The sequence below is a fragment of the Arthrobacter sp. LjRoot78 genome (assembly GCF_964254335.1).
Classification (GTDB): domain Bacteria; phylum Actinomycetota; class Actinomycetes; order Actinomycetales; family Micrococcaceae; genus Arthrobacter.
The window spans coordinates 1-55,643 of record NZ_CAXUTG020000002.1 but is presented as its reverse complement, the minus strand read 5'-3'; the positions used below and the strand labels follow the sequence as shown (position 1 = coordinate 55,643).

The following is a 55,643-nucleotide window of genomic DNA, read 5'->3' as shown; positions in this document are numbered from 1 at the left end:
GCCCGGGAAACCCTGGACACTACGTGTGCCCCTACGGCGACGGCCATGCCAGCCGGACCTGCGGCCTTCGCCGCACCCGACGCGGCACCGCCACCGGCAGCAGCTCCTGCCCCGGCTCCGGTAGTGCCTGCGGCGCCGGCCATGGCGCTGGTGGCCCCACCCGGACCGGTAGCCCCGGGTGTCGGGCGGCCTCCATTGCCCCTGGGGCCAGGCGTTCCGTTACTGCCCTTCGGAGATGCGCCTGACTGGTTGGTTTGTGTACTTGCCGGGGTCGGGGCGGCATGGCCCTTACCGCTGCCGCTGCGGCCCATCGATACGGCGCCTGTGGCCATGGCCCCAACGGCGGCTCCTGCTCCCGCTCCCCCGCCGGAGGCGACGGCCCCGACCATCGGCGTCACGAAGCGCATCAGCGCCGGCAAGGCGAAGAGGGCGACAACCATTAGCGTGAATCCAGTGATGGAGCCGATCAGGCCGTCCTTCCCGCTGTTGTGCCCCATGAGCAGGAACGCGACTGAGTAGACGATGGCCGCAGCTGGTTTGTAGAGGATGAACGCGATGGTCCAGCCAATTGCCTTTTGGAACCACTGCTTTCCCATCTCTGTGTTGGTGAAAGCTGCGGTGGTGGGCAGGATGCCGGCCAGGATCACCAGCATGCCGCTGCGGACGACCATTAGGACGATCTGGACGAGGGAGGCAATCAGCCCGATCAGTCCCAGAACGATGAGGATGAAAACGCCGATCCCTGTCTGGCCGGACACGATCAGGAGGCTCATCGACTCGGCAAAGCCCTTGCCGTCCGTGGATCGGTCGATGATGGCTGCCGAGAAAGCATCCGCGGCGACTACCAGAATCGAGATGACACCCAGGCCCAAGCCACTGACAAGTGTGAGCGTGACGAGGGACCGGAGCAGGTCTTTCAGCGGTGCTCCGCGCTGTTCCCAGATCATCCGGATGCCCCCGAGAATGACGGCGAGGACAGCCAGCGTCAGAGTCCAGACCATCAATTCGCTGTTCACCATGGAGACGATGGGGCTTGGCGTCGTTCCGTCCTCGCTGGCCAGGTTCACCGTGGGCATCGACACCCAGAAAGTCGACAGAGTCGTCACCATCTGACTCATGCCCTCCATGATGGCCTTCGCCATGTTGCCCATGGCGTCATCGGCGAGCCCTGAGACCCAGTTCCCGACTGCACATCCGGCATCAATGGGTCCACATGCTTTTTCTGCCACGTCAGGCTCCCGACCAGGCGATGAAGCCGCTCAGGTCTCGAAGTTGGGCTATTTCGTTGATCAATTGACCGGAATCGGCAATTGCCAGTTTCCAGTCCCCATCGGCCCATTGCAAAGGAAGGACCGCGTGCCCAAGCATCCCTTTGTCGGTCTGAAAGGCGATGTCAACGTTTGCTGCGGAAGGTGAGTAACTCTTGATGACGAAGCCGCGAAATTGAACGGTTGTGTTCGACGTGGACTTTGACGAGGAGTCTGCCCTGGCGATATCCCGGCCCGGCCCGGGCATCAAGAGCTTGTCTGTTGCTTTCCGATTGAGGACAGGATCTCCAGAGGAGCCCAAAGCCAAGATGTTGGCGGCCGCATATAGGGCACCAGTTGGGGACTTCGCGAAGCATGATCTGAAGCCGTCTCCGTCTGTCACGCCCGGACCGAAGGTCTTGGGCTCGGTGGGTGCCGCCATTTTTCCTACAAGTTCCCACTTGGATTTAGGCGCTGCCCCCAGCGCCGTTTCCGTGCTTGACGGCAGTCCGCAGACGCTTTTGTCAGCGGCAGCGTGGGCGGTGGGGCTCGTTGTGGCTGAGCTGCTGGGCTCCGCCGTCCCGGGGGCCGGTTGTGCGTTCCCCTGTCCTTTGGGGAGCAGGAAGATGACGACGGCTGCTGCGATCAGCGCGACCACCAGCGCGGCAGCAATGATGAAACCGGGTTTGGTGAACGGATTGCTTTCGGTGGTGCTCTCTGTTGACTGGCTCATGGTGAACCTCCCGTTGTTAGTGCTGGCTTAGACGAAGGCGCGGACGATGCCCGAGGCGCCGGTGATGATGATGCAGCCCATCAGGACCCAGCCGAGCTTGCCGATGGCTTGGGCTCCTTCGCCGCGCTGGAGCTGGATGACCATGCCGATGCCCACGATGATGACGCCCAGGACGCCGAGGACCAGCCCGATGCCGGAGGCCCAGTTCAGGATCGTGAGCAGGCCACCTGCCTGTGCCGGGACGACAGGGGTGGGGTTGGGGATGACGCTTCCGTCAAGTACAGCGAAGGGGTTCATGGTGAGAGACCTTTCAGTTCGTGGTGGGTGTGGTGTCGGTTGCCAGGGCGGCTAAGTCAGTGATGAAGCGTTGGTATTCGCGGGCCGGCGGCGTGGTGGTGGAGTCTCCGTGCCGCCAGGCCTCGACCCAGGGCAGGGTCCAGAGCCGGGGGGCTCCCCCGCCGACGATGGCGGCGAAGTCCCGGAGAGCCTTGGGAGTCTTGCCCGGTGCGTCCGCCAGGACGGCGAGGCCGAGCAGATCAAGCTCCGGCGCCGCGCCCGAGGCCCACTGGGTCAGGGCGCTCCGGGCGGCTGTCAGGCCGCGCATGTCTGCGCGGCAGACCAGCAGCACCCGCGGTTTGCTGCCGTCCTGGAGAACGGGCCAGCGGTGACCGGTGACCCGCGCACCGCCGATCAGATCAGCGATGCGGCTTTCACCGGATCCCCCGTGGGCGCCGGTGATCCACAGGGCTGCGGAGCCTGCGACGGTGCGGCGGGCCAGACGGTCTGCGGCGTCCGGTTCGACCATTCCCCTCAGCGGTGCACTGATCACTGCCGCCGGCGGCACGTGCGCCTTCGGGGTTGCCGTTTCCGCGCCGTCGGCCGGAGCCGGGTGGGTGATCCAGGGGTTCAGGGACTGCTGCATGGCTCCTCCTTCAAAGTCCGTTGGTGCGTGGTTTAGAAGCCGGCGGCGACGGCGGCCGCAGCCGCGAGCCATGCCCGCTGGGTGGCGGGCTGGAGGGCTTCATAGCGGATGGGTCCGTTGACCAGGGCCGGATCGTAAGGAATCCGGACGACGGCCCGGACGAACGGGGCGAAGCCGTCCGCGATCCGCTGGGCCTCGTCCTTGGCCCGCTTCAGGGCCTCTCCGCTCATGCTGCGCTTGGCGTCGGTTGATTCAGAGACGATCACGACGGCGTTGCGGGCCAGTTCCGCGTCGTGCCCGCCCCGGGATTCCAGCGTCTGCAGCGTCAGCCGAGCAGCTTCTGCGCGGTCCTCGATGGCGGTGACGGGGACGACGAGCTGGTTGGTGTGGTCGATCATCCTCCGCCAGTTCGCGGCCCGGGCGGTGTTCCCGGAGTCCATGATCACGAGCCGGTAGTAGCGGGTGAGGACCTGGTGGGCGATGTCGACTTCCTCGGCGGTCACTTCGTGATCGCCTTCCTCGTTTTCGTCCGAGCGCAGGACATCGAACTTGTCCGCCGTCTGGTGGTGGACGAACCTGGCGATTTCGGCCGCGTTCGTTGACGGGGAGAGCAATTCGGTGGAGGCATCGATGAGATCCAGGACGCTGTGGTCGTGGGAGCCCTGTTCGGTCCGCCAGCCCAGGGTGCCCTGGGATTCGTTGTTGTCCCACGCGACCGTGGCCGCGCCGCTGTAGCGGGCAAGGATCGCCGAGAGCATCACCACGGTGGGGGTCTTGTTCGCCCCGCCCTTGCGGTTCACCACCGCGACCGTGCGCGGGCCGGGCCAGTGCTGGCTCACCGTGCGGATGTCCTTGCGTTCGGTGAGTTCTTCCGCCGAGGGGTCCATCCGGAAACCCATCCGGGTCAGTGTTCCGCGCCAGCCCTGGGTGGCAGGTTCCAGCACCGGGGCGCTGACCAGGAACGAGGTTTCCTTCAGGCTGCGCCGGGTCGGCGCCGCCTCCTCAGTGACCCCGGCGGCTGATTGCGGTTCCGGGTTGGCCGTCGCGGGGACGGGTGACCACGGGGCGTCCACCCGTGCTGCAGGGGCAGGAACTGGCGCGGACTCTGCTGGAGTGGCCACGGGGTCCTGCGCAGAGACGGTCGCAATGATCGCCGGGACGACTGTCTTGGGTGTGGTTTCGGGGGCTTCTGCCCGGCGGCGCCCCGGAGCGGGCTCGTAGGAAACGGATTCGATCTTGTTGTCCGGGTGCACGATGAGTTCACCGTGGCCTTCGGGGTCCTCGATGCGGACCCGGACGGGGCGCTGGAGGGTCTGCGCTTCGCCAACGACGAGGGCCAGGACGTTGTTGCGCAGTTCCTGTACGGAGTCCCCGGCAGGGACGACGCGGGAGTTGCCCGCGACGACGACCTCGGCGGTGCCGTTGTCCCGGACGATGGCCCGGATGTTGGGAAATGCCATGACTTCGGTTGGTGTAGTACTCATGAGCTTCTTCCTTACGTGTGTGGGGGATGGAGGTGCGGCGGTTAGGACGAGGGCGGGGTGAGCCGGTTGACCTTCCACGAGGCGTCCTTGCCGGTGCGGAGCAGCTGCACCGTGTAGGTCCCGGCGTTGGTGGGGACCGCCGCCATGACGCCGAAGCCGTTGGCTTCATCGACGCTCAGGGTGGCGGGGCCGGTGACGCGGCTGGCCGGGATGTTGGCCGGGTCCACTGCCGAGTAGTCGGCGGTCGCCTGCGGGGTCAGCCAGAGGGCCAGGTCGTTGGCCCACTGCTTGTCCTCCACAGTGGGGCGGGCGAAGTCCGTCATGGCGTTCTCTGCGACGTCCATGGCCTCGTCCTTGCTGGCCTGATCCCAGATGATGCCGATCATGGCCGGGACGGTTCCCCCGGGCGCCTGGGGTCCGCTGTTGGCGCTCAGAGAGACCGGCGCGGACGCTGTGGGCTTGCTGGTTGGTGCCGCCGGTGCCGGCGTCGTGTTTGCCACTGGGGCGCAGGAAACGCACAGCAGCGCCACGGCGAGCAGGGTCAAGGGCTTTTTCACTTCTTCTCCTCGTGAGTGGGCAGGTACAGGAAAGCTGAGGGGACGGTGTTGGCCACTGTCCGGGTGTAGTAGCTGTGGTCCGCCGGGGCCGGGTTGCCGTTGTAGCCCTCTTCGACGTAGGTGCCGTTGTCCTTGACTTCCTTGACCACGGCGACGTGGCCGAAGTTCGGGTCCGCTCCCCCGGCGCCCGGGGCGTACCAGACAACGGCACCGAGCCGGGGTGTGCTGCCGGTGGGCCAGCCTTTGGCGTCCCAGCCGGCCTTCCAGGTCAGGGCTGATCCGAGGCCCTGCCCGTCCGGGCGGAAGGTGCCGTTGAGGAACTTGAACGGTGCGCTGGCTGAACCCATCTGCTGGTTCACCCGCCACAGGGCGAAGTCCACGCACTCGCGGTAGTACATGCCCAGCGGTGAGGTGCTGGCTGTGTTCGCTCCGGCCTGCAACCAGGTCGGGGAGTTCTTCCACGGGTAGTCATCCCCCGCGCCGGATTGTCCCGGCACGGCGCAGTCGCTGCCCTGCAGGGAGAACTTCGAGTTCGAGAGCGCCTGAACGAGTTTGACCGCCTCGGGCCAGTACCTCTGGTAGTGGTACGGGTCGGCGTTGCGCTGGACCTTGTTACCGGCAAGGGTCGGTTCCAACAGCTCCCAGCCGGCCACGGCCTGCAGGGCCTTGATGAAGTTCGTTGCGCTCCTGGTGGGGTCCGTGCGGTCTGCGTAGGAGCCCCACGCACCGTTGTCGCGCTGCTGGAACAACCCGCGTGAGTCCGGGCCGGCACCGTCGCCATGATTCAGGACTCGCAGTCCGGACTCGCCCAGGGCCACCATAACGCTGATCATCTGACCGTTTGCGGATAAGTTCAGTGCCTTGCCGGCGCTCATGATGGCGGCGGCATTTTTCAGCTGTTCCTGGGTGTAGCCCTCAACCTTGTTGTTGCCGTCGATGACGACGGAAACGGCAGGACCACAGTCGGCAGCGGCGGGTTTCGCGGGGGTCAGTAGCAGGAGCATGGAGAAGACCAGGCCGAGAAACATCACGGGTGCCGCGAGGACGGCACCGGTGCTGAGCATCTTGGACGGCTTCACGGCTTCCCCCTGTGCTTCTGTGCTGTGTTGCCTAGCGGTCATGTCTCGTAGGTGGGCCCCGGCTAAACTCGGTGCAGAAGATACGATGGATTCAACCAAGTTTTGATCTATCGCAGATAGTTTAATTATTGGTTCAACCCTAGCAGGTATTGATCGCCCGTGTTTGTCTATGCCCTTTGTCTAAGGAGTGTCCGTGCCTGTCTCAGCCCCCGAATTTAGGGAGTGGTTGGAGGGGAGCGCCCTCAGCCCGTCACCTACTGCGTTGAGCACGCTGACCGGCATAAATCGAGGCACCCTGAATAATCAGCTCAGGCGTGGAAATGTCGCCGAGTCCACGGTGATTGCCGTTGCAAGGGCTACCGGCACGAACGTCATCGATGCGCTCAGTGTTTTCAGTCCGTACCGGATCATTCAGTCCCGGCCCATAGAGCCCTCTTCGGCAGAGATTTTGAGTCAGATCCATCACGCCGATCTCATGGCCGAGCTGCAGTTCCGTACCTCTCAAAAGCACTTTCCCCGTGAGATGCGCAAGGGAATCGACCTCATTGCCTTCCCTCATGACGGCTCTGTTCGGGCCTGGATCGATGCCATCGACCCGGGGGACATCCGTCAGAGGATGTCCGAGGAAACGGGCATGGCGCTCACCTATATCGCCACACAGCTCACTGAAAATAAGTTGAATCCCCATTTGGCGATTGCGGCGTCTCGGGCCGGTGGAGGCTCTTTCGCAACCGGCTTTGTGGTCACTGAACTGATCACGCCGGCCGAAGGCGGGTGGCAGATCCGGGCGCGCGAGGACGAGCTGCTTGAAGTTCCCGATGATGCCTTAGTGGAGGCCATTTCCGCCCGTATTCATCTCTTGCAGAGGCGCGTCAAGCAGCGGAAGGAAGCCCGCGAATACGCGGAGAAAATGACGGAACTCCTGGGATGAACCCGCTCACCGTCGTCCCGGTAAGTCTCATGCTCATTCTCCTGGGCAGCCTGACATTTAAACGCATCAATACTCCGGTGCTGGGTCACCAGCACGCACTGCAGGGGAAAGCCAGGAGCATCGCTCTGGCGGGCATATTCCTGACGCTGGCCTATCTGCTGCTCCTGCCCCCGGTCTACATGGGCGTTGAGTTGCTCATGCCGCTGACCAATGGCACCGACCTGATATCCAAATACTTTGCCCTCGTGGCCGTCGCGTTCCTGGGCGGACACCTCAGCGTTGCCTACGGATCACCGCTTGCGCGCCGGTGGACTGTCGGGGCGCCAGGGGCGGCCATGCTGGGAATCGTTGCCACAGCCCTGCTTGGGACCCTTCTGGCGACTGATGCCCCGAATCCGTCACCGCAGCTGCTGGATTACGCTTCGCAGCCGAGTGTGCGCCTGAATACGTGGCTCGTGCTGGCCTACGTCGCCTACATCGTTTTCCCGCTCATCAGGCCCGCCTGCGAGGACTCACGCAAGAATCCGCTCCGTGTCGGCCGGCTCGCGTCCGGGCTTATTGCCGCCGGCTTTGCGCTGTCACTGATGCGCGCCTTCACCTATCCGGTCGAATTGGGCGCGACTGGCGACGTTACCTACCTCTTCATGATTGTTTCCTATGTCTCCACGGCCTTCGTGGTGATAGGTCTGGCACTCTTCGCCTATGCCCGGAAGAACCGCACACCGCAGACCGAGCTTCGCTCGGCTCTCTCGATCGACTAGAAAGGCTGCCTCATGAATGCCACGCCGCAAGACGCCCAACTAGCCGTCAAACGCGTCCTCGCCAAGGTCCACAAGGAAAACGAGGCCGCCTACAGGGTCATCTTCGAAGCAGTGAAAATCTGCATCGTCTCCGGGATGAATCGACGGGAGGCAGCTAAGTTCCTTGGCGTGCAGGCTCGACGAATCGACCGTCGCGGACAGTACTTCCGATCACTCCTGGCAACCAGGAACCTGTTCCATGGCGCCTTGAACGCCGGCGGCGGCTCATCGGCCGATGCTGCCGAGGTCGAAGCCATCGTTCGGCGGGCTTGGAAGCGTTAGCCTCGAGGCGGCAGTTTGATCCATAACTAAAATTTCTTGATTTTGTGGCATATTGGAACCATGTCGCTATCAATGTCTTGCACCCCAGTCGCGGACCCTGGCCTGCACGGGAATAGCGCGGTCGACCTGCGGGAACGACTGCCCGGAGATTGGTGCGACACGGCAGCGACATCCCACTTAAGGGAACCTGATTCCGGTTCCATGGAGAATGTCCATGGAAAACCAAGGAATGAGGACGCCATGCCACAGCCCTTCAAGGGAGACCGCCGGAACATCACCGTGCGGATGCAGGCTGCTGATGCCCAGAAGCTGCAAGCTTTCTCGGACATTACCGGCGACTCCAAGAGCGATGTTGTTGCTCGCTTGGTGATCGACTTCCTAAAGACCATCGACTTCGACAGCATCTCTGGCCAGGAGGCCCTGCCTATCGCTAAGGCCAGTTAAAAACTGAAGGCCCGCTTTCGCGGGCCTTCAAAAAGTATGACGTTCAGATCCACATCTTGGCGGATCAGCGATCTGAACTTATCAAGCTCCCCGTGAGGGGCGCTCCATTTGCTATACCCCGAAGGGACTAGCTGTTGTCTATGGTACCTGTAGCGGCCGTGTCGTCAACATCCGACGCACTACAGTCGGCGCGTCAAGTCACGCCCGAAATGACATGGGCACTTGCCCCATTAATCGCCGGCGCATCTACTTACCGCTTGGGACGCTGGATCGGCGGTCGCTTCCAGTACCCGCGGCCGCAGAACCCGCCCCGGATCACTGCGGCGTTGCCGACACGGCCGGCGGCTGTCCTCATTCATGGTGCAGATGGCTCCGTGGCTACTCTCTGCCTTGACCTGGACACCTCTAAAGCGCTGCAGGGAGTCGTCGATGATGACGCCCAACGGCTCGGGATCCTCTTGGAAAGCTGCGGTATCCGCTACGTCGCGGACGTCTCCCCCAGCGGCGGACGCCACCTTTACATCCCGCTTGCAGAGCGCATGAGCGGCACGGAGGCCCGGGAGCTCGTCGAAGCCATGACTCTGATGGCTCCGAGTCTCGATCCCGGTCCGCACCAGAACGTCACGGACGGCTGTATCCGGGTTCCAGGTTCCGCGCATAAATCCGGCGGTCACCAGATCCTCACCACTCCCCTGGCTGCTGCCTATGACATCCTGCGCCGCCGTAATCCCGCCAGCGCCGTCACCGCGCTCCGGCTGGTCCTTGCGCCGGAGCTCAGGCGCGCCCGCGAACTGAAAGACCGGACGGCCAAGATGACGGCCGCCGCGACGGCGCACGGTATTCGCCCCGTCCCCTTCGGCGGGAGCCAATCCCCCTTGCGGGTGCTGGCCCGTACCGGGCTGTACGACACGGCCAAGTACGCCAGCCCCTCAGAGGCCCGCATGGCGGTCCTGAACCACTTCGCTGCCTGTGGCTGGACCCTGGAGCAGGTCCGCCTCGAACTGGACGGCCAGTTCCCCGGTCTCGCGGCCCTCTACACCACCACCGACCGGCAGGAGCGTCTCATCGACACAGAGTGGGCCAAGGCCTGCCGCTGGATCGAAAAACGGGGAACCCAGCCAGCAGGCAGAAGGACTACCCGTATTAACGACACAAGCCCCCCTAAACCCACAGGGGGGGCCGATAGAACCACCAGCAAGGCTGGTATGCACCAGCTCGTGAACGATCTGGAAAATGTCCTCTACGCTGTCCTGGACCACAGACTGAAAGAACGCGGGCGCGAGGGCGTGAGTCTGCGTCTGCTGCTTCGGGCGGTGCTCGGCTACATGCGGACCATGGAGACTGATCTGTTGGACGTAGGCTGCCGTACCTTCGCTACCGCACTGGGCAAACACCACGGCACTATCGCCAGACTCCTTCCGCTGCTTCAACAGGCGTCTGACGGCATCCTGACTAAAGTTTCCGATGCCCGCGGCCGCGACGCTGATGTCTACGTGATTCAACTCCCCCAGCATTTTGAACAACTCGCGCGGGAACTGTCCTGGCGCAGCGGAAAAATCCATGGCATCCGCCCCGTTTTCCGCGTCCTGGGCGACGTCGCTGCCCTCGTTTACGAAGCCATCGAACGCGGACGCCTCTCCCCCACCACAGCAACCATCGTCCGATCCACAGGCCTCAGCCGGACAGCCGTAGAAACAGCCCTGGGCACCATGAGCAGCTACAACATGATTGAACGCCGGCACGGACAATGGAGAATTACGGCCGGGACCAGTCTGACGGCGTTGGCGCGCCGGCTCGGGGCACTTGAGGATGCTGCAGAGCAGATTGGCCGCCATCGAAAGCAGCGCGCAGCCTGGCACGCATGGCTGGATCGGAACTTGGTACCTGAACTTGCAGAACACGAGGTGGAAGACCCCGACTCGGAGTTGTACTGGATCCCTCCCTCCGAAAGTGAACTGGACTGGGGCGGGACGCTGTGGCGGGTGGCCTAGCGCTTCGCCGCGGGCAGATGACTGGAACCCAGCAATCAATATCAGCAGTATGTACTGGTTTCACAAGCGAAAAAAGTGAACACAGGGAAACCAGCTTCACAAGTAAAGCCAATTGTCATGGGAGAGTGTCACGTTAGCCCGGACGCTTGGAGAGCGTTCGCTTGTAAAGCAAGTGAACACAGCAGAGACAGTCAACCCGTATTTGCTGGCTTCACTGGTTTCACAAGTGAAAAAAGGGAAGACACGGAAACCAGCTTCACAAGTAAAACCAGTGTTGCTGGCTACGCTTGGATCACTTTGGAAGGGGATTTTATGAAACACGATCTGGACCGCGGTGCCCTAGGCCGCGTTATCGCGGTAATCAACGGCAAGGGCGGGGTCTTCAAGACCAGCCTGGTTGCTAACGTAGGTGGACTCCTCGCCGAGGGCGGGTCGCGTGTGCTCCTCGTGGATCTCGACCCGCAAGGAAACCTCGCCGAGGACCTCGGCTACGCCGACCAAGGTGACGGCGGCAGAAGTCTGGCGGCTTCGCTATGTTTTGGGGGAGAACCCGACCTGCTGACTGGTGTCCGAACCAACCTGGATGTAATTGCCGGCGGACCCCATCTCGACGATGCTGCGGCATTCCTTGGAGCCAAAGCCCAGAAGGACCGTGACGCTGCGCAGCTGGCTCTGGCCAAACTGCTTGCCAGCGTCGCGGGGGAGTACGATCTGGTTCTGCTGGACTGCCCGCCCGGAAATGAGCCTCTGCAGGCTGCCGCGGTAGCCGCCGCCCGCTACGCACTGGTACCGCTGAAGACAGATATGTCCAGCCGTAAGGGTGTCGCCGCCGTCGCGGCACGCATGGACAGCGTCGTCGGCCTCAATCCCTCTTTGGACCTATTGGGCGTTGTCCTCGTCGGTACCGGTACGAATTCCAAGCAGGTTCACAAGGTCACCCGCGACCATCTCACCGCCGATTTTGGCACGGACGAAGTGTTGTTCCCGATGAGCATCCGGCACGCGGAGGCCACGGCCCAGGCGTGCCGTGAGCGTGGATTGCTGGCCCACGAGCTCGAGCGGGAGCTCAGCAAGGGACCGAAATGGTGGGAGGTCCTGCGCGGTGAAGCGAAGGCCGGCAATGCCGGGCCAAAGTCGGCCTCCAGCGTGGCCGAGGACCTCCACGCAGTCGCCATGGAAGTGACCCGGCGCATCGCCGTCGCAGAATCCCAGGAGGTCAACGCGTGAGCGCCGAACCGACGCCCAGCCGACCCGCACTCGGTTTGCCCCCGCGACGCACGGCATCGCCGGCCGCCGAGGCGCCGCTGGCACGGATGCTCCCCGGACACCGGCCGGAGACACCAAAGAAGGCAGAACCCAAGGAAACCGAAACAGCCAATATGACGGTGAGCATCTCCGCTGCGCTGCGGAACCGGGCGCGGGCCGCGTACCGCGCGACCAGCTACGCCGAAGGGGATAACACTTGGAGTCACTTCGTGGCGAAAGCCATCGAAGCAGAGACTGCCCGCCGCGAAGCCGAACACAATGACGGTGCGATGTACCCGTCCTGGGGAGAGAATCTCCCCGGGGGGCGGCGGCTCAAGGACAGTTGAACTACCCAGCCCGGATAGCTGAACCACTACCGGAGGCTTGCAATCCGATCGAGCAGTGAGAAGTCGGCGGTCAGCTGGTAAGGCGAAGGCTTCCATCCGAGAGCCTCCTGGATGAAGCCACCCTTATCGCCGCGGCCGGGTCGCCACAGCTTGTCTGCGACCGGGAGTCGTAGGAAATTGAGGTTCTCTCCACTTTCGGCATGAATGGGCAGACGGAAGAATGTCAGGAAATCCTCATCGTGCTCGTCCACCCGCAGAAACGGGGCACCTTCGGTTGTACGGCTACCCATGACGTACCAGCTAATCTCCTGCACATCTTCCGGGTAACGCTGTCGCCACATGCGGTACAGCTCCACCGCGTCGATCTCGTCCGTGGAGTAGTCATCGCTGATGGGATCTCCGGAAACCTCCCAATAAAGGTGCAGTTCGTCCCTGAACGTATCTCCGGTCTGCCTATTCTTTATGATCCATTGGTCGGCCATGCGTACCGTCTTCCGTCTGTGGGCCCTGGGGGCCGATCGTCTGTTCGAGCTTATGGGTGGAATGCGACATCCGCATCCCGCGCCGGGACTTGCATTGTCGGGTTAGTTGCGCAGCATGACGATTCGCGGGTCTCCGGGCACCCTGGCCCTGCTTGCCTAACCGCGTTATTTGTCTGCTGTCCTTATGTTGCCGGGTGGTTCAGTGGCCGTTTTAGGGTCGTGACGATCCGGGGGAGCGGGTATGGCCGTTCTGGATTGACATCGGGCACAGGTTTACGGATATAGTTGCGGTATACCCCCAGTTGCTTCGGCGGCTGGCCGCGAGACCCCGCAAGGGGTCTCCGCTTTTTAAGGCCTACACCCAATCCTTAGGCTTATGGATCTTCATGCCCCGATCATCCGTAATGATGTCTTCGAACTGATTGGATCGCAGGACACCCTCCCGGATGTCTCTTGTGAAATCCGGTTTACACCGCAGCAAGGACTTACTCATACGAGTATGTGTTTTGGCAATGCCGACGTGTTTGTTTAGTTCCTCCCGCACCATCCTTAGCGGTTCGGTCAGATCTGAATCATTGCTGGCCACGAGATAGATGTCCGCATCATCACGGAAAGCGTCGAGAAGCAGGTGGGCGGCCAGATTGACATCAGAACCTTTTTCTTCCGTCTTGATGACCTCCACAGTGCGCGGAACAACGGTCTCGTCGGCCAGAGCCATGCGGGTCGTTGTGACAGCGAACTGCCCCAGATGGACTGAGACCTTGGGCAAGGTACCGAGTGCACGTAGGTATGCTCCCTGGCGTACAGCTGCTTGGGGATCGTCTGGCCGGGCTTTAACCCGCGCGGTGAAGTACCGGATGCGCTGGATTTCAAAACCCGGCATAAGGTCCTCAAAAACTCCCTGAAGATTCAACCATTTATTGTCTGAGCCCTTCAGGCTGCCGTAGTAGAGGTTGAAACCATCGACATAAACATTTACAAGCGGGTTGGACACGGTGCAATGCCACCTAGAGTGTTCGGGCCGATGTTTGTGGCAAGGAGCACCGCGCCCAACGCGGTGCTCCTTGCCACTTCCGATCAGGGGCGCGGATCCTGGCCATTTAGGCCTGGAAGATTAGGGCTACTTCGAGACCAGACCGTCATCGAAGAGGGTATCGTCGTCGGAAGAGTCTTCTCCGAGGTCCGTCCCATCTTCGTCATCAGCGTCCTCGTAAACGGAATTCGAGACAGACACTACAGAAGGACTGACCCGATCGGCTGTCCGGGTCCATGTGCGGAAGTCGTAGGCCAATTCATCGAGAATCTTCCACTCTGCGTCAAGGGCAACACCGTCCGACTCGACCAGACTGGATCCGTCGGGGGATTCGATGCGCTTGAGGTTGGTGGTAATCGCCTGAAGAGCTTTCACTCCATCCACAATTTGCTGCCGGTGAAGCGTGAGGGCGACGTAGGGATCGGACGACGTATCGATCTTCTTGGCGGACCAATTTCCTGGCTTGTAGAGGTACAAGTCATCGCCGTCCAACAGGTCCCTGTCTTCCCGGACGCTGCTGGACGCGGAATCCCCCTCGACAAGCTTCCGGGGAACACGGTCTTCCCGTACATCCAAAATAGTCTGGGCGAGTTGCTGCAGCCCGATTTCCGACGTCACCATTTCTTCGATGATCTGCTGAGGTTCAGGCAGGTATTCACCGTTCACTCGAGCACTCGAACGGATCAGAAGTGGCCTCATGGACCCGGGGATCTGGGAAGTTCCCTCAACAAGGCAGTACAGTCCGAGGACGCCGAGCTCGGCCGCTTCAGGTGAGATCTCGTGGGAAACGTCCTCGAGATTGAGTTTCTGAGCCCGAAGCTTCCGGATGGCTTCGTCCCTGATCTCGAGGATAGGACGACGGCTTAGCCTCGCTGGCTTAAGGGTTGAAGCTGCCAAAACCTTCTGAATGGTCGATCGGCGCCCCTTGAAAGCGGTGTCCTCTTCCAACTTGCGTGCGATGCGGTCCACTCTCATCGCCGTGTCGGCGGCGAGCCCAGCCCGATCCTCCTTGCTAGGTTTCTTGCCGGTCAGCGAGTGAACGGTTGAGTTCACGATTCTGATGCGCTTGCCGTCCAATGGGGAGACCAACGACTCCGCGGCGAGCAAGAGGACTTCGTCGGGGTAGAGCCCACCCAGCGGATCGGCCGCCTCCCCGTCCGGAGCGTCCAGTTCAGTCTCGGCACGAAGGATATTCAGGATGCCGTCCGGGGTGTAACCCGGGGGGACGGGAAGCATGCCTTCGGAGTGGATGGCCTCCAGCGCGATCCTGGACTTCAGAGCGAACTGAGTTGTGTCCGCGAACTTCATTGGAGGTTCAAGGTGGATGTGACCCACAAGTGAGCGGCGCACTTCATCGAACCGGGGCTGGGCGGAGTCCTTGGCCCCTATCTTCTGATAGCCGACGATGACCTGAGCCCGCGGCATGATGCTCGAGCGGAGCCGGGCTGCCGCAACTTCGCCGGCATCGCTCTCCAGATCGGCGAGCCCAGAGTCCCGAAGATCAAGAAGTTCGAGCCTCAACTTGTTTTCGGCCGCGTCACTTTGGAGACCGAACAAGACGTCATCGATGTCGACGCCGGAACCGCGCTGTGCGCCCACGGTTCGACTGAAGCCGTCGGTGGCGTCCAAGATGCCGATCTTGGCGTTATCGCCAAGCCCAAGCCTGCTGATGGAAAGCAGGCCGGGAGCTTCGATGCCCCGCATGGGAATGGATTTGGAATGCGTGTTCGACTTCCAGATCTGGGCAGTCTGGTCACGCAGGGAGCGGACAACGAAGTCCGGGTCAGGATGTGTGAGGCCCAGGACGGCTTTGCCCTCGCTCAGTGATGTATAGCGAAGGGCCTTGCCGGCCTTCCACGCGCGGTCACCTTCGAAACGAATATTTTCGAGTGAAGGAAGAATGCGCCAGGTGACGACGTCGAACTCAATGAACTGGATTTCAAACTGCCCGTATCGGCGGGTCTGGGCGGTGCGTACCGCTTCCTTGAGCTGGCTCAAATCCGCTGCGGATCGCGCAATTGTTTCGGCGTCGAACGGAAGGAGGTCGAATTCGCGGGTGATCAGTTCAATCACTGTGGCGCGCGCCTTCGCATTCTGCGTTCGAAGACTGGAACTGATCAACTTGTATGGCGTGGCGTACTCGTTGTTTGCCTTGCTTTCCTGCAAATGGCGGGCAACGGCAGCGGAACGATTCTTTTCGGGCATGAAAAAAGCCTCTCTGGGCTAGCTAGGGACGTTAGTCCCTCCGAGAACCAAAGTGATCATCGGGTTCTGGGCTGCCCACCGAGGCGAGTTACCCATAATAACTCAGACGTCCATTTAGACGACATAGAGCGTATGGGACAAGCAATCGCAGATAGCGTTCGGTCACCCATGATCAGCAGCCTGATACTCAGGCGCTTCACAAGTACTGACCTAGCCGAAACTCGCATCCTACGAATTACGTGTCATACAGGAGTATTTTTATCAGGCTGTTTGTTCCATGTCAAATGCGAATGAGACATGGAGGTGCTCCGCGATGCCGCCGGTGAAGCGTGAACGGCTAGCGGGACAACATATAGCGTTTGGAATGCTCGAAAAGAGAGGCAAGCTGATTTTGGGCAATCTTGAAGGGATACCCCTTGTCCCCGTCCTGCCTTATAAGGAAGTCAACCGTGATATGACCGTCCAAGAGTAGTTTTGCCACTTTCTGCGGCATCGGGCCTTTCGTATGGCTGATGGCATCAAACCGCAAGTACTCTTGGCCGTCAACATGCCGCACCTCGGCGTCGACCCAGACTGTTTCCGAATGCTTGGAGGCCACTCGTCGCTTCAGGGTACTGATGTCCCACTGAACGACTTCACGCGGGTCAAATTCGTTGTGACGTACGCGCAGGAGGTCGAAATCTCGGTCCACGTGTAGGAACAAGCCCTGGCTATTAATGTTTTTGACACTCAGAGTGCAGGAAAGGGTGCGCCCCTCGGGGCGGTCGTAACCGAAGGCGTCAAGAATCTGCGCAGAGGCGGCGTAAGGGCTCTGGCTCCAATCGGGAACCTGCGAGAACATGGTGTACCTGCGCCCACCCAGTCTTGCCGATTTGATCTCAATGCCGTGGTAGTCGGCTTCCTTGGCGGAGTTCATTGGAATACCCAACTCCGACTCGAGCAGCCGTCCCACCGCGGTGTCTGCTTCCACAGGCGCAGGAATGAAACCCTTGGACGCGACGGCCCGGAGCTTATGGAGCAATTCCTCGAAGACCTCTGGCTCGGGTGTTGCCGGTTCGGCGGCCGGCGCCTGAGGATGAATGCCTGCCAATGCGAGCACCGATTCAAGCCGGGCGTGCGAACCGTTACCAACCCAGAGTCGACCCTCGTGCAAGAAACAAATGATCATCTCATCCGGTTCAACCAGGTCCCGGAGATGCTGGAACCATATTCGAGGATCACCTCGTTTGGTCTGTGGACGGTAGAGGGAAGCTGTTGAGCTGATTACCTCCCCGTCTGGCAGAACCAGAGTCGTCGGAACCACGACTTTGTGATTCCTGCCCATTTCCTGAAGGCCAAAATCGTGGAGGCCAACATCCTGCAGGAACTGTCTGAACGGCACCGTTGCATCGAGAATGGATTTCGCCAAGCCGATGGTGGACGGGCGGAGGGCGCCGAAGGGAACCTCGATGCTCCGCAACAACGCGAAGTTCTCGATTTCCTGCCCTGAGCGAGGTGTCATTGGTTCCCAATTATCTTCGTGGCGTTACTTAAGGGGATCCAATCCTAACGCCCCCGAGATCATCTTACCCACGGCGAATGCCAGAAAAGGCGACACTGCATTTCCGACCTGGGAGTACTGGGGAACCTCGACCCGCCTGCGCACGGAGCCAGTGGTTTCCTTTCCCTGAAATTCGAAATCATCGGGAAATCCTTGGAATCGGGCCAATTCCCGGACAGTGAAGATGCGGGGTTCGCTTGGATGGACGTAGTCATCGGGCAGCGTCACGACCGTTGGTGCTTGAGCGTTCCAGTGCAGCGCCTTTTGCGAGTGTTTCTTGGTCGCTAAACGCGTCATTTCACCAAGCATTTCGGTGTGGCCTGCCGCGATTTCCGTACCGTCGGGTGCCACCGCGGGGAAGCGCTTTGTGCGGAGGACAGCCAGTATCCTTTCACTTTCAGCTGTGCCTTTTGCAATATCGGCCAGCCCCCGGGTGGGCACGGAATTGTCACGCATCCACTGATACAGGCGGAACCGATCCTGAGTGCGCAGGCTGTGTGAGCGCGGATTCTGGTTGCCCGGCATCCCCGTCATGGAGGTTGCTCCAGGCAGGCCCCAGTTCCTCTTCGTCTCGAGTACCTTCCTGAACTTTCGCGCCCTCGCCGTGTGAACCTTTGGGAAGACGCTCTGCAGGTCCGCGATTGCGTCGGCGATAGTCGGAGCGTCCGCTAGGGCCACAGTTGGCACCGGAGCGAGTGGCGGAACGGGCGTGCTCTCAGGGCCATCCGCGAAGGAAGACCTCCAAAGGGAACCCGTGGACCGGATCTCCCGCTCGTCGGCGACATCCTGCCGTAGCCCGATGATCATCAGGCGAGGCCGATTCTGGGGCGCGCCGTAATGCGCGGCGTTGACGGCAACGCCCTGCACCTCGTATCCGGGCAGGGTCTCCCTCAGCGCTTGCTGAAGTTGAAGGAATGCCGAATCGCCATCACCGGAGAAACGGTGGCTCATGCCCACAACATTTTCGATAACGACGGCTTTGGGCTGGGTTCGCTCCACGAAGGATAGATACTCCCACGGCAGACGGTTCCGGGCATCCTCTGGATTTCGTCGTCCCGCCAAAGAAAATCCCTGGCAAGGCGGCCCGCCAACCACGAGATCCAGATTTTCGGCTACGAGGGACTCCATGATGTCGTCGTTCTCCAGAACGCGGCCCAGCTCTGAGACCGCCACCCCCTGCTTGGCTTGTATCTCCAGGGGCCGCTCCAGATAGGATTCCCAGCTGCGGGCATCCGCCATTGGCTCGAAAAAGTTGTGATAGAACGTGCGCGCCGCCATGGCAGATTTCTCCACAGCCAGTACGAGGTCACCGCCAGCTCGTTCGATACCAAGCGAGAGCCCACCACAGCCCGAAAACAGGTCAACGTACTTCATCATTCCTCTATCTTGTATATAAATCCCCCGGATGTCCAGGCGGCCTGCAGAACACACCCACTTGGGGTGATGAGCCGTCACCTACAGCGACGAAGGAGACAAGGGCGGACGTTCAATGATCCCTCACTTTGGAACCGCCCGCAGTCTCGCCTTGTTAGAGGATCGCAAGCCAACTCAGCTTCATGGTCGCCTCACGCGACTTGAAGTCCGAAACCTATGATGGACACATGGCGGACTTCATGAGTCCAGAGCAGCGCAGCGCGCACATGGCCAAGATTCGGTCCGTGGACACAAAACCGGAGATGCGGCTTCGTCGGCTACTGCACGGAGCTGGGTACCGATATCGTCTTCATGATCCGCGGCTACCAGGTAGACCCGATCTGGTATTTGCGGGGCGCCGGAAGGTGATCTTCGTCAACGGTTGTTTCTGGCACGGGCATCAATGCCCGGTGGGAGCGCGATTGCCAAAATCCAACACCCAATTTTGGGCAGACAAGAGGCAGCGCAATCAAGAACGCGATGTGAAACAGCGCGGACAGTTGGAGGCCCTGGGATGGAAGGTTGCAATTGTATGGGAGTGCGAAGTAAATACAAGTCCCACCCTGATCCGGGACGTGGCGGCCTTTCTTGACGGATGACGGATGACGGATGACGGGCAGCGGGGAGCGAGAAGTCGTCTCGGCTGGGCAAGACCATCAGAGGGCTACGGCGGTCTGATCGATGATCTTTCCGGGGAGGATCCCAGGAAACCATTCGGTTCTCCGTTGATGGCAACCACTACGAAATCGACCTCTCGTCCGACAACGCCGCTGACCTGCGCGGGTGCTGGAGTCGTTCGTCTCCCACGGGCAGCGCGTCCGCAGCACATCAGGGAGCCGGAGCGCCAAGACCCGATCGACCGGCAGGGAAGAGACTCAGAAGATCCGTGAGTGGGCCATGGGCAACGGGTACAGCCCTAACTCCCGCGGACGCATCAGCGGGGACATCAGGAAAGCCTGCGACGCCCACTAAGCAACCCGTCAGCCCCGTCCTACGCCCGCGCTCCTCGGTCCGTCTTGGTTCAGGGTTTTCGTTTCGGATCGCCGAGCCAAAAGAGCGCGACGTCGACGTCTCTCGCAGTCCAGGTGTGTCCGTGCACAGCTGCCGTGGACTGTAGATCTCCTACCAGCTTCATGTAGCGTCCGTATCTGCCGGGCGCCGCGGAGAGCGTGAGATCCAATATCTTCAATCCAGCTCGGGCGCGGCGGTCGTACACCGCCATGCGCTCGGGAGCTGCTGCCAGCAGGAGAGCCGACGCGAGTGCATCTCCCGTCTTGAAGCCAGGCAGCTCTGAAAGTGCCCGCCGGCCAGCAGAAGCCGCTTGAGGTATGAGCAGCGACTTGTCAGTTACCGCAGACACCGCGTCCTCCGTAACGGCTCGGACCTGTTGTTCTCGCATGGTCATAAGGTCGCTGACCCACGGTGTGTTAGCACGGAGGCGCTTCCAGAACAACAGGGCACCGATATCGGCTTTGCCAATGCTGCCCGTGGCGAGAATTCGGTCAGCGACTTCGTTGAGCACCTCGTCGTACGCCGTAGAGGTGCTTGATTTGTAGTCGGCATGGGACCTTCGAAGGGTCTCCCAAGCCTGCGTGCTGAGGACTTGGGCTGTGTCGTCCGGCGGGTTCATGCTCCGACGATGCCACAAGTCGACGCTTCGTCCAGGTATCACGAGCGGGCGCTTCGGCTGAGTCGTGAGAGTTGTGAATCGCAGCGATAAATGGTTCTGGCACGAATTTCGTGAATCGAGGACCGGTGTACGCGATCCGGCGCCGGTAGCAGCTGTGCGCCCGTCGCGACAGCATCCCGCATCCCGAGCGCGGGAACGCACTGTTCGCGCGGGTCCGGGCCGATATCCGCGCCGTCCCCGTCCGCCCGGCGCACCTGCTTGGCAGCGCCTTGTCCAGGCACGGGAACACCGCCCGCAGCGAGGATCCGTCACCGTTCACGAAATTCGTGCCAGAGCCCGATAAATGGCGTCCTTTTCACGGCGCTAAATGTCAGGCTTGGGCTGGTTGCGCGCGTTGGAGCTCGCGGTAGATGGTGGCACGGGAGACGTCGAATAGTTCTGCAAGCTCCGTCTGGGTGTGGGTGCCGGCAGCGTGGACGGCGAGTAGGTGGCGACGTTTGGCGGCGGTAAGTTTGGGTTGCTTCCCGCGAAGCTTGCCCTTGGCTTTCGCAATTGCCATCCCCTCGCGGGTTCGCATCCGGATCAGGTCGGCCTCGAACTCTGCGACCATGCCAAGGACGTTGAACAGCAGCCGGCCTACGGGATCGGCGGGATCGTAGATCGATCCTCCAAGGCTAAGGACGACGCCCTTCCGCGTTAGCTCGTCGGCTATGTCGCGTGCATCTGGAAGCGAGCGTGCCAGACGGTCGAGTTTGGTGACAACAAGGGTGTCGCCGGAACGTACCGCGGCCATCGCTTCGCGGAGGCCAGATCGGGTCCTGTTGGCGCCGGTGAGTCCTTGGTCGACGTGAATGTTCTCGGGGGCTACGCCAAGTGCGATCAGGCCTTCGCGTTGGGCCGTGAGGTCTTGGCCGTTCGTAGAGACGCGCGCGTATCCGATTTTCAGTGCAGTCTCTGGCCCAGTGTTTCAGTTACGGGGCCCTCACCGTGCATTTAGTCGTGCGGGGTAAACGTGCGTGTCGAGGCCAGCAACGGCGCGGACGTCTGTCAGTTTCAGAAGTCGTCTGCACGGCGTGTCAGAAGTCCTCTACTCCGAACCGGTGATGGGGCGGTAGCGAATGTCTGGCGGTCAGGTTCCACTTAGTGCCGATTCAGCTACAGGCGACCGGCGCCGGGCCTGACATTTCATTTGCTGTCGGTGCGGCTGCACTGATCAGCTGGGCAAGCAGGTCCCGCATGGCAAGGCCTGGACCATTTGGACGATCTACGTCACGTACTAATTGGAATAGTGCTAGAGTACGTGACGTAGTGTTCCAGTGAACAGGAGAGAGCCATGACCATCACCCCAGCCACCGACCCGGCCGCGGAGTTCCAGTACGTCCCTGTACCCAACGAGCACGTCCGTGCCGTGCTTGTCTTCCTCGGAGAACGGCTTTCGACTTCGGCCGTCACACCCGCCACCCCCATCGAGCCAACTGCTAAGGATGCGTTCGTCACCGATCAGGCAGCGATCGACAGCTGGACCGACGAGAATCTGATCAAGTTCTTCGCGATGGACACCAAGACCAACGTCATCGTCGGACGAATGCTCCGCCACCTCTCCGGCCACCCCGGCCCGGACGGCGCTCTGAGCACCCGTGAGTTGGCGGAGGCGCTGGACGTGGACTACTCCGTCATGAAGAACATCCCGACTCAGGTCAGGCGCACGCTGGGCAAGCACTTCCCAGAGTTGACCAAGCCTTGGTGCGCGCAGTCCGGGCCCAAGTTCACGCCGCCGCGTCCCAACGAGGTGTTCTTCTGGGTCACGGCTGAGCGCGCGGCTCAGTTGAAGCGCCTGCGTGGCTGACGCGCGGCCTCCTTACAGGAACCTTTAGCGGGCGGCCGGTCCCTCCACCGCGGCACCTTCCGCCCGTCGACTGCGGCGCCGGGCGGAGCGTTCATGGCTGGCCTGACGATGCAGCTATTGCGTCTCAGTTCCTAGGAAGTGGAACGCCCAAGGTATGCCCCTTCGAAAAATGGCGACACGCGACCAGATTCCGTTCCACAACTATCTTCTTTTGGACGTCCCGTCCGGGGCGTGCAGGATAAGTATCGGTACAGTGGGCTCATGGATATTGGGTACGCCCGCGTCTCGACCGCGAAACAGGACCTTGACCGGCAGATTGACGCACTGCGAGGCGAGGGGATCCCCGCCAAACATATCTATGTGGACAAGAAATCCGGATCCACGACAAACCGGCCCGGACTGCATGAAGCCCTCGACCAGGCCCGCGAGGGAGACGTTATCGTGGTGCACACCCTGGACCGGTTGGGCCGTACCGTCCGGGACACCCTGAACCTCATCCACGACCTGGCAGGCCGCGGTGTCGGGGTCCGGAACCTGGCTGACCCGATCCGGGTTGATTCCGCCAACCCGGAGGATCCGATGTCGCAGCTGGCAGTCGTGATGCTCGCGCTCTTCGGCCAAATGGAACGAACCTACGCGATCGAACGCGCAGCCCATGCGCGTGCCGTCGCTGTCGCTAAAGGCAAACGGATTGGCCGGCCCAGCGTGATCGATCCAGCGAAGCTTGCCTATGCCGCCCACCTTCGCGACCAGGAAAATCAGTCCATCTCCGAGATCGTCGAAGCCACAGGTATCACTCGCTCCAGCCTTTATCGTTACCTGCCGCCCCGTCCGCCGGAGACGCTGACCGCCGAGACCCAATCCAACGGCTAGAAGTCCCGAACGTCATTGGCGGTTCGTGCAGGCGACTTCAGACAGAATGGCGGTTGGTGTACGCGACTTCCGACAAAAACGACGGTTGGTGCAGACGACTTCGAACGCTTCCGTGTCAGGAGTCGTCTACACCAGCCCCGTAGTTCCGCGGAATCCAGTGCAGACGACTTCTGAAACTGACAACGTCCGCGAGCATGTTTGGGTGCGCGCTGGACGACCGGCTTACGGACACAAGGCGTCCAGCTACCGGGCCGTCACCGGGGCTGCTTCGGATCTTGGACCCTACAATGGACCGAGTTGGGAAAACGGTCTTGGAGATGGGGGCAAGTAGTGGGGAAGTTTGGGCTATCAGCTACGGAAATTGGCTCCCGGATCGGCGCGAACGCCATGGAGGTCAATCGCCTGCTGAAGGATCAGGGGATCCTCTACGGCGAGCCGGGTGCATACGGTCTCACGTCGAAAGGTGAAGAGTTCGGAGTTCAGCGGTACCACGACAATGGGTACGGCGGCTTCGCCCACGTGTCTTATGAGACGACACATTTCGACCCCAGCATCACGGACGTGCTTGACTCCTCGCCTGAAAAGCTCGCGAAAGTGCGTGCGGACATCTCTGCAGACAGGCAAGCACAGCGGGCCGCAAGGAAGAGCGCGGAGGCCGAGGCGGATGCAAACTTCCGGGCATCCGAGGCCGACAAGGAAACGGCCGAGGCCGAGAACGATATTGACCCCAAAGTATGGCTCATGGTTGGCGGCACCCTGGTCGCAATCATCACCTTTATCGGCGTGAAAAAGGGCATCGATTTGTACAAGCGCAAGAAGGCCGAGAAGGCCGAGAAGGCCGAGAAGGCAGCACAGGCAGAGTCTGGCTCGGGCGCGTCGAGCGGTGTCGAAGGGAAGTAGCGCCGCAGTCGGCTTTCCAGCTTGCTGTTGGCTGGCGCCTGAGTGAAAAGTAGCTGGTCGCCCGCGTAAGGATCGGCTTGCGGGCGCCAGAGGTGACAGTTAGCACCGTGAAAACCCCGCCATTTATCGGGTTCTGGCACGAATTTCGTGAATCGGTGACAGGTGTCCTCGATCCGGCGTCGGTAGCAGCTGTGCGCCCGCCGCGACAGCATCCCGCAGTCCGAGCGCGGGAACGCACTGTTCGCGCGGGTCCGGGCCGATATCCGTGCCGTCCCGTCCACCCGGCGCAGCTTCGCCAGCGCCTTGTCCAGGCACGGGAACACCGCCCGCAGCGACGATCCGTCACCGTTCACGAAATTCGTGCCAGAGCCATTTATCGCTGTGATTCACAGACTATGACAGGTTTGGATGGCGCACTCGATTCTCGATTCAAAGGAATCTTGAATACCTTCGTTTGTGAGAATCAGGGCTACCACCAGACGTGCGGGGCTGGATCTGACGAGTCTCTGGGCTACGGGCCGTCTGGCGCTCCTGATTGGGCCTGGGGGTTCACTGTTTGTCGGCCCAGCGCTCGTGGGCGGACTGCCGGCTGATTCCCACGGCGCGGCCAATGTCCGCCCAGGACGCTCCGGCTGACTTCGCGGCTGCAACGGTCTTGTCCAGCCGGTGCCCGGCTTGGTTGTATTCACGCGCTGCCGCCTCCACTCCGGCCACAGCTTCCAGCGGTGCGAGGTGGGCTTTCCACTCGTCGTGGATGGCGTTTTCGACCTCGCTGGATGCGTGTGCGAAGTCATCGGGAGAAAGGTAGTCCCGGCGGCGGCTGAAGTCGGCGGCGGTCGGCGACATGACACGCTCCCACAGCTCGCCTTGCCAGCCGCACCCACAGGCTCCGCGCCAGCCGATGATCTCGCTGTCCGGGATTACTTCGTAGTCGGGCAGCATCTTGTCCGGCTTGTAACGGCCGGTGATGCCCTTGACGAGCATTCCTTCGCCCGTCGATGATGCGGACAGCCGTCCGTCGGGTGCAACGGCGGCCGCCCACCCCTCGTGTTCGTTGTCGTTTGATATCCAGCCCATAGCGCGCACCCTTCTGTCAGGTAATCCTGACGGCCAGTATGTCAGGGACCCCTGACAAAGACCACAGCAACGCCTACTAAGCGGACGCCGCCAAAATGCCTTCTAGAGCCAGCTGTGTCGGAGTGTTCGGCTCTCGTCCTCCGCGCTGAGGCTGGCACGACCGCAAGTGAGGGTGGGGTTAGCGTTCCGTGCGGATCGCGAGGAGTTTATAGCCCTCTGAGATCTTTCCTGCGAGGGCTTGGCGGGCTTCCTCATAGGTGTTGCCTTGGGCGCTGACGCGTTCATAGCTGCCATCGGGGGCTTGAACCGTGCCGGTAATCTCCACCCGAACACCCTATGCTCGCCGGAACCTATAAGGCCTCCAGCGTGTCCATCTCGGCGGCGTCCAGCAGCGCTGTTGAGTCTGCGCCGGTGGCCCGGGCCAGATCGTCCAGGGATTTGAAGTGGACCCGGGCGAGAGCGATGGCCACCAGCTCCAGGTAGGCGGTGCCGTTGCGTTGTTCGAGGTCGCCCAGATAGTCGCGCATGCGCGACTCCAGGGCGCCGGGTCCTTCGGATTCTTCCGCGGCGAGCCGCGTCAGCGTCAGGGCTGCCAGATCCGGGTCGTCGTAGATGAGTCCCATGGACCCACGCTACGCACCCCGCCAGCGTGGTCAAGGGCCAGTTCTAGCGCAGCGGTGGGATTCCAGCGCGCGCAGCAGGGGAGCGGGGGCGCCTTTCAGGTGGTCAACGGGGCGGGCTCCGGCAAGTTCCCTCGAGGGGGTGACCATCCAGACCGTGAAGCAGTTGTGCGGGATCTGCAGCTCCATTGCTCGCTGGAACAGCTCAAGGACCGGCGGGCGGAGTTGTCCGCCGGGGAGGAACTGGAATCCCGGGCAGAAGGTCCCGTCGTCAATGAAGACACGCACGAGCTGCTGCATGACGGGTTCGGGGTCTTCCATCAGCTCGGAGAGCCGGCGGCGCACTTGCCCGAGAGCCGGCAGCGTGATTTCCGTCCTGATCCCTTCCCAGGTCTGATCGCTGATCGGCTGGCGGTTTAATGTCATCGTGGCCTAGTCGCTGATGTTTTCCAGGAGCCATTGGGTGGAGAGCGGGACCCGGCGCAGCGTGAAGGTCCGCAGCGCGGAGTTTGAGGACCCGAGACGGACCTGGATGCGCCAGTATTCGATGCTCACCAGGTCCCCGCTGCCGACGGCGGCCGTGCGCCGGGTGTCCCACCAAGCGTCCCGGGTGAACCAGTGCACCGGATCGGCGGCCACGGCCCAGATGCGGCCCTCATGCCGGACGGCCAGGGGAGTGCCGGCCGGGGTGAACCGGACATCGACGGCAACGTCGAGGGTTGTTTCATTCGCTACTGCTGTCACGGTCTACGCGCTCTCCCAAGTTCCTGTTCATCATTTCTTCCCGGCGGGTGACCGCCGAACTCCACACCCAGGTCCGGTAGGTCACCGGCCCGTCCTTCCACGTCACTTCCACGGCCTTGGCCGTCCAGACATACACCTTGCCGTCCACCAGCTCGGCACAGTTCGGGAACCGGATCCACGCCTTCACCGGGATCCCGGGGAAGCCGTTTTTGGCGGGGAAGTGCTCGAAATCGAGCTCTTCGACCGTCAGCCCGATCGGGCCCGCCCGCCGGGCATACTGCGCCTGCAGCTTGCTCGCCTGCTCCGGGTTCATACCATTAGTCTAGAACTGATATTCGATTGCATATTTTCTATCTAGTAAATACATTCGAATATGTGTGGCCGCAAAAAGCGGCCCGGAAGCCGCTGTGAACTACTCTGCACGCAGGCACCGACATTACAGCCGGTTGCACACCCAGCGGGGACAGCCTTGAGCTTCGTCAGGGCTCCGCCTGCCCACAATGGGCACAACCAGCGGCTACTGCCGGGGAGGGCGGCCCCGGGTCCTCCCTACCTGCCATCCGGGAACTGCGTCGTCCAGGAGCTTGAGTTTCACTGGATCGAGTTCGCCGCGGCGGCATGTGTACCGCTGGGTGTGGATCCACACTCCGAGGGTGTGTTCACGGTCCGAGTCGGTCTTCCCGTGGCGCGGCCAGTCGTTGCCTTCCTCCCGGAAGTCCACGAGCTGGGCGAGGCGATGGTGCCAGCGGGCTTCATCCTCAACTTCCCTGCGGTTTTCCAGCCACCCCGGCACCCGGGCAAGACCGTCACGGTAGGCCAGGTCCAGGGTGCCGTCGGCCGCTTCGCGCCGGCGCTCGGACAGCCACCGCGCCATGGACCGTTCGCCCCGGTCGCCGGAACGGCCGACGGGCAGCCAGCCTTCGGCCAAGGCCCAGGCGATGACTTCTTCCATTCGGGCGAGATCCGTGGGCGAGGGGTACGGAATGGGTGCGGCGGCGGAGGCGGCCTGGTGCTCGGCCTGGAGCCCGGGGTCTTGGCGGCGGGCGATGGCCAGATGGTATCCGACGGCGGCGGGCTCGGCGCGGACGAGGGCAGCGATGCGTTGCCGGCTCAGTCCGAGCCGGTACATCAGCACCCATTCGGCGTCAGGAGCGCGCCGCAACCGCCTGTCCATAATGGACCCTATCCTGCCACGGCCTGTCCACAAGACGAGCGGGCACCGCGGGACCAAAGACACTGCTCTGGCGTCCGCTGGCGCGGCCGACTGTAGGGTCCAGTGCTGTCCGTCGCAGGGCTCCGGCCATCCCTGGTCCTTTTGTGTCTACGACGTCTTTTGGCTGCTGTCCTGACGGATTGTACGTGTCCGCTCCGGCCTGTCTAGCCCCTCCTTCGTCGGGGCCTGCGGCCCGCAGAATCGGCTCCGGCGCTCCTTCGTCGCTGAATTCCTCCGCAGATTCCACGGTCCTTGCCTTCGGTAGACAGGCCTCCGTCGGCCACAGCTCCGCAAGCTTCGCCAGCAGCCAAAAACAACTGTGAGAAGGGGAGCTGGCCGGTCACCTAAGCCGCCCCACCCACCGGAATCCTCAGCAAAGGACGACAACCCATGAACGACGCAATCCGCATTTCCTCCCCGGCCGACATCCTTGGCTTCATCCCGCACGCACTCGGGTTCGCCCCCAAGGAGTCCTTCGTTTTCCTGACCCTGCGCGGGAACACCCTCGGCGCCACACTCCGCGTCGACGCGCCCCTGTTCGGGGATCCTGTCGGTTTCGCGCGGGCCATGGTGGACTACCTCGCGGTAGACACGCAGGCCACCGCGGTCCTGCTGGCCATCTACACGGACGACGCCCCGGACGCCGCGGCGCAGCGCCCGTTTCACGACCACGTAGAAGCCGTGATTCAGGAACTGGAGATCGCAGGAACCCCGCTGAAAGACGCGTGGCTGGTCACCTCGGAGCACTGGCAGAACCTGCTGTGCGACAGCGACGCCGGGTGCTGCCAGCCCGAACCGCTGGAGTCCATCACCGATGGGCAACTGAACGCGGAAATGGTGTTCCGGGGGAGCAGCTACCAAAAGGAACCCGGCACCACCTACGCGCCGTTTACCGGTCCCGCGGACACCTCCGAGCGGATCCGTGAGGCCCTGCCCGGAGTGTTCGCCGGAGATCTGAACACCGGCCGGACACTGTGGGCCGATGCCCTGACCCGTGTCGGTTGGGCAGACCCGGCAACGACAGTGGAGCTGCTGGCATGCTTTCAGCGCCCTGACCTGCGCGACGTGATGTTCTGCAACGTGATCGACCCGGCACGGCCCGACGCGGAGGGGAGCGGGGACCTGCTGATCGGGCAGGGAATCACGCCGGACTGGAACCGGGTCGACCGGGCACAGGATGCGGCGCGGCTCCTGATCGACGCGGCGCCGGAAGGCTACCGTGCGCCCCTGCTGACCCTGACCGGCTGGCTGGCGTACCTCAAAGGCCAGTCATCCGTGGCCACAGACCATTTCGCCCTCGCCATCGCGGACACGCCCGGCTACCGGCTCGCTGAACTGATGGAACAGCTGGTGAACCGGGGAACCATCGCCCCGGTCGCGCAGGACGCCGCCACCGCGTACAAGAGGCACCGCTAGGACAAACGGGGGGGCGGACCGGCAACGGTTCCGGGCCCCCCGGGCGGCGGCGGCCTCCCCCGCTGGCGCTCCTCCGGCCGCCGATCAACGCTGACGCGGGCGCAGCAACACGAGAGAGGCAAAAGACTGCCGCCGGGCTACAGTGAGAGAGCAACGGACACCACTCACGCCAGAGAGCAGCATCATGAGCCACGACTTCATCCTCACGGACGACGACGCCGCACCCGCAGGCGCCACCCACACCCAGGACGTGCTCGAGCTGTCCATGCTGACCATGCAGCAGGGGGCCTCCGTCGTCGACATCTCCTGGGAAAAATCCCCGCTGGGCCAGTAACTTCCGCAGCGACGACGCTGCACCACAAGGTTTCCTTTTGCTGAGGGAAAAACTGAGGCCGGCCCCCTACGGGCCGGCCTCACCTCGTTAAGTGCCGCCCCAAAGGACCTCGCTCCGCTCGGGCTGCAGATTTCCCTTTCCGTTTAACGACGCAAACTCTGAACGGCCGTGGCCCCGCACCAGGCAATGTCAGAATCTCTCCGCCGATGCCGTATCCGGCGGTGAGTCCCATGGCACGCTCCTGCAGAGGGCCGTGAAGCACAACAGCCCCGGAGTTTCGGAGATCCGTCGCTGTTGTTTTGGTGCTGCTTACGGGGCGACAGTGAGGACGGGGCCGATGGCCTTGAAGTCCAGGCGCCGGGATGGTCTCCCTGTCGCTCTCATGTGCGCGGACATGACCTTCTGCCTTCCCGCTGCATATAGATGAGTAACCCGGCCTTGACAAGTATAACCACTACAAACATACTTGAGTCACCCGGGAGCCTTATCTATAACTTTCCAACCAAGGAGCACCAATGCTGCACATCACCGTCACCGCCAAAAAGCCTGTCAATCCTGAACAGGACGGTCTCGGCCGCCCGTACGTCGGCTATGAAGCCGGCATGACTCAGGATGAAATGTACGAGGCCAACCACGGCGAATGGGCAATCGGGGCCCGCGGCCAGAAGGAGCGGTACGCGCTGTTCTCCTTCGGGCGGACCGTCATCCAGGCCGTCGAAATCGACTCCCTGGAACGCACCACCCTGTACGGGCGGAACCCCGAGGAGAAGCGCGACGACCGCTACACGATCCACGGCAAGATCCTCAGCGAGGGACACCCGGTCTTCGACAAGTACGTCGGCCACCCGAGCCCCGTCAGCGCCGCCCGGAACCCGGTCCGCTACTTCGAGGACACTGACTTCGACGGCGAAGCCGGCCAGCCTTGCCGGTGCGGCTGCGGCGAGATGACGACGGGAGGCGACTTCGTCCCCGGCCACGACCAGAAGGCCATCCACGAGCGCATCGCCCGGATCGGTACTGTTGCCGAGTTCCTGGACTGGATGGACGTCGTACGGCCCGCTTCTCTCAGTCGATAGGACCAGGAATGCCCGGGCAAAGCCTCTCGAAGGGCAGGGCCCGGGCCTTCCTTGTGCCCTCTCTTAGCCGAACGGATGCTCCTGAGCCATTCAGTCACCGACAAGAGGCTCCGCGGGCTACTGCTGCGAAGCTCTTGCTCTGTGTGATTCCTGCTGAAAAGAACCCGCCCGCGGTCGACGGTGAGTCGGCCGCGTTGAGGCTACGAACCATGGGGAACTTCTCCGACCCGGCCCGCGCGTTATGGAGCCTGTGCACAGCCAGCGCTTACCCGGGGTGACGCGGGCTGGGTGGTGACGCGGTGGTTGTGTGCGGGCGGTCAGATGGGTCCCGTCGTCCAGATGTGTGCGGGAAAAGCCCGCAGGAAGTAGCTTTTGCCGTGCCCGTGGGCGAGGGGTTACTTATCCGAAGCACCAGTCACGTGAGCCGCTTCTGGGGCAGCTTTCCGGCCGCGCGGACGGCCGCCGGCCTTCTTGGTCGGAGCGTCGAGACCGAAGCCGCGCAAGTCGGATTCGGTCCAGTCTGTACGCAGGGCCGTCTGGTAGTCCTTGGCGTACTTCTGCTCTGCTGCGACGAGCAGCCGAGCAGCCTCCTGAACCTCCACACCGCTGGCAGCTGCCGTCTTCACGGCGTTAACTTTGGCGTCCCGGGCGGCGTCAATCTTGGCGGCGGCTTTCGCGGTGATTTCGTTGATATCCATGCCCAAACCCTACCGGCCACGGCTGACGCTCGGCAGCAGGTTTTCTGATTCTCCGCACACGAGACGACGAAACCACCGAAGCCAACCGTCCGGAGCAAGCTATACACTTACACGGGTGTAAGTGGCTTGTCGCGCTCGACACTGGCGGTCGAGTGCGGCACACTGGTCAGTGTGGTCCCCGGTTCCGGGGTCGCTGCGCTGGGCCTTTGAAGGGATGGATTGAATGTCGGATGAGGGATTCACTCACCGTTTCAATCTGTCGCGCCGACGTCGGGTGAACACTCCCGCCGGCAGCAAGAAGCGCCGTGACCTGTGGGTCACTGTTGAAGAGGAAGCCGCGCTTGTCGCCAGGGCCGAACGCGAGAAGGTGACCGTCCCGAACCTGCTGCTTACCTCGGCATTGTCCGAGGCGCAGGAGACGACAACCGAACGACGTGCCGCTATCGCGGAACTGATGTCCCTGCACAACTTGCTGGCGCGTTCTTCGAACAACATCAACCAGCTCGCACGGCAGGCCAACGCCACGAGCGAGTTCCCCGCCGAGGCGCACGAAGCGTTGAAGCACCTCCGCTCCGTTGCGATGCGCATTGACCGCACCATTGAGGGGTTGATGTAGGGATGATCCCGAACATCACCCGCGGTTCACGTATGGGCGGGCTCATGGTTTATTTGGCCTCCACGGACGCCAACAAAACGAAGAACGCACACTCTGATCCGCACCTTGTAGCGGGCGACGCGGCGATCATGGCGTGGTACGACGATGGTGTTCTGGACCGGGACGATGCGCTGGCTATTGCCAAGCATCTGGACCAGCCGCGCAGGGCTTATGGCGTATCGGTTCAGATCAAGGACATGCAGTGGGATGCGGCCAAGAAGGAGCGCGTTCACGTCGGCTACAAGGACGCGAGCGTGTGGCATTGCTCGCTGAGTCTGCGCGCCGAAGAGGGCGCCCTGACGGATCAGCAGTGGGGCGATATCGCCAATGATTTCGTGGATTCCATGGGCTTCACCGAAAGCAGCGGAAAGGCCCGCTGCCGGTGGGTTGCGGTCAACCATGGCACGAGTGAGAACGGCAACCACCACATCCACCTGGCCGTGTCCCTGGTCCGCGAAGACGGCACCAAGGCATCCACCCACGGCGACTACAAGAAGGCTCAGGAATCGTGCCGTGAGCTGGAGGTTAAGTACGGGCTGGAACAGCTCTCCACCGTGCACGCCACCCGAGGTTACGACCGGGCCGAGAAAGCCACCGCTGTCCGGGACGAGCGGGAAATGCACCGCTCCTCTTTGGCCCGGAAAGTCCGCGCCAGCGCCAGCTCCTCGGCGACCGAAGGTGAGTTCGTCCGGCGCGCCCGCGACACCGGCATGCTGGTTCGTCCGCGCTATGCGAAGAACACCACCGACGTCATCGTCGGGTACTCCGTGGCCGAACGCCCGAAGCAGGGCGAGCGGCCTATCTGGTTCGGCGGCGGCACCCTCGCCTCCGACCTGAAGCTCGGTGCTTTGCGTGAAGAGTGGATGGACTCACCGCAGCTGGCAACCGAGGCCGCAGCGGAATGGAACGCAGCGGCCCGCAACAGGCGCACCGTGTCCAGGACCGGCCCCGAAAACGGAACACCCCCGGCGGAAATGTGGGTCGAATACACGCGGAACGCGACCGCACTGGTTGAGCAGCTGCGCACACTGCCCCGTGACGATCACGCCACCTGGGCGAAAGCAGCAAGGGAAGTATCCGGCGCGTTCGCGGCATGGTCCCACCGGCTCGAACCGACCCCGGGTCCGCTGGCGGCCACCGCCGCCGAACTGTCCCGCACCGCCCAACTCCGGGCACCACGCCAGCACAGCAAGCCCGTCGCACTGCCGTCCATTGCCGGCACTGCCATGTTGTTCATGGCCGCGTCCAGCAAGAGCAAAACGGCCGCTCAGTCCGCGCTCATGCTGCAACTGGTGAACACGGCTTTCGCTATCCACGAGATGCACCAGCAGTCCGGACGAACCCGTGAAGCGCAACGGCTCCGGGCCGTCGTCACAGAGCAGCTGAAACCATTCGCAGCCACCATGCCCCGCCCGGTCACCGTCGGTGCACCGGAACAGGCAACGAACTCCGTAGAACTTGGACTGCGCGGCATGGCGCCCATCCGTCCAGGGTCAGCGGTACCGAGCACACCAACGCCGGCCAAAACCCACCAGCACACGGGCCGTGAGTCCGGCCCCGTACTGGACCGATAACGACCACCACCAACTGCAAGGGGAGCACGATGAGTGAATCAGACGGAATGGACGAACTGCTGGACGGCGGCATGCGGCAGTCCCTCATGATCGCCTCACGCATTGCCGAGACGCTGGCCCGTCGCCGGCAGGAATCCCAACGGCAGCAGGAACACCAAGATGCCCAGGCAGCGCACGAAGCCCAGGCCCGCCTCACGGCAGACCGCAGCGCAGCGCGAGCGGCGCTGGCACAGGTAAATAAGGACCAGTGGTGGGACAAGGCCCAGCCCCACGACATCGCCACGGCCCACGCCGTCGCTGAAGGCTGGAAAGACCACGACCCGGCCGCCCTCGCGGCCTCAGAAAAGATCCGTCAGGAAGTCTTCACGCGCTACGGCATCGATACCCGCGAGGCCGGCAAGGACTCTGGATACCTGGAATCAGATATCCAGCATGCCGCCACGGACAAGGCCCGGCAGGACGCACTGGAACGCAGCCACGAAGAAACCCGCACGGCGGCCACCGAACACGAGAAGGCCATGGGCCTGCTCGCTGCCGCCCGCGCCGAAGAACTCCGCGCGCAGGCCGTGACGCTGGCCCCGGAAATGGAACGCCACCAGGTGCCGGCCGAATACCTGGCCAACCCCGAGCTGGCCCAAGCGCTGCAGACCGCTCACACTGCTAAGACCCCTGCAGCAGTGGCGGCCGCGGACGCCACCGTGCAGGAACGCATGTTCCTCATCGGCAAGGACGGCATCAACGGACCAGACCTTGACCAGCTGCGGAAAGAGACCACCGCAAACATCAACGGCGCCGGCGACTCACACTTCAAGGATCCCGGGTTCGCGAAAGCCGCCAAGGACATGCACGAAGCCAAACTCCTGGCAGAGGGAGGCTTCACAGGGTCCGAACGGACGCCCGTGGAACAGCGGTACCAACGAGCCGAAAAGGAACTCTTCGCCCGCATGGAAAGCGTCGGCCGCGATATCGAAACCCGCGTCACAGGCAACCTCAGCCGCCGGCTCAAAGACCAGGGCCTCAAGACGGAAAGCACGTCAGCAGCCGACTACGGCTCCGCGGAACGCAATGAAGCTTTCGCAGTATCCCTGGCCACTACCGGAGCCAATGAAACCCAAGTCCGAGGACGCGCCGCTGCGGAACGCAGCGAGGGCACACACCCCAGCGCAGCCGTCACCATGGGTAAAGGCGCAGCCAAGGCCAAAAGGACCCGCACAGGGGCAGCAGTCGGTGCAGACAGGACCAAGAGCGGCCCCGCACGTTAAACCCAAAATGAGGCAAGGAAGGGGTGTCACCTATAACAGTGACACCCCTTCCCCTTTGTTCCCTCTGTCTAGAGGCGTACTTCTTCTCTACGTTCTACGACGTCCATCGCCCCGCGGACGGCGGCATCCTTACGCTGTACTTCCTCGATGATGGCCCACTTGAACGCATCAAAGGCTCCTGAAAAGCCGGCTCCAATTACAGTCCCTATGAGTCCCACAAGGGCCAGAACCCTCTGGATTGTGTCTCCCAGCTCTTTCTTGCCATCCTCGGTCTTCTGCCACTCGTAGTAGTCCAAGCAAAGCTGACAACCCCAGCGTCTCAGGACCCCGCGTTCAACAATGTCCTGGCCTCGGCCAGGATCCGTTCGGGGTCATCGAGAAGGTCCACGGGCCGGGCCCCGTCCAGAGAGCTGCTTGGGCGCACAAGCCATGAGATCATCGCCGACTCGTGGCGCACCGCCTCCTCGGCAGCGCGCAGGAGGTCATGGAAGACCGGCAGAATGGTTCGCGATTCGGGGTCGATCTGAAATCCGGGGTAGAGCACCCGGCCGCCGCGGTGGATCGCGACCAGCCGGCCTTCGGAATAGAGCCTGCGGACATCGTCCGGGTCCGCGATCCCCAGCTGGAGAGCCATCTCCTGCGAGGTCAGCAAGCCGAACTCGGCGTGCACAAACCTCCACATGGCCTCGGCTGCCTCACGGCTGCTGGTTTCTTGGCCGGGAACTGGCTCCGGGCTCTCGACGTCGTTGTTGGAATCCACTGGCACCTCCTTGGGTCCCAAACAGAGTAGCCCGGGAGCTTGCCGGACCCGGGAGGCACGCACCGCGACGGACAGCAGGCTCGCAGCCGGAAGTGCGCTGCCTTGCCTGACCACCAGTCAGAGGGCTCCATACATGAAAAAAATCGAAGTTTATGTGCGGAATTCTTCACTTTACTAAAGGTATGTGGGCTGTGACTATCGACACATAGACATTGTGATCAAGGAGGATCAGCTGCAATGACCCAATCCACAGACTCTGGTTGCCCGTTCGGGCAGACGGCGCGGCCCGACGATTCCGCCGTTCAGGTTCTTGACCACGCCGATACTTTTCAGCAGCCCCCGGTGGCGGATTGGGTCGATCTTGCTGAGCTGTCCCGTGATCCTTACCCGACGTACGAGCGCCTGCGTGAAGAGTCTCCTGTTGCGTGGATTCCGGGCTTGAACAAGTTCCTGGTAACCACCTTCGAAGGCTGTCGAGAAGCCGAGTCAGACCAATCGGTGTACTCGGCAAACGTCAGCAGCGGGGCGATGGCTAAGGCTCTGGGTGCACGGCCGATGCTACGCAAAGATGATCCGGAACACGCAGCCGATCGCAAAGCGGTCAATTCCGCGCTGCGGCCGAAGAATCTAAATGAAGCGTGGGTCCCCAGGTTCGAACGCAATGCCCGATTCTACTTGGACGCGTTGAAAGATCGAGGTCCGGAGCACGCTGATCTGAATACAGATTTCGCGGCCCCTTTGGCTGCTCAGAATTTGATTGATCTCCTCGGACTGGAGGATGCCGATGCATCAGACATGCAAAGGTGGTCCTCTGATTTCATTGATGGTATTGCCAATGTCTTGGACCGTGCCGACATATGGACCCGCTGTGACGCCTCGCAGGAAGAAGTTGATGCGGTGCTGAGGGAACTCATTCCCTACTACCGCCGCACACCGAATTCATCTTTGATTTCGGCTCTCGCCAACGGCGGCTTGAGCGACTTCGATGTTGCCGCCAACGTCAAGCTGATGATTTCCGGGGGCATGAACGAGCCGCAGCATATGATCACAAACTCGATTTGGGCCCTTGACCAACACCCGGAACAGCGCATGCGAGTGTTGAACGGTGACGGTTTGTGGGATGCGGTCTTTGATGAGACTGTCCGCTGGCTTTCTCCAATTGGGATGGCCCCACGAGAGACGACTCGCGCCACGGTGCTTGAGGGTTACTCACTGCCCGCGAACGCATCTATCGGGCTCGGACTGGCCTCGGCCAACCGCGACCGCCGGCATTTTGGACAAGATCCTGACGACTTTGATATTTCACGGCCCAAGCAATCACACATGGCGTTCGGTAGCGGAGTCCACCTCTGTGCAGGACAGTGGGCTGCGCGAATCTCGATAGGGCGCATCGCGGTTCCCCTGCTCTATGAAGAGCTTCCGGAACTGCGGGTCGACACTGAGCGGTCCGCTGTTTGGAACGGCTGGGTATTCCGAGGCTTAACCCAGCTTCCCATTACCTGGTCCTGAACCACACACCGGCGCACCAAGGTTCCGGCCCCGCACCCCACATCCCACATCACGCAGATAGGGTTGCGGCCCTTCCCGTTAGGGCCGCAGTTACCCGCACCCCCTACGCAATGGTCCTGGCGCATTGCTTCACCCCCTTATTAGGAGTTTGTTATGTCAGCTTCAGCTTCTGCTACCCACCCTCGAGGAGTATTGAGGGCCCTGCCCCCGGAAAAACGGCGGGTCCTTGTTGGAACCCTCGTCGGAACGTCCATTGAGTGGTACGACTTCTTTATCTACGCCACCACGGCTGCGATGGTATTCGGTCAGCTCTATTTCCAGCCTCTCGGTGCCGACAGCCCTGCAGTGGCGCAGATCGTCGCGTTCGCCTCCATCGGTATTAGTTTCCTTTTCCGACCCCTTGGTGCCATCATCGCCGGTCACCTCGGAGACCGCCTGGGACGCAAGAAAATGTTGGTCGTTACACTTCTTCTGATGGGCGGCGCAACCGCCACCATGGGCATACTGCCCACATACGCCCAGATCGGCGTCTGGGCCCCTGTCCTCCTTATGGTCCTGCGAATCCTGCAGGGACTTTCAGCCGGAGGCGAATGGGGCGGAGCTGCGCTCATGGCCGTGGAGCATGCTCCCAAGGGCAAGCGGGGCCTGTTCGGGGCATTCCCTCAAGTAGGTGTCCCCGTCGGCATGCTGATGGCGTCGTTGGTTCTTACCGGGCTGACACTGCTCGTTGGTCCTGAAGCGTTTGTCGCGTGGGGATGGCGTATTCCCTTCCTCCTCTCGGTTGTCCTCATCGTCTTTGGCTTCTTTATCCGCAGGTCGGTCGATGAAAGCCCCGCTTTCGCGGAACTTCTCACGCGTCGGCGCCAGTCCTCGGCACCTCTGGGCCTCTTATTCAAGGGGCACTTCAAGGACGTAGCCAAATGCGCTCTGATTTTCATGGGAAACAACGCTGCCGGCTGGCTCCTCATCGCCTACATTTCCTCCTACGCCACCAAAACCCTGGGCATGGCACAGACTCCGGTGCTTGCCGTAATCAGCCTTGCCGCGGTGGCCTGGCTGGCCACCACGCTGTGGAGCGGAGTGGTCTCCGACAAGATCGGGAGGGTCAAGACCTTTCAGATCGGCTACGCAGCTGTCATCCTCTGGATGATCCCGATGTTCCTGTTGATCGACACAGCGAACATCTGGTTCCTGGGGCTGGCGACCATCGTTCTAACCTTCGGGCTGGGTTTCGCCTACGGGCCCATGTGTGCCATGTATGCAGAAATGTTCCCCATCGAAGTCCGGTATTCCGGCGTTTCCATCGGATACGCGATAGGAACCATCCTTGGCGGTGCGTTTGCCCCAATGGTTGCGCAATTGCTAATTAATGCGACCGGCTGGTCCCCCTCAATCGGGCTTTACATCATTGCCCTCAGCATCATCTCCCTTGTCACCGTCAGCACCGTCAGGGACGGCCGCAACAAAGACCTCGGAGTTGCTCCCACCGTCCAGCCCGAAGAAGCCCGAGCCAGTTGACCCGAGGCCGTCAATGCTTACCAATCCCTTGAACCCAGGAGAAACCATGGCCACAGTAACTTTCGCCCAGCCTGATGGGTCCGAACGTCGCCTTGAAGTTCAGGTTGGCACAACCCTGATGCACGCTGCCGTCAGCAACGGAGTAAAGGGCATCGTCGGCGAATGCGGCGGACAGGCGATGTGCGCGACCTGCCACGTCTACGTCCGACCGGAATTTTTGGACGAACTTCCCGAGCCTGCCGAGGACGAGGACGAAATGCTTGATTGCACAACCGCCGAGAGAACCGACCGGTCGCGGCTTGGGTGTCAGATCCAACTGGGAGATGGCCTGGATTCCATCGTTGTCGACATTCCGGAAGCCCAGCGTTAGGCCATGGCTGTCGTCATCATAGGGGCAGGACACGCCGGGCTGCAGGTCGCAGATTCGCTCCGGTCCGCGGGCTACGCCGCCAAGATAACGGTGGTTAGCGACGAACCAGGGCTTCCGTACCAGCGACCTCCACTCTCGAAGGATTATCTGTTGCCGGGCAAGAAACCTCTGCCCTTACCTCTGCGGGCGGCATCGTTCTTCACCGAAAAGGACGTCGCTCTGCAGGAAGCCGGCGCGGTCGCCGTCAACCGCGAGACCCGCACCGTTACCCTGGCCGACAACGCGGTCTTGGCGTACGACTGGCTCGTCCTGGCCACGGGTGCCCGTACCCGCGGACTGCAGTGCCCCGGCGCACAACTCCCGGGCATCCATTCCTTGAAGAGGCTCTCCGACGCAGAAGCACTGCACGCGGCACTGCCCTTGGCGCGCCACGTCGTGGTGATCGGTGCAGGATTCATCGGTTTGGAGTTCGCCGCTGCGGCTCGCGCTCACGGCTGCAGCGTAACGGTTCTTGAGCATGGCCCACGTCCCATGGGCCGGGCGCTGACCCGGCCAACAGCAGACTGGTTCGCTGCTGCTCACCGCGAATTGGGCGTGGACTTGCGCCTGGGTGAGGGCATCACAGCCTTCGAGCCGGGCCCGGATGGACGCGTGGCAGCCGCCATCTCCACGACCGGCGCAACCTACGCCGCCGATCTCGTGGTCGTGGGCATTGGCGTCACACCCAATGACGGGCTTGCAGCCGAGTGCGGACTACAAACGGACAATGGCGTAGTCGTTGACGAGGCGCTGCGGACTTCTGATCCGGCGATCCTGTCCGTCGGCGACTGCGCGAATTTCCCAAACATCCATACAGGAACACGCACACGGCTCGAGTCCATTCAAAACGCAACCGATCAAGCACGCAGCGCTGCACATACGATTGTTGGCCGCGAAGACCCCTACGTCGATCTTCCGTGGTTCTGGTCAATTCAAGGCCCCCACAGGCTCCAGATCGCGGGGCTGTCCGACCCAGCCGATGACACGGTAACCGCGGGTGACCTGGGCGGGGCAAAGTTTTCCACATTGTGCTTTCGCTACGGGCGCCTGGTGGCCGTTGAATCCGTCAATTCCCCAGCAGATCACGGCGCTGCCCGCCGGCTCCTGGCAGCAGGTCAGGGACCCACCAAAGAAGCCGCGGAACGCGAAGGTTTTTCGCTGCGGCAATTCGCCGAGGAGACGCGCTCAGCCGCCCCTGCCGGCGCCAGATGAGCCGCTGAACCACCCCGTCCGGTCACCGTGAGGGTACTAAACACTATGAGGACTTCACCATGAATATAGAGCGCCAGCTCGCCGCGTTTATCCGGAACGTCCAGGCCGAGGAAGCTCCTGGGCACGTCGTGGGCACCGCGAAGCAAGTGATCCTGACCGTCTTAGGCACGGCCCTCGCCGGGACAGGAGAGGACGGGATTGCCAGCCTTCGTTCCGTCCTTGTCCAACGTGGCGGACAACCGGAGGCCACGACGTGGGTCTTTGGTGACAAAGTGCCGGCTTCAAGCGCCGCGCTGCTCAACGGGGCAATGGCCCGGGCCCTGGACTACTGCGACGCCATGAAACCCGGGCTGCATCTGGGCTCCTCAGTTGTGCCCGCAGCCTTGGCGGCGAGTGAACTCTTTCAGGATTGTTCCGGGCAGGATTTTCTGGCGGCCGTCATCGCCGGACTTGAGACCGGCTCCAGGCTCAATCTGACTGAAGAGCAGTACGGCGGGTTCGACCCCACGGGGGTTGCAGGTGTTATGGGTGCAACAGCCGCGGCGGCACGTGTGGCCCGGCTGTCGGAGGACGAAACGCTCCATGCCCTGGCGCTGGCGTTTAACCGCTGTGGCGGCAGCTTCCAAAGCAACATCGATGGGTCGTTGGCCGTTCGACTTATCCAAGGCTGGGTGGCTCAAATCGCGATTGAGTGCGTACAACTGGCCAGGGCAGGGCTCACCGGTCCGCGCAATTTTCTCGGCGGCACGTACGGCTACATGCGGCTCTTCGGCCGCGGCAGCGAAGACCCTGCTACTTTGCTCGAGGGCATCGGCATTGAGTACGAGCTCACCGGGATGGTGTTCAAGAAGTTTCCGAGCTGTGGCGTGACGCAGAGCGTCACTGAACTGGCCTTGGACGCGGTCCGAAGCCCCGGATTCGATGTCGACGACATACAGGAGGTCGAGGTTCATCTGCCGCCGTACGCGTTTCGACTCGTTGGGCATCCTTTTGAGATGGGCGACACGCCGAAGGTCAATGCCCAGTTCAGCGCACAATACTGTGTGGCCAACGCGCTCCTACGGGGCGATTCCCGTCTTGAGCACTTCCGCCCAGAGTCGGTTGCTGATTCCTCTGTTGGCGCCCTGATGCAACGCATCAGGGTCAAGCAGGCGCACGAGTTGGATGAAGTGGGTCATACCGCTGCACGCTTGACCATCGACCGTTCAGGGCACCCGGCCTATTCGCGCTCCATCGAGACCGCCCCAGGGTTTCCCGGCAACCCGCTTTCCCAGGAAGAACACCTGCAGCGGTTCCGGGACTGCCTGAGCTATGCCGGGCAGAGCATACCGGCCGAGCGGGAGAGCTCCCTCGTGGCCTCAGTGGATTCCCTGGAAGACATCGACGACATCCGCTCCCTCATCAAACAGCTCAGTCCTGACCTCTAAACCCCCACTCAGATCAGACCGGGTCCTTAGCCGCTGGAGGAACCTCCCAAACGACCGGCGGCGAAGTCCATTAGCGCTCTGGCCCGGGGGGTCAGCTCAAACCCCTCGGGCCAGACAGCAACCACAGAGGAAAGGCCGGCACGCGGAGCCAGTGGACGTGCTGCAATTTCGCGGCCCTCAGTTGTCAGGTTCGTAGCGTTCGGCCGGGACATCAGCAGGCTATAACCCAAACCGCGCCCCACGAGGGCCTTCGCCAGCTCGACCAACGGAACCGACGCTGACATGCGCGGGACGAGCCCCTGCTCCCGAAAGATACGGTAGGTGTTTTCTGTACTTGGTCTGGAATCCACCATAATAAAAGGCTCGTCTATCAAATCGGCCAAGCTGATGGACTCCTGGCCGGCGAGCCGGTGTGCACCCGGTACGACTGCTGTCACTTCCGTTTCGTAAATGGTCCGACGATGCAGGTTCGGGGGCAGCAGCATGTCATAAAGAATGACGAAATCGAGCTTTCCCCCATACAAACCAGGCAGGAGACTGTCATCAGTTCCTATAGTCAGCTCGATCGAAACATCGGGGTGGGCTTTGGGAAACCCTTCCAGCAGGGTCGGCAGGACGTTGTTAGCCACACCTGCGAAGCACCCCAGCCGTACCGGGCCCCTCAAATGGCCGTCCGCGGTTGAAGTTTCGTTTGCCAGCTCAATGGCATCCTGGATGAGCATCCGGGCCCGTTCCGCAAAGTAGCGGCCTGCCGGAGTAAGCGACAGGCCTCTGGCCTTTCTTCGCTGGCAGAGTTGAACCCCCACTGATTTTTCCAGGTCAGTGATGGAATGTGACAGCGCCGACTCCGACACATGCAAGGCGGCTGCGGCTGAACTCAGAGTCGGGTGCTCGCTCAGAACCGCAAAATACTCGAGCTGACGAAAAGTGAACTTCATGTCGTCCTCTCTTTCGACGGCCCGCAACGAATCTTCGGACGGGCCTCCTGCCGGGCACACCTGTGAACTGTCTGGTCCAGCAGGAGATGCCGGTCATTCATTGGAAGCCCCTCCCCCGGTTCGTAAAGGAACTGCGGGCGATCTGATCTTACGCTGGGCAGCCGCACCTCTCAGATGCCGCCGCACCTCTGGGGCTGGTTGCGGCCGACCTTGGCCGGCATGGGGGATCGGGCAGGCGCAGCCCACCACAGCGGCTGTTCACGCGGCAGTTGCCGGCACTATTTTGCCGACGCAGTCGCCGAGCCGGATGTGTGTCTCCCCGCCGATGTCTGCGGTGGCGCGGAGGGTCACCTCGTCTCCATCGCGGAGAAAAGTGAACTCGGTGCCGTCGGCGAGGACGAGTGGTTCCTCCCCGCCCCAGGCCAGTTCCAGGAACGATCCGCGCTGATTCTTTTCGGGTCCGGAGATCGTGCCGCCGGCGAAAAAGTCACCGGGACGCATCGCGGCCCCGTTGACGGTCATGTGGGCGAGCATTTGGGCTGCTGTCCAGTACGTGCTGGCGAAGGGAGGCCGGGAGACTGTCTCTCCGTTCAGGAGGACCTCGATCTGCAGGTCGAATCCCCAGTACTGGGTGCTGCTGTCATCGAGATACTTTGCCAGGGGGATGTCCCGTGCCGGAGGTGCTGTCCGGACCGGATCCAGCGCGGTGACGGGAGTGACCCAGGCTGCGATCGAGGTTGCGAAGGACTTGCCGAGGTTCGGCCCGAGGGGGACGTACTCGAAGGCCTGGATGTCCCGGGCCGACCAGTCGTTGGTGAGCACTACACCGAAAATGTGCTCTCCTGCCTGATCCAGCGGGATTTCCCCGGCAGGAGCACTGCCACCCAGGACGAAGCCGACTTCCGCTTCAATGTCCAGCCGCCTGGACGGTCCAAAGGATGGTGTGCCGTCCGGTTCCGGCCGCATCCCCTTCGGGCGGGGCACGGCGGTGCCGCTGGCAACAATGGAACCGGACCTGCCGTGATAGCCGATGGGGAGGTGCTTCCAGTTTGCAGTCAGCGGCGCCTGCTCCGGCCGGAAGATTTTTCCGACGTTAGTAGCGTGGTGCTCGTTGCCATAGAAGTCCACGTAGTCTCCGACAGTGAACGGCATATGCAGTTCGACATCACTGACGAGGTGCAACTGGTCCTTCAGCCTGGCCGACACGGAGACGTCCGCCAGGGTTTCCTGGATCAGCGTCCGCAGTTGGTCCCAGACCTGCCTGCCGCCCTTTAGCAGGAGGTCCAGATTCGCGCCGTCACCGACCTGTTTCAGTTCGGGGGAAGCATCGGCGGCAAGGCCTGTAATTGCCGAAACCGCCAGGACGTGGTTGCCGATGCGGATGCCCAGGCTGGGCGAACCGCTATCGGGCGCGGTAAAGGACGCGTACGGAAGATGTCCGAGTCCAAAGCCGTCTGCTGTGAACAAATCGGCGATGCTGCCGGTTTCGATGGCTGTCATGAGCGAGCCCTCTCGTGATCGGGAGTGTGTGAAGATCGTGCTGTGGCTGGGATGCCGGATCCAAAGTGGTCGAAGGCGGCCGGGTCGAGCCCCAAGGCCGCCAGTGATTCGAGCGGTTCGTTGATGCTGCAGGTACCGAAGGAGTGGAACCATTGCCTCCAGGAGATTGTGCTGAGGCTTCCCGCTTCAGTGGCCAGCCCGGCCCCGTCTTCGTTTTCCAGGATCTGCATGACGTGGCGGGGTCCCGCGCCCCGGGCGGCTGCAGCGGTGGCCAAGGCGATGTTAAGAAATCCGTGATGGGTGAACCCGGTGGTGGGGTCGGTGTGCCGGACGGCCTGGTGCAGGCCCGCGGTGAGCTTGAATGGAACCTGCCGTCTGACGGCCTCCCCGATAACTCCCGCGAGCTCCTCCGATGTGGGGAAGAGCCGGGCTTCCAGGCCGCCGGTGCGGAATTTCAGGTGCACCTTCCCGCCTTCCAGGGCAGCCGCGGCGCCCTGGAGGATCTGGGCGGCCGTGAACTCGGAGTATCGGGACGCCGAAGTGTCTGCCTGTTGAAGGGCGGCCAGGCCCGTTTGCCAGTCATCAGCGGGGGTTTTCATTTCAAGGCTGACGACCTGCGTGCCGTCCATGCCGTGCGCCTCCAGCTCAAGGGCGTCCTGGAGCCCGCCTACGGGGACGACGACGCCGACCCGCAGCGGGTCCGCCGAGAGGTCAAGTCCCAGGCGGCCTGCAGTTTCCAGTGCCAGCCGGTGGGCCTCAGGCACCTGATGCAGACCCAGCAGCAGCGGCCCTGTGAAGGGCTCAATCCGCGAGGATCGCCTCCCCAGATGATCGCGGACAGCGGTGTCCAAGGATGCCGACCCAGGGGGAAACACCGCTGCATCATCAAAGAAGCCGTCCAGGCCCGAAGCCCGCGACTCACTCATGGGTCCACCTACCCCCGCTCCAGGAGCTGGCGTACTTGCCGTCGTCGCAGGCGAGGGCGGCTTCGCCCAGGTCCAGGGGGCGGAAGGTATCGACCATGACGCCGAGCTCGTCGAAGTAGTCCTTGCCGAGGCTGGCTTCGATGGCCCCGGGCTGCGGGCCGTGGGCGTGGCCGCCGGGGTGGATGGAGATGGAGCCGATCCCGATGCCGGAGCCCTTGCGGGCCTCGTAGTCCCCGCCGACGTAGAACATGATTTCGTCCGAGTCCACGTTGGAGTGGTAGTACGGCACGGGGATGGACAGCGGGTGGTAGTCGACCTTGCGCGGGACGAAGTTGCAGATTACAAAGTTGTTGCCCTCGAAGACCTGGTGCACGGGCGGCGGCTGGTGGACCTTGCCGGTGATGGGCATGTAGTCATTGATGTTGAAGACGTAAGGGTAGAGGCAACCGTCCCAACCGACGACGTCGAAGGGGTGCTCCGGGACGGTGTGGATGGTGCCGGCCAGCCCGTTCGGTCCGGCGCCGCGGTGTTTGATGTAGATGTCGACGTCATGCTCCTCCACCAGGAGCGGGCCTTCGGGTCCGCGCAGGTCCCGTTCACAGTACGGCGCGTGCTCCAGCAGCTGCCCGTGTTTGGACAGGTACTGCCGGGCCGGGCCGATGTGGCTGTTGGCCTCAATGAAATACAGCCGTGCCGTATCCCCGTCCTCGATGACCCAGCGGTGCGTAGTGGCCCGCGGAATGATCACATAGTCACCCTCACTGACGGGCAACCGGCCAAAGACGGTTTCGACGACGGCGGCGCCCTTCTCGACGTAGACGCATTCGTCGCCGGTGGCGTTGCGGTACAGCGGAGAGGTGGTCCCGACCCAGGCGTAGCTGATCCGGACGTCGGCATTGCCCAATATCAGCCGGCGGCCCGTCACTGCTTCCGTAGCGGAGGCCTGCTCTTCGGTGAACAGCTCATGGAGTTTCAGGTGCCGGGGAACCAGCGGGGCGTTCGGGGCCAGGGACTGCTCCGGCAGGTCCCAAATTCGGGCGCCGACGATGGCCGACGGAATGGTCCGGTGATAGAGCAGTGAGGAGTCCGAGGAGAACCCTTCCTCGCCCATTAGCTCCTCGTAGTAGATCGCGCCGGAATCGGCGCGGAACAGGGTATGCCGGGTCTTGGGGAGAGAACCCAACTGACGGTAGAACGCCATACTGCACTCCTTAGATCATGGGTCAATCGAAAATTGTAAAACCTTGTACTTGTTTGATGGTAAAGCTTTATACAAAAAAATGCGAGGGGTCGCCGTGCATCCAGCGGGACGCTCCGGTACAGGCCGCAGCGCGGGCATCCACGGTAGATTGACGAAATGACAGAGAACGCGAGCAGCCAGAATCCGCAGGACCTGAGCAACCTGGACTACTGGTCCTTTGTCGAACTCACCGGGAAGCGGATTGTCGAGGAGCTCGACGTCAAGGATGCAATGGCAAGTAAGGTCATCATCACACTGACCCGCGCCGCGAACTTGGTGGTCTACGATCTGGAATCCTCGGTACACCGCCCTCGGGGCGTGTCCTGGTCCGCTTTCCGGCTGCTGTTCGTCGTTTGGCTGGCCGGGCCGATCGAGCCCGGCAAAGCTGCAAAATTGGCTGGAATGAGCCGAGCAGCCGTCTCCAGCCTGACCACCACACTCATCGCCAGGGGCATGCTGCAAAAGAGCGCTTCCGGGACCGATGGGCGCACCATCATGCTCGAGTTGACCCACCAAGGACGGGACTATGCCCGCAGCGCATTCCAGGACCAGAACGAACAGGAAGCGCGCTGGGCCTCCGCCCTGACCGATGTGGAGCAGCAGCTGCTGATCATGCTTCTGCAAAAACTGATGTCCCACCGGCAGGAAGTCGGCGGGCGAGTGCGAGAATAGCCAGCCGCCCCCAGCGGTCCGGAGAATTCCCTAAAGTCACCCTTCCCTAGGAACGTGTGCTGGGTTACAGTGAGTAAAACTTTGTATAAGGTTTTACGAAAGGTGATCATGTCAACGAAGACTTTTGCTTCTGTAGCCGACCTTGAGGACAAGAAGCAGACGCTTGAAGTCCTGGCCGACGGCGTTTACGCGCTCACGGCCGAAGGCGACCCGAACGTCGCTGCCATCGAGGGCGAGGACTTCCTCGTCTGTTTCGACACGCTGGCCACTCCGGTGGCCACCAGGCGGTGGCTGGACATCCTGCGCCAGCACACCGACAAGCCCGTACGCCATGTGGTGCTCTCGCATTACCATGCGGTACGGGTCCTCGGAGCACCGGGATTCGGAGCAGAATCAGTCATTGCCCACGAGAACACGCACCGACTCATCCAAGAGCGCGGCCACGAGGACTGGGACAGCGAGTTCGGCCGGTTTCCGCGTCTGGCGAAGGACTCGGACTCGATCCCGGGCCTGACCTTCCCGACCCTGAGCTTTGCCGACCGGCTGACCATCGACCTAGGCGGAGACCGGGGAGACCTGGTGCTCGAGCATGTGGGCCGCGGCCACACAGGCGGGGACGTCGTGGCCTGGCTGCCCAAGGAAAAGATCCTCTTTGCCGGCGACCTCGTTGAAGCCCAGGCCGCGCTCTACACGGGAGATGCCTACCACCTCGAGTGGGCCAACGAAACCCTGGATAGGGTGAAGACCTTCGGTGCCGAACAGCTGGTCGGTGGACGTGGCACTGTCAGCCGGGGCAGGGACGCCGTGGACGCGGCGATCGAACAGAGCCGTACCTTCCTCACCACGATGATCCGCGAAGCGTCGGCTGTGCAGGAGCGGGGAGGCACAATGAAGGAAGCCTTCGCCGCCTGCCATGCCTCGCTTCACGAGGCATATGGACACTGGCCGATCTTCGAGCACTGTCTTCCGTTCAACGTTTCCCGCCTGTGGGAGGAACTCAACGGCACCGACCATCCGACAATTTGGACGATGGAGCGGGATCGCGAAGTCTGGGCTCAGCTCCACGACTGATCCCAGCAGTCCGGGCCGCACCGGCATGCGCTCCCCAGGTTGAAGGCCGCACGGCACTTCCCGCACGGGGCCATCGAAAATTTTCTTCACATCACAATGCAAGGGACAACTGTGCCATGAACACGAAGCATGTACTGGTTCTCGGGAACGGGCCGGTCGGACAGACCACCGCCCTGCTGCTCGCAAAGCGCGGAATCAATGTCACCCTCTTGGACGGCCGCATCCAACGGGACTCCATCGGATCGAAGGCCCTCGCTCAGCACCGCGATGTCCTCGATGTCTGGGAGCACGTGGGGGCCGGCGCCAAGATCGCGCAGGAAGGACTGACCTGGAGCCGTTCCCGCACCTACTATGGTTCCCACGAGCTGTTCTGCGACACCTATTTCGAATCCGCCGACTCACCGTTCCCACCGTTCGTCAACCTCTCCCAGACACGCACCGAGCAGCTGCTGGATGAGCAGATCGCCGAACAGCCACGCATCAAAGTCCTCTGGGACCGCACTGTCCGCGGCATCGCCCAGGACGCTGCCGGGGTCACCGCCACCGCCGTCTGCCAGGATGGATCCGAGTACGAGTTCTCCGGCGACTACGCCGTTGCAGCCTGCGGGGCGCGCGCGGATGAGCTGCGTAAGGAAATTGGCGTCTCCTTGGACGGCCGGACCTTTGGCGACAGGTTCCTCATCTGCGACATCCGGGCGGAACTGGACGGCTGGGAAGGGGAACGCCGCTTCTACTTCGATCCGGAGTGGAACCCGGGCCGCCAGGTACTCATCCACCCCTGCCCGGATTCCCAGTACCGCATTGACTGGCAGGTTCCCCCTGGTTACGACCTCGAGGAGGACGCGGCCACCGGCGGGCTCGACCGCCGGATCCGTCTCATCATCGGCGATGCACCCTATGAGATCGTCTGGAAGTCGGTTTATCGTTTCCATTCGCGCGTGGTCGACCGTATGCGTGTCGGCAAGGTGCTGCTTGCCGGCGATATGGCCCATCTTGTCTCGCCCTTCGGCGGCCGCGGCCTGAACTCGGGCATCGGTGATGCCGAAAACGCGGCCTGGAAGCTGGCATTCGTGCTGCTCGGCTGGGCTGATGAAAGCCTGCTGGACTCCTATGACGCTGAACGCCGGGCGGCGGCAGTGGAAAACATCGCCGTGACGTCCGAAACCATGGATTTCCTGGTGCCCCAGACACCAGAACAGAAGGAGACCCGGACCCGGTGCCTTGAGCAGGCCCTGACAGATCCGGGGGCCCGGAAGAACATCAATTCCGGGCGGCTGTTCGAGCCTTTCTGGTATTCGGACTCGGCGCTGACAACGCCGAATCCCGAGCGCCCCTTTGCCGGGCGCCCGGCAAAGGGAACACTGGCCGATGCCGGGCCCGGTGTGATCCTGCCCGACGCGGCGGTGACAATTGCAGGGTCCGAACGCCGCATCCGCCGCATTGCGAGGGAAGGCATGATGCTGCTGCTGGGTGACCGCGTGGATGCCGCATCTATCCAGACTCTCGCCCGGGACAACTGCCCGGCGCCCGTATCCATTCTGAAAATCTCCGACATCGATCCAGCTGGTTCGCTGCAGTTCCAGCTGAAGTCATCGACGCATGATGTCTGGATCATCCGGCCCGATGCATACATTGCCGCAGTCTGTGATGCACATGATCCGGAGGGCATTGCCGCCGCACTCCACCGGGCCATCGCTGCCACCACTTCCCTGGAACCGCAACCGGGCCTGACACGATCCTTGATCACTTCAGGCGCCCTCCCACACCCTGTTTAGCCAAAAATCCCTCCGCCAGCCCCTGCGCCTTCAGAGCTGATCAGTGCACGGAGCGAGGCCAATAATAGTCAGGATTCGACAAATGACAACTCTCAAAAAATCATCCCTAGCTAGGGAACACCGGAGAGTCGCCTGGGCGACTGCAGTCGGTACAACGATCGAGTGGTATGACTTCTTTATCTATGCGAACGCAGCCGCCCTCGTTTTTGCCCAGCTCTACTTCTCACCTCTCAGCGGAACCGCGGCAACGCTCGTAGCGTTTGCTACCGCCGGCGTCAGTTTCGTTTTCCGCCCGCTCGGGGCTATCTGGGGCGGATACCTGGGAGACAAGTTCGGCCGCCGCGCTGTACTGGTCATCACGCTCACTCTGATGGGCGGGGCCACCTTCGCCATCGGATTGCTGCCCACGTACGCCTCAATCGGGATTGCAGCTCCCATCCTGCTCGTCTTCTGCCGCATTCTCCAGGGACTCTCGGCAGGAGGCGAGTGGGGTGGGGCAGCGCTCCTGGCCGTCGAACACGCGCCGGATGGACAGCGCGGAAAGTTTGGTGTCTACCCGCAGCTGGGTGCGCCGGCCGGCATGGTCCTGGCAATCGGCATGATCACCCTTCTATCAACGGTGATGCCCAACGGAGACTTCCTTGCCTGGGGCTGGCGGATTCCGTTCCTGCTCAGCTTCATTCTGATCATCGCCGGTGTACTCATCCGCCGTAATGTTTCAGAAAGCCCTGTCTTTGCTGAGCTGAAGGAAAAGAAGGCAGAATCCAACACCCCGCTCGGTCAGCTGTTCCGCTTCCATTGGCGCCACGTTGTCCTGGCCGCACTGATCTTCATGGGCAACGGCGTCGGCGGCTACCTGCTGGTCGGCGGCTACATCACCTCCTACGCCACGGGTGCTGTGGGCATGGACCGCAACACGGTCCTTCTGGCTGTCGTTGTGGCCTCAATTACATGGTTTATCTTTACTTGGATCGCCGGTCCGCTGTCGGACCGCATCGGCCGGAAGCGCACCTACCAGATCGGCTTTATCGCACAAATGGCGATCGCCTTTCCGCTCTTCGGGTTCATCAATACCGGCAGTTTCCCGCTGCTGCTGCTGGCCGTCGTCCTTCTCTCCTTCGGCCAGGGTCTAACCTACGGCCCGCAGTCAGCACTCTTCTGCGAAATGTTCCCCGCCAGGGTCCGGTACAGCGGCGCATCCATAGCCTATGGTCTGGGCGCACTTATCGGCGGAGCATTCACGCCAACCATTGCAACGTACCTGTTCAGCACGACGGGCTCCACCGCGTCGATCTCCCTGTACCTTCTCGCCGCGTCCGTCATTTCCATCGTCGCAGTTTCCGTAGTCAAAGACCGGAGCGAAGAACCCCTGGAAATTCCGGACGCAGATGTTGCGGGACGCGATTCCACCCTTTCAGTCGAAACTCAACGAGCCCACTCATAGCCCGGTGCGTAAGCGGTTTTTTTGCGGAGCCTTTACGTGTAGCCGGAGGGGGAAAAGCTTGGCCGGTGGCGAAGCCGCGGGCTAAGGAATGGGCGAACGGATCCCGCATCGTAAGCCAAGAAGATCGGTTCGGCAACGGATGAGGCAAGGGGAAAGATCTAACGTCGACTAACCCCACGGCCGGGCCTACCAGCTCATGGGCTTCGACAGCCCGCCTTTGCTGGCAGCCGCATCACGGGCTGGACGGCACAAGTGATGGAATGGCCGCGGCCAACTCTTACACAGTCCCCCCTGAGCGCCTGAAACGGCGTCGACGCGCGCATCTGTTGCAGAACCGGCGAGAACGGTCTGCAAGCAAGCTGCGGTGGGGCACCCCAGATGGCCACCGTGGCTATCGTCTATCGCAACGCAGGGTGCCTCACCGCTTTGACTCTCTATGGGGGACGCGTATGGATTGAGGCTCTCAATAGCTGTCCGACCGCCTGTATAGGTCGTCGTTTGCGGTTCTATCAAATGGAGACCAGATGGGACAAGCTCAGATCCTGCCCCTGCTCCTTCTTCACAATCAACGTCTCAAGTCCTTCATGAGGCACTGGGGCAGTTCCTAGATTTCGGAGCGTTTCTCCAAAGACTTCGTCGGGGTCGAGGCGGCGGAGTTCCTCGGCGAGGCAGTCCTTCAGGCTCCGGCGCGGCAGGGAGATGCGCTGCACCGGTTGCCCGGGCTGACTCAGTTCCGCCACGGTGAGGCCCGGCCGGAACAGCTGGATGTCGCCGCCGGTGCGGGTGAGCCGCACACGACGGATCCCGGTACCGGCCGGGTCCGCCACGATCGTGACCGGCGCGTCCAGGGCAAGCGTGAGCCAGGCCGCCAGCAAAATCATGGAAGGGGAGTCGGAAGCGCCTTCGACGGTCACCGCCGTGACGGGGGATGAGTCCTGGTCCAGGGCCGCGGCGAGCTGGATCCGCCAGTTGGTCAGGCGGGTCCAGGCGAGGTCAGTGTCGCCGGCCTTGTACGTGCGGCGGATGTTCTCCAGCGCCCGTTGCGGGTCGGCTTCGTTGGCCGAGTCCGTGATCCGGCGGTGCGCGATCCGGCCGATCACGACTGATCTGGTCGAAGAACCCGTAGCCACGGCGTTCGAACGCCTGCGGGAGGACATGCGGCCCCTCATGCGCTTCAGCGGCATCGACGTTCAGTTCATCGAACCGCCGTTGAACGGCCGGGCCCTCCCAGGCGAAGTCGCGCATGCGGCAAGGGCCATCGTCCGCGGGTTGATACTGGCCATGATGGAACAACCCGACGTCCGGCGAGTCCGTGCTCAATGGGACTGCGATGGCGAAAATCTGCTGATCAACGTCCGCGACGACGGCGGCGGTACTCTCGCCGCCGACGCGCCGAGCCTGGGCCGGCTTGACCGCCGGGTCCAGGCCCTCACCGGGCAGATGCAGATCGAGGTCATGCCAGGCTGGGGCGCAGATGTCTCCGTTACCCTCCCGCTGGACGCGCCGGCCGGCCCATCAGGGGACGTCACCGGATGGAACCTGGCCGCCAGGGAACTGGAAGTGCTGCAGCATCTCGCCGCCGGACAACGCAACCGAACCATCGCCTCAGCGCTAAGCATCAGCGAAAACACCGTCAAGTTCCATGTGCGGAACCTCTTCAAAAAGCTCGACGTCGGCTCGCGGACCGAGGCTATCGCCCTCGCCCACAGCCACGGAGTACGGTGACGTCCATGAATGGAGCACGGTGATGCCCTGAGAGGCGTAGGACGCGTAAAACCAGAAATTGGAACGGGCTCGGTTTTTGGCGCTACGCCTGGACAGTCCTACTTCTAGTTGTTGAGCCTCACATCTGGGAACCAGCCAGCGGGTGCCATCTTTGGTTCCAGGTGTTCGGGGTCGCGATGTTCTTTCATGTCGCAGTTGTAGAAGGGGCCTTGTGTGCCCAGGAGGACGCCCATGTGGTGGTCTGCGTGGTCGCGCCACCAGACGCTCATGCCGGTGGCCGGGTCGAGGCGCAGGTGTTCCCAGGAACGCCAGAGGGCCGCGACACGTGAGACGGCTTCGGGGTGGAAGTACCACTCGATACACCACTTCGCGGACTTCCCCGTGACGCTGCGGACGTATGTCGGCAGCAGCTGCTCGTGAAGGAACTCTTCCGCCGTGCCGTAGACGAGCTCCGGCGCCTTCTCTGTCTTTTCACCTTCACTGTTGCTCGGACTGGGGGCGGGAGTATCCGTATCGAACAATCCGAAATCATCTGCCATGAGTGACTGCTTCCTTACTCCGTGACCCAGGGATTAGCCATCGGCGGGGCAGGAACCGGGACTGCCTCTTCCTCCGGGCGTGGGCTGTACTTCTTGATCGACGCCTCCACGGCGTCCTTGTGCCGGCCGGTGTACCAAGGCATGGTCCGGACCAGCGTGGCGGGTGCACCGGAGGCGAGGACAACGGCGCGGCCGCGGTCCAGCTCCGCCAGGTTGGAGACATCGAAGATGCGCTCCTTGCCCTCCTGCCGGGAACGGCTGGAGCCGGACTTTCCGGAGGAAACGGAAACGTTGGTGTAGCTGTAGTCCCCGATCAGGTCCGAGAGCGCCCGAAGAAAACCTTCCTCAGCAACGCCGCCCCCGTAGACCTTAACGTTCGCGGCCGACCAGATCTTCCGCATGTTCGCCTCGCCCCAGAGTTCAACGCCTTGGGACCAGGACTGCAGGATGCCCATGACGATCAGGCCCTTGGAGCCGTAGTGGCTGAACTGATCCGGCAGGGCTGCCCAGCGGACGACGTTGGCCAACTCATCGAGGGCGAACATCGCAGGCTTGGGCAGACGGCCGCCGCTGCGCTCGGCCCGTTCCTCCATCGCCTCAGCGATCGCCACCGTCAACGCTGTGGTGAGCGGGGAAGCGGAGCCGGCCCCTTCCTTGGAGAGGATGTAGATCGTCTCCTGAGAGGCCGCGAAAGCGTGCGGATTGAACTGCCGGCGGGCATCCGTGGCCACCGTCGCACCACCCATCGGAGCGACCCAGCGCAGCGTGTTCCTGGACTTCAGGCACTGAATCATCTTCTCTGCGGTGCCGAAGATACCGTCGCGCTGTTTGTCGGCCAGCTCCAGCGTGGACTCCAGGCCCTTGTACTGCAGCTCGTAGTCATGCTCTTTCAGGATGTTGATCGGTTCCCGGTTCACCTGCTCCGTCACCCACAGGTAGACCTGCGTGATGGGCCGTTCCCCGAGCGCGGCCGCGAGGAAGTACGAGGAAAGGATGTCTTCGGCTTTAGGGTCGAAGTAGGCATCCGGCTTGGACCCCGGGACCCGCGAACCGACAGAAAAGTGCTGCGTGAGCTTGTACGCCTTCTCTTCGTCAGTGACATAGGAGAGCGGGTTCCACCACCACTGTGCTTCCTCCTGGGCGATCTTCTGCGGATCGAACACCCATACCGGGGCCGTGAGTTCGCGGACGCCGCGGGTGCCGTCCACCACGTCACGCTTGTTGGAGGTCGACACCACAGCACCCGGTGCGTCCAGGATCGCGGGCATAACCCGTGAGGTCGACTTACCGGTCCGGGGACCCCAGATATCGAGGCTGAGGTCTTCCCAGGACTGAATGAACGTCTGGCCGGTGGAGACAACCTTGCCCACCACGATGCCCGGCGTGCCTGTCACTCCCAGCCGATCCGCCGTCGCTTTCGCGCCCTTCTCGGAGAACGCAGCCAAGGACTTCCCTCGACCCAGGTACCGTGCCGCCTTGTCGACGCGGGCACGCTTGGACGCGCCCTTCTTCCAGGCTACGAGCACGACGATAGCCAGAACCACGACCACCCCTGCCATGAGGGCGGCCGCGACGGTGGACTGGACGGGCCAGGGCACCCGGCCCTTGACCAGCCCGGCGATCAGATCAATCGGATGTGCGGGCGGTGCTTTGATGCCGGCCATCCAGGATCCCAGGTGGGCGGCCGCGTAGGTCCCGCCGCCGAAGACGACGATGAAACCAACGGCGAACCAGACCAGCAGGGCATCCCCGAGGCCCATTCCTTTACGGTTCGGTGCACTCACAACGTGCCTCCCTCGGCCGGCACGTCAGGGGTCATTGGCTCGAGGAGCGTTTCCGGGATCTCTCTCCACTTTCCTTCGGTGTCGTTGACTCCGTCCGGGCCTTGCTCAAGCGATGTCAGTCCCACGAGGACGGGGATTCCGGGCCGGCCGCCGACCTTGATGAGGAACTTCCCGCGTCCGGGAGGTTCGATGTCGGCGCCGCGGGAGTCCCAGGCGGGCGGGTCCTGCCAGGAGATGAGTTTCTGCTGCTCCTGCCGGGACAGCGGAATGGCCGAGGTCAGCAGCGGCATCTCGGAGGCCGGGAGGCCGCCGCAGATGACCATGCCGGAGCGTTCCACGAATCCGCGGGCTTTCATCCGGTCTTCTTCGGCCGGCAGTGCCAGCAGGTCGGACATGGTGTGGGAAATCATGATCTGCCCGACACCGACGGAGCGGTTCAAACGGGTCAGGGCGTCCACCCGGTCCACCATGCCTTTACCGGCGCGCAGCGCCCGCCACAGCTCATCGAGGACCACGAAGTAGTTCCTGCGCGGTTCCAGCC

General features: G+C 62.4%; 57 protein-coding genes and 3 pseudogenes (1 of these 60 running past the window's edge). 28 read left to right on the top strand and 32 right to left on the bottom strand.

The window, feature by feature from the left end:
* The 7 genes in view from ACSQ1X_RS21800 to ACSQ1X_RS21770 are tightly spaced (at most 41 nt apart) and all read right to left on the bottom strand, a layout consistent with a single transcriptional unit that may run on beyond the window.
* Positions 1-1,229: the 5' portion of a hypothetical protein gene (locus tag ACSQ1X_RS21800; RefSeq protein ID WP_436059439.1), read on the bottom strand. The gene continues 70 nt to the left of window position 1, outside the view; the window shows 1,229 of its 1,299 coding nt (coding positions 1-1,229); its start codon is at positions 1,227-1,229; its stop codon lies off the left edge, out of view.
* A gap of 1 nt (position 1,230) precedes the next feature.
* On the bottom strand, positions 1,231-1,980 hold the full coding sequence (locus ACSQ1X_RS21795) for a hypothetical protein (protein WP_436059438.1): 750 nt from the start codon (positions 1,978-1,980) through the stop codon (positions 1,231-1,233).
* Positions 1,981-2,007: 27 nt separating this feature from the next.
* Positions 2,008-2,277: an integral membrane protein gene (locus ACSQ1X_RS21790; protein WP_028275338.1), complete on the bottom strand. Its 270-nt coding sequence runs from the start codon at positions 2,275-2,277 to the stop codon at positions 2,008-2,010.
* A gap of 13 nt (positions 2,278-2,290) precedes the next feature.
* The gene (locus tag ACSQ1X_RS21785; RefSeq protein ID WP_436059437.1) at positions 2,291-2,902 is read right to left on the bottom strand and encodes a DUF6668 family protein; all 612 of its coding nucleotides are present in this window, start codon (positions 2,900-2,902) and stop codon (positions 2,291-2,293) included.
* 32 nt (positions 2,903-2,934) lie between these two features.
* A complete protein-coding gene (locus ACSQ1X_RS21780; protein WP_436059436.1) occupies positions 2,935-4,386 on the bottom strand; it encodes a chromosome partitioning protein ParA in 1,452 nt (483 codons plus the stop codon).
* 41 nt (positions 4,387-4,427) lie between these two features.
* Positions 4,428-4,943 carry a hypothetical protein gene (locus ACSQ1X_RS21775; RefSeq protein ID WP_436059435.1) on the bottom strand — a complete coding sequence of 172 codons (516 nt, stop codon included), beginning with the start codon at positions 4,941-4,943 and terminating at the stop codon, positions 4,428-4,430.
* Positions 4,940-6,007, bottom strand: coding sequence for a CHAP domain-containing protein (locus ACSQ1X_RS21770; protein WP_436059443.1), 1,068 nt, complete (start codon positions 6,005-6,007; stop codon positions 4,940-4,942). The genes ACSQ1X_RS21775 and ACSQ1X_RS21770 overlap by 4 nt, the downstream gene beginning before the upstream one ends.
* A gap of 277 nt (positions 6,008-6,284) precedes the next feature.
* Between ACSQ1X_RS21770 and ACSQ1X_RS21765 the strand changes: the two genes are divergently transcribed.
* The 7 genes from ACSQ1X_RS21765 to ACSQ1X_RS21735 all read left to right on the top strand — a co-directional run bounded on the left by ACSQ1X_RS21765 (position 6,285) and on the right by ACSQ1X_RS21735 (position 12,062).
* Positions 6,285-6,953 carry a hypothetical protein gene (locus ACSQ1X_RS21765; RefSeq protein ID WP_436059434.1) on the top strand — a complete coding sequence of 223 codons (669 nt, stop codon included), beginning with the start codon at positions 6,285-6,287 and terminating at the stop codon, positions 6,951-6,953.
* On the top strand, positions 6,950-7,714 hold the full coding sequence (locus ACSQ1X_RS21760; RefSeq protein ID WP_436059433.1) for a hypothetical protein: 765 nt from the start codon (positions 6,950-6,952) through the stop codon (positions 7,712-7,714). Before ACSQ1X_RS21765 ends, ACSQ1X_RS21760 begins: the two co-directional genes overlap by 4 nt.
* A 12-nt stretch (positions 7,715-7,726) precedes the next feature.
* Entirely contained in the window at positions 7,727-8,035 is a 309-nt protein-coding gene (locus ACSQ1X_RS21755; RefSeq protein WP_436059432.1) for a hypothetical protein, read from the top strand.
* Between the two features lie 240 nt (positions 8,036-8,275).
* Positions 8,276-8,479 carry a hypothetical protein gene (locus ACSQ1X_RS21750; RefSeq protein ID WP_243182081.1) on the top strand — a complete coding sequence of 68 codons (204 nt, stop codon included), beginning with the start codon at positions 8,276-8,278 and terminating at the stop codon, positions 8,477-8,479.
* A 374-nt stretch (positions 8,480-8,853) separates the two neighbouring features.
* Entirely contained in the window at positions 8,854-10,470 is a 1,617-nt protein-coding gene (locus ACSQ1X_RS21745; RefSeq protein ID WP_436059431.1) for a hypothetical protein, read from the top strand.
* A gap of 312 nt (positions 10,471-10,782) precedes the next feature.
* Positions 10,783-11,697 (top strand): ParA family protein, encoded by a 915-nt coding sequence (locus tag ACSQ1X_RS21740; protein ID WP_436059430.1) that lies wholly within the window; start codon positions 10,783-10,785, stop codon positions 11,695-11,697.
* Positions 11,694-12,062 (top strand): ParB family protein, encoded by a 369-nt coding sequence (locus tag ACSQ1X_RS21735; protein WP_436059429.1) that lies wholly within the window; start codon positions 11,694-11,696, stop codon positions 12,060-12,062. Before ACSQ1X_RS21740 ends, ACSQ1X_RS21735 begins: the two co-directional genes overlap by 4 nt.
* 26 nt (positions 12,063-12,088) lie before the next feature.
* Here the strand turns inward: ACSQ1X_RS21735 and ACSQ1X_RS21730 are convergent, their stop codons facing one another.
* The 5 genes from ACSQ1X_RS21730 to ACSQ1X_RS21710 form a co-directional block, all read right to left on the bottom strand.
* Positions 12,089-12,544: a hypothetical protein gene (locus tag ACSQ1X_RS21730; RefSeq protein WP_436059428.1), complete on the bottom strand. Its 456-nt coding sequence runs from the start codon at positions 12,542-12,544 to the stop codon at positions 12,089-12,091.
* A 355-nt stretch (positions 12,545-12,899) separates the two neighbouring features.
* Entirely contained in the window at positions 12,900-13,538 is a 639-nt protein-coding gene (locus ACSQ1X_RS21725) for an NYN domain-containing protein (RefSeq protein ID WP_436059427.1), read from the bottom strand.
* 126 nt (positions 13,539-13,664) lie between these two features.
* A complete protein-coding gene (locus ACSQ1X_RS21720) occupies positions 13,665-15,782 on the bottom strand; it encodes a hypothetical protein (protein WP_436059426.1) in 2,118 nt (705 codons plus the stop codon).
* 337 nt (positions 15,783-16,119) lie between these two features.
* On the bottom strand, positions 16,120-17,283 hold the full coding sequence (locus ACSQ1X_RS21715; RefSeq protein ID WP_436059425.1) for an MvaI/BcnI family restriction endonuclease: 1,164 nt from the start codon (positions 17,281-17,283) through the stop codon (positions 16,120-16,122).
* A 24-nt stretch (positions 17,284-17,307) separates the two neighbouring features.
* Positions 17,308-18,699: a DNA cytosine methyltransferase gene (locus ACSQ1X_RS21710; protein ID WP_436059424.1), complete on the bottom strand. Its 1,392-nt coding sequence runs from the start codon at positions 18,697-18,699 to the stop codon at positions 17,308-17,310.
* 179 nt (positions 18,700-18,878) lie between these two features.
* On the opposite strand from ACSQ1X_RS21710, the gene ACSQ1X_RS21705 reads away from it, so the two are divergent.
* Together ACSQ1X_RS21705 and ACSQ1X_RS21700 are read left to right on the top strand one after the other, a co-directional pair.
* Entirely contained in the window at positions 18,879-19,334 is a 456-nt protein-coding gene (locus ACSQ1X_RS21705) for a very short patch repair endonuclease (protein ID WP_436059423.1), read from the top strand.
* A gap of 184 nt (positions 19,335-19,518) precedes the next feature.
* Positions 19,519-19,707, top strand: a complete 189-nt coding sequence (locus ACSQ1X_RS21700; RefSeq protein WP_436059422.1) for an Lsr2 family DNA-binding protein — start codon at positions 19,519-19,521, stop codon at positions 19,705-19,707.
* A gap of 49 nt (positions 19,708-19,756) precedes the next feature.
* On the opposite strand, the gene ACSQ1X_RS21695 is transcribed toward ACSQ1X_RS21700, so the two are convergent.
* Positions 19,757-20,365 (bottom strand): hypothetical protein, encoded by a 609-nt coding sequence (locus ACSQ1X_RS21695; protein WP_436059421.1) that lies wholly within the window; start codon positions 20,363-20,365, stop codon positions 19,757-19,759.
* A gap of 370 nt (positions 20,366-20,735) precedes the next feature.
* A complete protein-coding gene (locus ACSQ1X_RS21690) occupies positions 20,736-21,311 on the bottom strand; it encodes a recombinase family protein (protein WP_436059442.1) in 576 nt (191 codons plus the stop codon).
* A 387-nt stretch (positions 21,312-21,698) separates the two neighbouring features.
* Here ACSQ1X_RS21690 and ACSQ1X_RS21685 point away from each other — a divergent pair, with 387 nt between their 5' ends.
* From ACSQ1X_RS21685 to ACSQ1X_RS21675, 3 genes are all read left to right on the top strand, one after another.
* Complete coding sequence (locus ACSQ1X_RS21685) at positions 21,699-22,211, top strand: hypothetical protein (protein ID WP_436059420.1); 513 nt, start codon at positions 21,699-21,701, stop codon at positions 22,209-22,211.
* Between the two features lie 261 nt (positions 22,212-22,472).
* Complete coding sequence (locus ACSQ1X_RS21680; protein ID WP_436059419.1) at positions 22,473-23,084, top strand: recombinase family protein; 612 nt, start codon at positions 22,473-22,475, stop codon at positions 23,082-23,084.
* Positions 23,085-23,471: 387 nt separating this feature from the next.
* Positions 23,472-23,984 carry a hypothetical protein gene (locus ACSQ1X_RS21675; RefSeq protein ID WP_436059418.1) on the top strand — a complete coding sequence of 171 codons (513 nt, stop codon included), beginning with the start codon at positions 23,472-23,474 and terminating at the stop codon, positions 23,982-23,984.
* Positions 23,985-24,533: 549 nt separating this feature from the next.
* Here ACSQ1X_RS21675 and ACSQ1X_RS21670 read toward each other — a convergent pair.
* The 7 genes from ACSQ1X_RS21670 to ACSQ1X_RS21640 form a co-directional block, all read right to left on the bottom strand.
* On the bottom strand, positions 24,534-25,061 hold the full coding sequence (locus ACSQ1X_RS21670) for a hypothetical protein (protein WP_436059417.1): 528 nt from the start codon (positions 25,059-25,061) through the stop codon (positions 24,534-24,536).
* 178 nt (positions 25,062-25,239) lie between these two features.
* Positions 25,240-25,386 carry a hypothetical protein gene (locus ACSQ1X_RS21665; protein ID WP_436059416.1) on the bottom strand — a complete coding sequence of 49 codons (147 nt, stop codon included), beginning with the start codon at positions 25,384-25,386 and terminating at the stop codon, positions 25,240-25,242.
* 25 nt (positions 25,387-25,411) lie between these two features.
* A complete protein-coding gene (locus tag ACSQ1X_RS21660; RefSeq protein ID WP_436059415.1) occupies positions 25,412-25,684 on the bottom strand; it encodes a hypothetical protein in 273 nt (90 codons plus the stop codon).
* 30 nt (positions 25,685-25,714) lie between these two features.
* Positions 25,715-26,107: a hypothetical protein gene (locus ACSQ1X_RS21655; protein ID WP_436059414.1), complete on the bottom strand. Its 393-nt coding sequence runs from the start codon at positions 26,105-26,107 to the stop codon at positions 25,715-25,717.
* Between the two features lie 6 nt (positions 26,108-26,113).
* Positions 26,114-26,425 (bottom strand): hypothetical protein, encoded by a 312-nt coding sequence (locus tag ACSQ1X_RS21650; protein WP_436059413.1) that lies wholly within the window; start codon positions 26,423-26,425, stop codon positions 26,114-26,116.
* On the bottom strand, positions 26,406-26,738 hold the full coding sequence (locus ACSQ1X_RS21645) for a hypothetical protein (RefSeq protein WP_436059412.1): 333 nt from the start codon (positions 26,736-26,738) through the stop codon (positions 26,406-26,408). The genes ACSQ1X_RS21650 and ACSQ1X_RS21645 overlap by 20 nt, the downstream gene beginning before the upstream one ends.
* 204 nt (positions 26,739-26,942) lie before the next feature.
* Entirely contained in the window at positions 26,943-27,599 is a 657-nt protein-coding gene (locus ACSQ1X_RS21640) for a helicase associated domain-containing protein (RefSeq protein WP_436059411.1), read from the bottom strand.
* Between the two features lie 429 nt (positions 27,600-28,028).
* Between ACSQ1X_RS21640 and ACSQ1X_RS21635 the strand changes: the two genes are divergently transcribed.
* The 3 genes from ACSQ1X_RS21635 (at position 28,029) to ACSQ1X_RS21625 (ending at position 30,464) form a co-directional block, all read left to right on the top strand.
* Complete coding sequence (locus ACSQ1X_RS21635; RefSeq protein ID WP_436059410.1) at positions 28,029-29,054, top strand: DUF4192 domain-containing protein; 1,026 nt, start codon at positions 28,029-28,031, stop codon at positions 29,052-29,054.
* 184 nt (positions 29,055-29,238) lie between these two features.
* On the top strand, positions 29,239-29,388 hold the full coding sequence (locus ACSQ1X_RS21630) for a hypothetical protein (RefSeq protein WP_436059409.1): 150 nt from the start codon (positions 29,239-29,241) through the stop codon (positions 29,386-29,388).
* Between the two features lie 515 nt (positions 29,389-29,903).
* On the top strand, positions 29,904-30,464 hold the full coding sequence (locus tag ACSQ1X_RS21625) for a hypothetical protein (protein ID WP_436059408.1): 561 nt from the start codon (positions 29,904-29,906) through the stop codon (positions 30,462-30,464).
* A 395-nt stretch (positions 30,465-30,859) separates the two neighbouring features.
* Here the strand turns inward: ACSQ1X_RS21625 and ACSQ1X_RS21620 are convergent, their stop codons facing one another.
* Positions 30,860-31,162 (bottom strand): hypothetical protein, encoded by a 303-nt coding sequence (locus tag ACSQ1X_RS21620; protein ID WP_436059407.1) that lies wholly within the window; start codon positions 31,160-31,162, stop codon positions 30,860-30,862.
* A 274-nt stretch (positions 31,163-31,436) separates the two neighbouring features.
* On the opposite strand from ACSQ1X_RS21620, the gene mobC reads away from it, so the two are divergent.
* Genes mobC through ACSQ1X_RS21605 form a run of 3 tightly spaced genes read left to right on the top strand, consistent with a single transcriptional unit; the run spans position 31,437 to position 34,653 of the window.
* Entirely contained in the window at positions 31,437-31,778 is a 342-nt protein-coding gene (gene mobC, locus ACSQ1X_RS21615) for a plasmid mobilization relaxosome protein MobC (protein WP_436059406.1), read from the top strand.
* 2 nt (positions 31,779-31,780) lie between these two features.
* The gene (locus ACSQ1X_RS21610) at positions 31,781-33,391 is read left to right on the top strand and encodes a relaxase/mobilization nuclease domain-containing protein (RefSeq protein ID WP_436059405.1); all 1,611 of its coding nucleotides are present in this window, start codon (positions 31,781-31,783) and stop codon (positions 33,389-33,391) included.
* A gap of 29 nt (positions 33,392-33,420) precedes the next feature.
* On the top strand, positions 33,421-34,653 hold the full coding sequence (locus ACSQ1X_RS21605) for a hypothetical protein (protein WP_436059404.1): 1,233 nt from the start codon (positions 33,421-33,423) through the stop codon (positions 34,651-34,653).
* Positions 34,654-34,721: 68 nt separating this feature from the next.
* Here the strand turns inward: ACSQ1X_RS21605 and ACSQ1X_RS21600 are convergent, their stop codons facing one another.
* A complete protein-coding gene (locus ACSQ1X_RS21600) occupies positions 34,722-34,949 on the bottom strand; it encodes a hypothetical protein (protein WP_436059403.1) in 228 nt (75 codons plus the stop codon).
* 23 nt (positions 34,950-34,972) lie between these two features.
* Entirely contained in the window at positions 34,973-35,413 is a 441-nt protein-coding gene (locus ACSQ1X_RS21595; RefSeq protein WP_436059402.1) for a hypothetical protein, read from the bottom strand.
* A gap of 237 nt (positions 35,414-35,650) precedes the next feature.
* On the opposite strand from ACSQ1X_RS21595, the gene ACSQ1X_RS21590 reads away from it, so the two are divergent.
* From ACSQ1X_RS21590 to ACSQ1X_RS21570, 5 genes are all read left to right on the top strand, one after another.
* The gene (locus ACSQ1X_RS21590) at positions 35,651-36,922 is read left to right on the top strand and encodes a cytochrome P450 (RefSeq protein ID WP_436059401.1); all 1,272 of its coding nucleotides are present in this window, start codon (positions 35,651-35,653) and stop codon (positions 36,920-36,922) included.
* 153 nt (positions 36,923-37,075) lie between these two features.
* A complete protein-coding gene (locus ACSQ1X_RS21585) occupies positions 37,076-38,440 on the top strand; it encodes an MFS transporter (protein ID WP_436059400.1) in 1,365 nt (454 codons plus the stop codon).
* 46 nt (positions 38,441-38,486) lie between these two features.
* Positions 38,487-38,810, top strand: a complete 324-nt coding sequence (locus tag ACSQ1X_RS21580) for a 2Fe-2S iron-sulfur cluster-binding protein (protein ID WP_436059399.1) — start codon at positions 38,487-38,489, stop codon at positions 38,808-38,810.
* A gap of 3 nt (positions 38,811-38,813) precedes the next feature.
* Complete coding sequence (locus tag ACSQ1X_RS21575) at positions 38,814-40,061, top strand: NAD(P)/FAD-dependent oxidoreductase (RefSeq protein ID WP_436059398.1); 1,248 nt, start codon at positions 38,814-38,816, stop codon at positions 40,059-40,061.
* Between the two features lie 59 nt (positions 40,062-40,120).
* The gene (locus ACSQ1X_RS21570) at positions 40,121-41,488 is read left to right on the top strand and encodes an MmgE/PrpD family protein (RefSeq protein WP_436059397.1); all 1,368 of its coding nucleotides are present in this window, start codon (positions 40,121-40,123) and stop codon (positions 41,486-41,488) included.
* Between the two features lie 26 nt (positions 41,489-41,514).
* Here the strand turns inward: ACSQ1X_RS21570 and ACSQ1X_RS21565 are convergent, their stop codons facing one another.
* The 4 genes from ACSQ1X_RS21565 to ACSQ1X_RS21550 all read right to left on the bottom strand — a co-directional run bounded on the left by ACSQ1X_RS21565 (position 41,515) and on the right by ACSQ1X_RS21550 (position 46,053).
* Positions 41,515-42,426 carry a LysR family transcriptional regulator gene (locus tag ACSQ1X_RS21565; RefSeq protein ID WP_436059396.1) on the bottom strand — a complete coding sequence of 304 codons (912 nt, stop codon included), beginning with the start codon at positions 42,424-42,426 and terminating at the stop codon, positions 41,515-41,517.
* Between the two features lie 258 nt (positions 42,427-42,684).
* Positions 42,685-43,926: a fumarylacetoacetase gene (gene fahA / locus ACSQ1X_RS21560; RefSeq protein ID WP_436059395.1), complete on the bottom strand. Its 1,242-nt coding sequence runs from the start codon at positions 43,924-43,926 to the stop codon at positions 42,685-42,687.
* The gene (locus ACSQ1X_RS21555) at positions 43,923-44,852 is read right to left on the bottom strand and encodes a hypothetical protein (RefSeq protein ID WP_436059394.1); all 930 of its coding nucleotides are present in this window, start codon (positions 44,850-44,852) and stop codon (positions 43,923-43,925) included. Before ACSQ1X_RS21555 ends, fahA begins: the two co-directional genes overlap by 4 nt.
* A complete protein-coding gene (locus ACSQ1X_RS21550; protein ID WP_436059393.1) occupies positions 44,845-46,053 on the bottom strand; it encodes a homogentisate 1,2-dioxygenase in 1,209 nt (402 codons plus the stop codon). Before ACSQ1X_RS21550 ends, ACSQ1X_RS21555 begins: the two co-directional genes overlap by 8 nt.
* Positions 46,054-46,209: 156 nt before the next feature.
* On the opposite strand from ACSQ1X_RS21550, the gene ACSQ1X_RS21545 reads away from it, so the two are divergent.
* From ACSQ1X_RS21545 to ACSQ1X_RS21530, 4 genes are all read left to right on the top strand, one after another.
* Positions 46,210-46,764 carry a MarR family winged helix-turn-helix transcriptional regulator gene (locus ACSQ1X_RS21545; RefSeq protein WP_436059392.1) on the top strand — a complete coding sequence of 185 codons (555 nt, stop codon included), beginning with the start codon at positions 46,210-46,212 and terminating at the stop codon, positions 46,762-46,764.
* 108 nt (positions 46,765-46,872) lie between these two features.
* Entirely contained in the window at positions 46,873-47,835 is a 963-nt protein-coding gene (locus ACSQ1X_RS21540; protein ID WP_436059391.1) for an MBL fold metallo-hydrolase, read from the top strand.
* Positions 47,751-49,610 carry an FAD-dependent monooxygenase gene (locus ACSQ1X_RS21535; protein WP_436059390.1) on the top strand — a complete coding sequence of 620 codons (1,860 nt, stop codon included), beginning with the start codon at positions 47,751-47,753 and terminating at the stop codon, positions 49,608-49,610. The genes ACSQ1X_RS21540 and ACSQ1X_RS21535 overlap by 85 nt, the downstream gene beginning before the upstream one ends.
* Before the next feature lie 82 nt (positions 49,611-49,692).
* Positions 49,693-51,054, top strand: a complete 1,362-nt coding sequence (locus tag ACSQ1X_RS21530; RefSeq protein WP_436059389.1) for an MFS transporter — start codon at positions 49,693-49,695, stop codon at positions 51,052-51,054.
* Between the two features lie 509 nt (positions 51,055-51,563).
* On the opposite strand, the pseudogene ACSQ1X_RS21525 reads toward ACSQ1X_RS21530, so the two are convergent.
* A pseudogene (locus tag ACSQ1X_RS21525) lies at positions 51,564-52,151 on the bottom strand (glucose-6-phosphate dehydrogenase assembly protein OpcA); the annotation flags it as partial.
* 1 nt (position 52,152) lies between these two features.
* On the opposite strand from ACSQ1X_RS21525, the pseudogene ACSQ1X_RS21520 reads away from it, so the two are divergent.
* Positions 52,153-52,779 (top strand): annotated as a pseudogene (locus ACSQ1X_RS21520) (LuxR C-terminal-related transcriptional regulator); the annotation flags it as partial.
* A 104-nt stretch (positions 52,780-52,883) separates the two neighbouring features.
* Here ACSQ1X_RS21520 and ACSQ1X_RS21515 read toward each other — a convergent pair.
* From ACSQ1X_RS21515 to ACSQ1X_RS21505, 3 genes and pseudogenes are all read right to left on the bottom strand, one after another.
* Positions 52,884-53,318: a DUF4913 domain-containing protein gene (locus ACSQ1X_RS21515; RefSeq protein ID WP_436059388.1), complete on the bottom strand. Its 435-nt coding sequence runs from the start codon at positions 53,316-53,318 to the stop codon at positions 52,884-52,886.
* Positions 53,319-53,332: 14 nt separating this feature from the next.
* On the bottom strand, positions 53,333-55,102 hold the full coding sequence (locus tag ACSQ1X_RS21510) for a type IV secretory system conjugative DNA transfer family protein (RefSeq protein ID WP_436059387.1): 1,770 nt from the start codon (positions 55,100-55,102) through the stop codon (positions 53,333-53,335).
* Positions 55,099-55,643 (bottom strand): annotated as a pseudogene (locus ACSQ1X_RS21505) (ATP/GTP-binding protein); the annotation flags it as partial. The gene ACSQ1X_RS21510 and the pseudogene ACSQ1X_RS21505, both read right to left, overlap by 4 nt.

Bases quoted from the DNA above. Each gene is read 5' to 3' on its own strand.
- ACSQ1X_RS21675 (WP_436059418.1), top strand. From the start codon at position 23,472: ATGGAGGTCAATCGCCTGCTGAAGGATCAGGGGATCCTCTACGGCGAG.
- ACSQ1X_RS21780 (WP_436059436.1), bottom strand. From the start codon at position 4,386: ATGAGTACTACACCAACCGAAGTCATGGCATTTCCCAACATCCGGGCC.
- ACSQ1X_RS21795 (WP_436059438.1), bottom strand. From the start codon at position 1,980: ATGAGCCAGTCAACAGAGAGCACCACCGAAAGCAATCCGTTCACCAAA.
- ACSQ1X_RS21655 (WP_436059414.1), bottom strand. From the start codon at position 26,107: ATGACATTAAACCGCCAGCCGATCAGCGATCAGACCTGGGAAGGGATC.
- ACSQ1X_RS21620 (WP_436059407.1), bottom strand. From the start codon at position 31,162: ATGGATATCAACGAAATCACCGCGAAAGCCGCCGCCAAGATTGACGCC.
- ACSQ1X_RS21660 (WP_436059415.1), bottom strand. From the start codon at position 25,684: ATGGGACTCATCTACGACGACCCGGATCTGGCAGCCCTGACGCTGACG.
- ACSQ1X_RS21530 (WP_436059389.1), top strand. From the start codon at position 49,693: ATGACAACTCTCAAAAAATCATCCCTAGCTAGGGAACACCGGAGAGTC.
- ACSQ1X_RS21670 (WP_436059417.1), bottom strand. From the start codon at position 25,061: ATGGGCTGGATATCAAACGACAACGAACACGAGGGGTGGGCGGCCGCC.
- ACSQ1X_RS21760 (WP_436059433.1), top strand. From the start codon at position 6,950: ATGAACCCGCTCACCGTCGTCCCGGTAAGTCTCATGCTCATTCTCCTG.
- ACSQ1X_RS21710 (WP_436059424.1), bottom strand. From the start codon at position 18,699: ATGATGAAGTACGTTGACCTGTTTTCGGGCTGTGGTGGGCTCTCGCTT.
- ACSQ1X_RS21555 (WP_436059394.1), bottom strand. From the start codon at position 44,852: ATGAGTGAGTCGCGGGCTTCGGGCCTGGACGGCTTCTTTGATGATGCA.
- ACSQ1X_RS21680 (WP_436059419.1), top strand. From the start codon at position 22,473: ATGGATATTGGGTACGCCCGCGTCTCGACCGCGAAACAGGACCTTGAC.
- ACSQ1X_RS21625 (WP_436059408.1), top strand. From the start codon at position 29,904: ATGCTGCACATCACCGTCACCGCCAAAAAGCCTGTCAATCCTGAACAG.
- ACSQ1X_RS21790 (WP_028275338.1), bottom strand. From the start codon at position 2,277: ATGAACCCCTTCGCTGTACTTGACGGAAGCGTCATCCCCAACCCCACC.
- ACSQ1X_RS21545 (WP_436059392.1), top strand. From the start codon at position 46,210: ATGACAGAGAACGCGAGCAGCCAGAATCCGCAGGACCTGAGCAACCTG.
- ACSQ1X_RS21550 (WP_436059393.1), bottom strand. From the start codon at position 46,053: ATGGCGTTCTACCGTCAGTTGGGTTCTCTCCCCAAGACCCGGCATACC.
- ACSQ1X_RS21590 (WP_436059401.1), top strand. From the start codon at position 35,651: ATGACCCAATCCACAGACTCTGGTTGCCCGTTCGGGCAGACGGCGCGG.
- ACSQ1X_RS21785 (WP_436059437.1), bottom strand. From the start codon at position 2,902: ATGCAGCAGTCCCTGAACCCCTGGATCACCCACCCGGCTCCGGCCGAC.
- ACSQ1X_RS21575 (WP_436059398.1), top strand. From the start codon at position 38,814: ATGGCTGTCGTCATCATAGGGGCAGGACACGCCGGGCTGCAGGTCGCA.
- ACSQ1X_RS21750 (WP_243182081.1), top strand. From the start codon at position 8,276: ATGCCACAGCCCTTCAAGGGAGACCGCCGGAACATCACCGTGCGGATG.
- ACSQ1X_RS21570 (WP_436059397.1), top strand. From the start codon at position 40,121: ATGAATATAGAGCGCCAGCTCGCCGCGTTTATCCGGAACGTCCAGGCC.
- ACSQ1X_RS21540 (WP_436059391.1), top strand. From the start codon at position 46,873: ATGTCAACGAAGACTTTTGCTTCTGTAGCCGACCTTGAGGACAAGAAG.
- ACSQ1X_RS21640 (WP_436059411.1), bottom strand. From the start codon at position 27,599: ATGGACAGGCGGTTGCGGCGCGCTCCTGACGCCGAATGGGTGCTGATG.
- ACSQ1X_RS21740 (WP_436059430.1), top strand. From the start codon at position 10,783: ATGAAACACGATCTGGACCGCGGTGCCCTAGGCCGCGTTATCGCGGTA.
- ACSQ1X_RS21730 (WP_436059428.1), bottom strand. From the start codon at position 12,544: ATGGCCGACCAATGGATCATAAAGAATAGGCAGACCGGAGATACGTTC.
- ACSQ1X_RS21580 (WP_436059399.1), top strand. From the start codon at position 38,487: ATGGCCACAGTAACTTTCGCCCAGCCTGATGGGTCCGAACGTCGCCTT.
- ACSQ1X_RS21585 (WP_436059400.1), top strand. From the start codon at position 37,076: ATGTCAGCTTCAGCTTCTGCTACCCACCCTCGAGGAGTATTGAGGGCC.
- ACSQ1X_RS21770 (WP_436059443.1), bottom strand. From the start codon at position 6,007: ATGCTCAGCACCGGTGCCGTCCTCGCGGCACCCGTGATGTTTCTCGGC.
- ACSQ1X_RS21605 (WP_436059404.1), top strand. From the start codon at position 33,421: ATGAGTGAATCAGACGGAATGGACGAACTGCTGGACGGCGGCATGCGG.
- ACSQ1X_RS21635 (WP_436059410.1), top strand. From the start codon at position 28,029: ATGAACGACGCAATCCGCATTTCCTCCCCGGCCGACATCCTTGGCTTC.
- ACSQ1X_RS21630 (WP_436059409.1), top strand. From the start codon at position 29,239: ATGAGCCACGACTTCATCCTCACGGACGACGACGCCGCACCCGCAGGC.
- ACSQ1X_RS21715 (WP_436059425.1), bottom strand. From the start codon at position 17,283: ATGACACCTCGCTCAGGGCAGGAAATCGAGAACTTCGCGTTGTTGCGG.
- ACSQ1X_RS21720 (WP_436059426.1), bottom strand. From the start codon at position 15,782: ATGCCCGAAAAGAATCGTTCCGCTGCCGTTGCCCGCCATTTGCAGGAA.
- ACSQ1X_RS21755 (WP_436059432.1), top strand. From the start codon at position 7,727: ATGAATGCCACGCCGCAAGACGCCCAACTAGCCGTCAAACGCGTCCTC.
- ACSQ1X_RS21685 (WP_436059420.1), top strand. From the start codon at position 21,699: ATGACCATCACCCCAGCCACCGACCCGGCCGCGGAGTTCCAGTACGTC.
- ACSQ1X_RS21610 (WP_436059405.1), top strand. From the start codon at position 31,781: ATGATCCCGAACATCACCCGCGGTTCACGTATGGGCGGGCTCATGGTT.
- ACSQ1X_RS21705 (WP_436059423.1), top strand. From the start codon at position 18,879: ATGGTCGCCTCACGCGACTTGAAGTCCGAAACCTATGATGGACACATG.
- ACSQ1X_RS21515 (WP_436059388.1), bottom strand. From the start codon at position 53,318: ATGGCAGATGATTTCGGATTGTTCGATACGGATACTCCCGCCCCCAGT.
- ACSQ1X_RS21645 (WP_436059412.1), bottom strand. From the start codon at position 26,738: ATGAACCCGGAGCAGGCGAGCAAGCTGCAGGCGCAGTATGCCCGGCGG.
- ACSQ1X_RS21695 (WP_436059421.1), bottom strand. From the start codon at position 20,365: ATGAACCCGCCGGACGACACAGCCCAAGTCCTCAGCACGCAGGCTTGG.
- fahA (WP_436059395.1), bottom strand. From the start codon at position 43,926: ATGACAGCCATCGAAACCGGCAGCATCGCCGATTTGTTCACAGCAGAC.
- ACSQ1X_RS21565 (WP_436059396.1), bottom strand. From the start codon at position 42,426: ATGAAGTTCACTTTTCGTCAGCTCGAGTATTTTGCGGTTCTGAGCGAG.